The sequence below is a fragment of the Yersinia sp. Marseille-Q3913 genome (assembly GCF_963892745.1).
Lineage (GTDB): Bacteria > Pseudomonadota > Gammaproteobacteria > Enterobacterales > Enterobacteriaceae > Yersinia > Yersinia bercovieri.
This window is the reverse complement of the sequence record NZ_CAWQAF010000022.1, coordinates 113,972-171,642: the sequence shown is the minus strand read 5'-3', so window position 1 is coordinate 171,642 and position 57,671 is coordinate 113,972. Positions and strand designations below refer to the sequence as shown.

Genomic DNA, 57,671 nt, shown 5'->3' with positions numbered 1-57,671 from the left:
CAGTGATTTTTTCGTTAGTCGCAGTAAATGCGCCCTGAACGTTGTAACTGGCACGGTAGTTTTTAACCTGCTTATTGCCATTTTTTGCGGTAGCAGTAATAGAAATATCCGCTTTGGTGGTGATGTTATAGCGCAGATTACCCTCCTGCACATCAGCAAATAGCTGGTTTACAACGATTTGCAAGTCTACCGGTGCACCAGTGCCAATCATATAACCGCGAGCTGTCATCTGTTTTTCCAGCACTTCTTGTAACAAGAAACGCAGGTCACGGGATGGGGTCAACACGACCAATTGGCCATCGCGATTGACTTTAGCCAGTGCTGCATCTTGGCGCTGATCAGCACCATTAATGCTGATAGTAATCCCCATCAGGGTAGGATCTTGTGGTGGCAATACCACTTTTGGCGTGACATTCAAGGTGTTGTTGCTGGCAGCACAACCTGCCAGGATAAAAACAGCCAACAGCGGGAAAAGAATTTTCTTTAGCATGTTCACTTTATCTCAATAGTTATGGAATTCTTTAATAATCAGAGCGGATAACAGCCATGTTATTTTGCGAGTTTGCAGTCGCGACATCATAGCACCGGGATTGGCGGGTGGAAGAACCCGATGTAGAGAATTTCACCAAAAAAGACGATTTTTCCCCAAGAGAGCCGCCAATTTACATAAAGACCTTACAAGTCACCTTTTACCTGACTATCAGATTAGCCCCATACCTTGAGCCAATTGCAGGGAGATCTTCGGGCTATTTTGTATCTGAAATGTTATAAAACAGCGAAAATCAACTAATATTGCATAAGAGAGTCGGCAGTTTTCTGCCTTTGCAGTAAGGAGAATATGATGATTTTGATTCGAGAACAAATTGAAGAAAAACTAAAAATGGCATTCGAACCGGATCATCTGGAGGTAATAAATGAAAGTTACCGCCACAATGTTCCAGCCGGTTCTGAAAGTCATTTTAAAATTGTGATCGTCAGCAATAAATTTCAAGATCAGCGCTTTCTGAGTCGCCATAGGGCGATTTATAGTGCGTTGGCTGATGAGCTGGCTGGCAGCGTTCATGCGCTGGCTTTGCACACTTATACCTTAAAAGAGTGGGCTGGATTGCAAGACACAGTACCGGATTCACCGTCTTGTCGCGGAGCTGGGACATTAGCGTAAACTGCGGCTCTAATCAAAAACAAGCTGGATAACAGTAGTAATTCTGGCCTGATTTAGGGTATTAGTAGATGAGAATTTCGCAAGCGGCCTCCGGGCCGCTTGTTTTTCTGTATAGGCGACACCATCGTTTTACTAGTGCGCCGCAGGAGTTTTAGCCGAGGGAACGATTCACGCGTGAATTTTACCGCGACAACATTCGCTTGCTTTCCTCGACTCATACCCTGTGCGCCGCTATAATGTCGCGTCTTATTTTTCCGGAATGGTTTCGGGACGCTTCTGACATCTGGGATACTCGGTTCTGTTTAATGCGGCCGTCCCGGTTCTTAGAGGGTGTTTTCAGAGTTCGCATCATTCCTGAAAGGGTAAATGGTGCTGCTTCGTTTGCAGCTTCTGGAGTTGACCGAGCACTGTGATTTTTTTGAGGTAACAAGATGCAAGTTTCTGTTGAAACCACTCAAGGCCTTGGCCGCCGTGTAACAATTACTGTTGCTGCTGACAGCATTGAGAAAGCAGTAAAAAGTGAATTATTGAAAGCCGCTAAAAGTGTTCGTATCGACGGTTTCCGTAAAGGCCATGTGCCGATGAACATCGTTGAACAGCGCTACGGCGCATCTGTTCGCCAGGATGTTCTGGGCGACCTGATGCAACGCAATTTCGTTGATGCGATCATTAAAGAAAAAATCAACCCAGCTGGTGCACCAAACTATGTGCCGGGTGAATACAAGCAGGGTGAAGATTTTACTTATTCTGTTGAGTTTGAAGTGTACCCAGAAGTTGAGCTGAAAGATCTGGAAAGCATTGAAGTAGAAAAGCCAGTTGTTGAAGTCAACGACGCTGACGTTGATACCATGCTGGAAACTCTGCGTAAGCAACAAGCAACCTGGAAAGAAACTGACGCTGCAGCAACTGCTGAAGATCGCGCAACTCTGGATTTCACCGGTTCTATCGACGGTGAAGAGTTTGAAGGTGGCAAAGCGTCTGATTTCGTACTGGCAATGGGGCAGGGTCGTATGATCCCAGGCTTCGAAGAGGGTGTTATCGGCCATAAAGCCGGTGAAGAGTTCACCATCGACGTAAACTTCCCAGAAGATTACCACGCAGAAAACCTGAAAGGTAAATCAGCTAAATTTGACATCGTGTTGAAGAAAGTTGAAGTGCGTGAGCTGCCAGAATTGACTGAAGAGTTCATCAAACGTTTCGGCGTTGCTGATGGTTCAGTTGCCGGTCTGCGTGCTGAAGTGCGTAAAAACATGGAACGTGAGCTGAAAGGCGCAGTACGTAACCGTGTTAAAACTCAGGCCATCGACGGTCTGGTTAGCGCTAACGAAATCGACGTTCCTGCTGCACTGGTTGAAGGCGAAATTGATGTTCTGCGCCGTCAGGCTGCACAGCGTTTCGGTGGCAACGAGAAGCAAGCTGCTGAACTGCCACGTGAACTGTTCGAAGAACAAGCTAAGCGTCGCGTCGTTGTTGGCTTGCTGCTGGGCGAAGTTATCAGCCAGCACGAGCTGAAAGCTGATGAAGATCGCGTTAAAGAATTGATCGAAGAGATGGCTTCTGCGTACGAAGATCCACAAGAAGTTATTGAGTTCTACAGCAAAAACAAAGAGCTGATGAACAATATGCGTAGCGTTGCTCTGGAAGAACAAGCGGTAGAAACTCTGCTGGCTAAAGCCAAAGTAACTGAAAAACCAACTACCTTTAGTGAACTGATGAATCAGACCACAACGGCGTAATGTTTTTTAGCGCATTAAACTGGATATAACCCATTTTCCAAGAGATTGGAAAGGGCATATCCAGTATTTTGATTGATTAAGCCCGTAGCCCATGGCTGCGGGCTTTTTCTTTTGGTAACAACAATCACTCAATAGTATGATTAATCTGGCATCTTTCTCTGTAATCTGCGCTATATTTGAAAAGTGAAATATGGATTTAAAATCAATTGGGCGTCGGGATTTTGGTAGGGATAGCGAGCGGTTGTTAGGCTAAAAAAATCTGAGGGGGGGCTTGAAAAAGAAGATTAATCCCCCAACTTACTTAGCAAACGTTCATAAGATGTTGATGAAACACTGGCTGATTACCGCTGTCGAATGTGTTTGGATAACCAGACTGCTTGCACGCACCTTGATGCATGAACATAGTCATCATTACTTATCTCAAGTAGAATCGGTTATGAATGGCGCCAAAGTAAATTCTATTAGGAGACGGTAATGTCATACAGTGGCGAACGAGATCAATTTGCACCTAACATGGCTCTGGTGCCAATGGTGGTTGAGCAGACTTCACGTGGGGAGCGTTCTTACGATATCTTCTCCCGTCTGCTGAAAGAGCGCATTATTTTCCTGACCGGCCAGGTTGAAGACCATATGGCCAACCTGATTACGGCACAGATGCTGTTTCTGGAAGCAGAGAATCCAGAAAAAGACATCTTCCTGTACATCAACTCACCTGGTGGGGTCATTACGGCCGGGATGTCAATTTATGACACCATGCAATTCATTAAGCCTGATGTCAGCACTATCTGTATGGGCCAGGCGTGTTCAATGGGTGCATTCCTGTTGACGGCGGGCGCTAAGGGTAAACGTTTCTGCTTGCCGAATTCACGGGTAATGATTCACCAACCGTTGGGCGGCTTCCAGGGCCAGGCGACAGATATTGAAATTCATGCAAGAGAGATTTTAAAAGTGAAATCACGCATGAATGAACTGATGGCGCTTCACACGGGAAAATCTCTTGAAGAAATAGAGAGAGACACTGAGCGCGACCGTTTCTTGTCAGCTGAAGAGGCTGTAGGATATGGATTAGTTGATTCCGTGTTCACCCGTCGTGACTAACGACTTATTTCTGTGAGCCGATATACTATAATTGTATGCAAATAGAACAAGTGGTGTATGTAAATAGAAGCAATTGAGGCGTCGAACCCGCTTAATTGCGTATTGTTCGTACACTACCCATTATATCGGCTGCCCGTTGCAGGCTAACGTGGTGTCCAGAAATAGCGAGAATAGTCTCCCTGCCACCGTGATTTTAGGGCGGCAGATACTGAAAAAGAGGTTTACTGATGACAGATAAGCGCAAAGACGGTTCTGGAAAGTTGCTGTATTGCTCTTTCTGCGGCAAAAGCCAGCATGAAGTGCGTAAGCTAATAGCCGGGCCGTCAGTGTATATCTGCGATGAATGTGTCGATTTGTGTAACGACATTATTCGCGAAGAGATCAAAGAAGTTGCCCCGCACCGGGAGCGTAGTTCGCTGCCAACTCCGCACGAAATTCGTCGTCACCTTGATGATTATGTCATCGGGCAGGAACCGGCGAAAAAAGTGCTGGCTGTTGCGGTGTATAACCATTACAAGCGTTTACGCAACGGCGATACCAGCAATGGCATCGAGCTGGGTAAAAGTAATATTCTGCTGATCGGCCCGACGGGTAGCGGTAAGACGCTGCTGGCGGAGACATTGGCTCGCTTCCTGGATGTGCCATTTACTATGGCAGATGCGACCACGCTGACTGAAGCGGGTTATGTGGGCGAGGATGTAGAAAACATCATTCAGAAGCTATTGCAGAAATGTGATTACGATGTTCAAAAAGCGCAACGTGGGATCGTCTATATCGATGAAATTGATAAGATTTCACGTAAGTCTGATAACCCGTCGATCACCCGTGATGTTTCGGGTGAAGGTGTGCAGCAGGCCCTGTTGAAATTGATTGAAGGGACAATTGCAGCTGTGCCACCACAAGGTGGTCGCAAGCATCCACAACAGGAGTTTTTACAGGTTGATACCTCTAAAATTCTGTTTATCTGTGGTGGTGCTTTTGCTGGTTTGGACAAAGTGATTGGGCAGCGCATTAACACTGGGACTGGCATTGGTTTCGGCGCGATGGTCAAAGGCAAGTCAGAGAAAGCAACAGAAGGCGAGTTATTAAGCCAGGCTGAGCCAGAAGACTTGATTAAATTTGGTTTAATCCCTGAATTTATCGGCCGTCTGCCCGTGGTTGCTACCCTGAGCGAATTGAGCGAAGACGCACTGATTCAAATCTTGAAAGAACCTAAAAACGCGCTGACTAAACAGTATCAGGCGTTGTTCAATCTGGAAGGTGTGGAGCTTGAGTTCCGTGATGAGGCGTTAACTGCGATTGCCAAGAAAGCGATGGCACGTAAAACAGGTGCTCGTGGCCTGCGTTCTATCGTAGAAGGCGCTTTGCTGGATACAATGTACGATTTACCGTCAATGGACAGTGTGGAGAAAGTGGTAGTAGATGAGTCAGTTATCGCTGGCCAATCTGCTCCAATGCTGATTTACGGTCAACCGGAAGCGCAAGCTTCTGGCGAATAATTAGCCAAATAATCCAGATGGTTAGTATGACAATGGGGGATTTTATCCCCCATTTCTTTTTCCTCGCATTGTTATCGTTGAATGTAAGACATTCGTCCCCATATACTCAATTACCTATTTAGTGAAACTCGTGATGGTTCGTGTTTCACGAGATTCCCAGTAATCTGGCGGAAGCTAAACTAAGAGAGAGCTCTATGAACCCTGAGCGTTCCGAACGCATAGAAATCCCCGTATTGCCTCTGCGCGATGTGGTGGTTTATCCGCATATGGTGATCCCACTGTTTGTTGGCCGGGAAAAGTCGATTCGGTGCCTGGAAGCTGCAATGGACCATGATAAAAAAATCATGCTGGTTGCGCAGAAAGAAGCCTCGACGGATGAGCCTGGTATCAATGATCTGTTTTCAGTCGGCACCGTAGCTTCGATTTTGCAAATGCTGAAATTGCCTGATGGCACGGTTAAAGTGCTGGTCGAAGGGTTACAGCGTGCGCGTATCACAACGCTTTCAGATAGCGGTGAGCATTTTGCCGCCCAGGCGGAATACCTTGAATCACCGGTGATGGATGATCGTGAACAAGAAGTATTAGTTCGCACAGCCATTAATCAGTTTGAAGGCTATATCAAACTGAACAAAAAAATCCCACCGGAAGTACTGGCTTCGTTGCACAGTATTGATGATGCGGCACGTCTTGCTGATACTATCGCGGCACATATGCCGTTGAAATTAAATGATAAGCAAGCGGTTCTGGAAATGTTCGATGTGACCGAACGTCTGGAATATCTAATGGCGATGATGGAATCAGAAATCGATCTGTTACAGGTCGAAAAACGGATCCGTAACCGCGTCAAACGGCAGATGGAAAAGAGCCAGCGCGAGTACTATCTGAACGAGCAAATGAAAGCCATTCAGAAAGAGCTGGGCGAGATGGACGATACGCCTGACGAGCACGAAGCGCTAAAGCGTAAAATCGAAGCGGCCAAAATGCCGAAAGATGCGCGCGAAAAAACCGAAGCCGAACTGCAAAAACTGAAAATGATGTCGCCGATGTCGGCGGAAGCCACCGTGGTTCGTGGTTACATCGATTGGATGTTGCAGGTTCCGTGGAACAGCCGCAGCAAAGTTAAAAAAGATTTGGTCAAAGCGCAGGAAGTTCTGGATACCGACCACTACGGCTTGGAACGAGTTAAAGATCGTATTTTGGAATACCTCGCAGTACAGAGCCGAGTCAGCAAAATTAAGGGGCCAATCCTCTGTCTGGTAGGGCCTCCTGGGGTGGGTAAAACCTCTCTGGGGCAATCTATTGCCCGTGCAACAGGTCGTCAGTATGTCCGTATGGCACTGGGTGGGGTACGTGATGAAGCTGAAATCCGTGGTCACCGCCGCACCTATATCGGTTCTATGCCGGGTAAATTGATCCAGAAGATGGCAAAAGTTGGGGTGAAAAACCCACTCTTCCTGTTGGATGAGATCGATAAAATGGCCTCCGATATGCGCGGCGATCCGGCCTCCGCACTGCTGGAAGTGTTAGATCCAGAACAGAACGTGGCATTTAACGATCACTATCTGGAAGTGGATTACGATCTATCAGATGTCATGTTTGTTGCGACCTCTAACTCCATGAATATCCCGGCACCTTTGCTGGATCGTATGGAAGTGATTCGCCTATCCGGTTATACCGAAGATGAGAAACTCAATATTGCCAAGCAGCATCTGTTGCCGAAACAATTTGAGCGCAACGCCATTAAGAAGGGCGAGTTGACCATCGATGATAGTGCCATCATGAGCATTATCCGTTATTACACCCGCGAAGCTGGGGTACGTAGTCTGGAGCGTGAAATCTCCAAACTGTGCCGTAAAGCAGTAAAAAATCTGCTTATGGATAAAACGGTTAAACATATTGAGATCACTGGCGACAATCTGAAAGATTTCCTTGGTGTGCAGAAAGTTGATTATGGTCGTGCTGACACTGAAAACCGTGTTGGTCAAGTGACTGGCCTGGCGTGGACTGAAGTTGGCGGCGATTTGCTAACCATTGAAACCGCATGTGTTCCGGGTAAAGGTAAGCTGACTTACACCGGTTCACTGGGTGAAGTGATGCAAGAGTCGATTCAGGCGGCATTGACTGTGGTGCGCGCACGTGCGGATAAATTAGGTATCAACCCTGATTTCTACGAAAAGCGTGATATCCACGTACATGTGCCTGAAGGTGCGACGCCGAAAGATGGTCCGAGCGCAGGTATTGCAATGTGTACCGCACTGGTCTCTTGCCTGACCGGCAATCCGGTACGTGCCGATGTGGCAATGACCGGCGAAATCACTTTACGTGGCTTAGTCTTGCCAATCGGTGGTTTGAAAGAGAAATTACTGGCCGCTCACCGTGGTGGGATCAAAGTGGTGCTAATTCCAGAAGAGAACAAACGTGATTTGGAAGAGATTCCAGACAACGTAATTGCTGATCTGGAAATTCATCCGGTTAAACGAATTGATGATGTTTTAGCCATTGCTTTGCAAAATCCTGCCTTCGGGGCACAGCCGGTAGCGTCAAAATAGTGACGTATCGCAAGAAGTATTGATAAAACTGATGCTGGTAAGTGAAATGCTACTTGCCAGCTATTTTTTGTGCCGCTAAGTTAGTTCGGCTGTCCGGTAAAAGTTTGAGCCTTTGGGCTGCTTGCTAAGGTCGGGCAGGATTGATATAACAGCTGCGCTGTCGTGTTGTCCGTAGGGATTTTCGGCGCGACGATAGAATTCTAAAGGGGATGAAAGAGTGAATAAGTCACAACTGATCGACAAAATTGCCGCTGGTGCTGATATTTCTAAAGCGGCCGCTGGGCGCGCATTAGATGCAATTATTGCTTCTGTTACTGAATCTTTGAAAGAAGGTGATGACGTAGCTCTGGTTGGTTTTGGTACTTTTGCAGTCCGTGAGCGTTCTGCACGTACTGGCCGTAACCCTCAGACAGGCAAAGAAATCAGTATTCCAGCGGCTAAAGTACCAGGCTTCCGCGCCGGTAAAGGTCTGAAAGACGCTGTAAACTAATTGCCGCGTCAATTCTCACCTGTGTATTTACCCAAAGCACTTGGAGTGGCAGCTAGCATCTCTGCTACTTCAAATATGACGGGTGTATATTGTTTGTGTTAAACAATAACCTGACGCAGTTGAGCTGGTAAGGTAAGATACAAGGCGCATCGTTACTGATGCGCTTTTTTTCGTTTAGGTAGCAGTTTTAACGCGCAGCAGCACGAATGGCTGTCGCAAGGAATGCTGGGTTTATTTAGACCTGCGCAACAGTTTTAATCCATATTACAGCGGAGTATTGTCACATTATGATGGACAATTTACGCGCGGCCGCTAATAACGTCGTGCTCAAAATCCTTCTGGCCCTGATCATGTTGTCCTTTATCCTGACCGGGGTTGGCAGCTATCTGATTGGTGGTTCCAACGACTTTGCAGCTAAAGTTAATGGCCAAGAGATCAGTCGTGCTCAATTAGAACAGGCTGTACAGAGTGAGCGTGGCCGCTTGCAGCAGCAATTAGGTGAACAGTTCTCCGCGCTGGCCGCTAACGAAGGCTACATGCTGCAATTGCGTCAGCAGGTTCTCGGCCAGTTGGTCAACAACATGTTACTTGACCAATACGCCAAAAAACTGGGGCTGACTGCCAGCGATGAACAAGTTAAAGATGCCATTCGTCAGGCACCTTATTTCCAGACCGATAATAAGTTCGATAATAATAAGTATCTCGAGCTGGTTAACCGGATGGGCTACACCCCTGATCAATTCGCGCAATTACAGCGTCAGCAGCTCATTAACCAACAATTGCTACAAGCCTTTGGTGATACTGGCTTTGTTCTGCCTATCGAAGCACAGGCAATGTCAGAGCTGATTTTGCAGCAACGTGAAGTTCGTCTGGCAACGATTGATCTCAAAGCACTTCAGGCACAGCAGAAAGTCACTGATGAAGAGCTGAAAGCCTATTACGACCAGAACAAAAATAGCTTCATTGCACCGGAGCAGATGAAAATCAGTTTCATTGCGATGGATGCCGCAGCGATGCAGGACAAAATTACTGTCACTGAAGAAGATATCGCTGCGTATTACGATCAGCATAAAAGCAGCTATACCCAACCAGAACGCCGTAACTACAGTGTTATTCAGTTTAAGAATGAAGCTGATGCCAAAGCAGCACTGGAGGAGTTGAAAAAAGGGGCTGATTTTGCCGCGATGGCAAAAGAGAAATCTACCGATATCATCTCCCGCAAGAATGGGGGAGATCTGGGGTGGTTGGAGCCAGACACGACGGCTGATGAACTGAAACAAGCGAAGTTGAGCGAAAAAGGTCAGTTATCTGATGTAATTAAATCCTCTGTTGGTTATCTGATTGTGCGCTTAAACGACATTAAGCCAGAACAGGTTAAGCCGCTGTCAGAAGTGCACGACGCGCTGGCGAAACAGGTTAAGCAGGAAAAAGCAGTTGACGCCTATTACGCGTTGCAGCAAAAAGTGAGTGAAGCAGCCACTAGCGATAACGAATCTCTGGCTTCAGCTGAAGAGGCCGCAGGCACTAAAGCTAAGCAAACGGATTGGTTTACTCGTGACTCAATACCTGCCGACGTGAATTTCAAACCAGTAGCACAAGCTATCTTTGACGGTGGCTTGGTCGGTGAGAACGGCGCACCGGGTAGTAACTCAGATATCATCACTGTTGATGGCGATCGTGCTTTCGTTATCCGTATCGATGGTCACAAGCCTGAAGGTATTGAGCCATTCGATCAAGTTCGTGATCAGGTCGCTGAACTGGTGAAACGTCAGAAAGCAGAACAACTGGCACGTGTTGATGGTGAGAAGATCCTCACTGCGCTGAAACAAGGCAAAGGCGAAGAGGCTATGAAAGCCGCTGGTATCAGCTTTGGCGAGAAGAAAACCTTGTCACGAGCGCCAGATGATGACCAATTAGTGCAGACGATCTTTACATTGCCTCATCCGCAAAAAGATCAATCAGTCTATGGTTTGTCTCAGGATCGTCAGGACAATATCGTACTGATTGAACTGTTGTCAGTGACTCCGGGTAAATTACCGGAAGGCGAAATGAAGACCTTCATTGCTAAAATGCAGGAAGGGTCTAGCGGTGTGACCTTTGATGCCTTGATGGCGAACCTGCACAAACAGGCCACCATCAAGATGGGTCCTGCGGAGCAACAGCAGCCGCAGTAATAACCGCAATAGCTCTCGCATTCATTTGCAACTCGATGTAACAACGAAAGGTCGCTTTGGCGGCCTTTCGCATATCTGAAATCTGCCCTTTGCGATTAACAAGCGGTTGCGTCAAGGTAGCCATGCTGTCAAACACAAGGAGGATACAGCATGAAATTTATAGGAAAATTGTTCGTTATAACGGCATTGTTGGTCGGTATTAATATCCCACAGATAGCTTACGCAGCGCCGGCTGGCTCCACCAATTCCCCTCAGGATAAAGCGCTCAATCAGTCTGGTGAGGCTGCGAAGCATAGTCAGCTAAGAGCGAGCAATGTGCAGATAAAAGCGGCTGAGAAGAAGAGCGGGCAGGCTAGTGCCATTGTATCTGCTGGCAATCCATCGGATAACCTACCAGGCCAGGTCAATATTAACAGTGCTAATGCGGAGCAACTGGCACAGCAGCTAAGCGGGATTGGTAAGAAGAAGGCGGAAGCTATTATTACTTACCGTGAGCAGTTTGGTCCTTTCACTGATGCGGAGCAGCTGCTTGAAGTTCCCGGTATTGGCCCCTCGTTCTTGGAGCGCAACAGCACCAAACTAAAAATATAGCCTTGGCTTGTCGAGTAAACGAAGTTGTAGCGAATAACTGAGTTTGTAGCGAGTAGATTCAGGGGGCGGGTAAGTGCTGGTGAGTATTTGCCTGACCCTTTTGTCGCACAAATAACTACCAACTTCTCATAATGTAAGCCGTAGCTGTCAGGGAAAACTGTGATGTTGATCCAGATTATATAGTAAGCACGCTATAAGATTTTTTCCCTCTGCTAATCTTGCATTGAGGTCATACCAGTTGTGCTGGTTACCCTATAACTATTGCCACTGTTTGGAGAAGCTCGCCGTCATGCATACACATATTAAAGTCAGGGGTTTCCATATTGATGTCTTTCAACACGTTAATAATGCCCGCTATTTAGAGTTTCTCGAAGAAGCGCGCTGGGAATGGCTAGATGGAGAGCCCGCAGCACAATGGATGGCAGAGAACCAAATTGCTTTTATCGTGGTTAATATCAATATCAGTTACCGTCGACCAGCAGTATTGGGTGATCTGTTGCGGATTGACAGCCAACTGTTAAGACTAAACGGTAAAAGCGGCGTGATGAAACAGATTGTCTCGCTGGAGCCAGAGTCTATTCCCGTCGCGGATGCTGAATTGACCTTTGTTTGTATTGACCTGAATAGCCAGAAAGCGTTGCCGATTGAAGGTGAATTGCGTGAAAAGTTGCAAGAATTTGTCAACCGAGGTCTATGAGTGGGAGATTGAACCACTGCTGATAGAGATAGACTCCTCGCTCCCATAGAGCGAGGCTATAACTTAGAGTACGGTAATGATCAGCGTAGGGCAGGGGCAGGGCGATGAAATAGTCAAACCAGCCCAATTTTTTGTTTCAGGCTCAATAAAACATGGGGCTTATTGGCTAGATAGAACTCCAGCCCTTTGGCGCGCAAGTGGCAGGCGGCACATTCACCGCAGCCATCACCCTGAATTCCGTTATAACAGGTGAGGGTATCATTACGGACACGATCGAGTTGCTGATAATAATCCGCCAATGCCCATGTTTCGGCTTTATCCAGCCACATCAGCGGGGTGATGAAAGCGATATCTCGGCCAATACCTAAATCGATAGCGTGATTGAGTGCTTTAACGAACTCATCGCGGCAATCAGGGTAGCCGGAGAAGTCGGTCTCGCAGACACCAGTGATTACTGCCTGTGCTTGCACTTGATAAGCATAGATAGCGGCCAATGTTAGGAAGAGAATATTACGACCAGGGACAAAGGTGCTGGGAACCGCATCAGCAACTTCTTCGTGATAAGTCGGCACAGGAATGCTGTCTCGGGTAAGACTGCTGACGGCTAATTCGTTGAGCATACCGACATCCAATACTTTGTGTGCCTTAGCACCAAGTTGCGTGGCAAGCTCGCGAGCAACGTCTATCTCTGCGCGGTGACGTTGCCCATAATCGAACGTAATACAGTGGACTTCGTCATATTGCTGTAATGCTTGAATTAAGCAGGTTGTGGAGTCTTGTCCACCACTAAAAACAACTACGGCACGTTTCATACTGTGACCTCGTACGGCTGTGGTTTTGAAAGAGCAAACCCGCAGCAAGAATTAAGAACTGGCCGTATGGTACTCAGTTCGCGCACTAAAAGGTAGCAACCCGTGTTTGGTGGCCAGGCTATAGTTGGCGCTACAGATTGTAGTTGGTGATCAGATGGTAGCTAGTGATCAAATTGTAGTTAGTGATCAATTTATAGTTGATGATCAATTTGTCGTAGGGGGCAACCATGCCTGGCTGAAGTCGAACCAGCCATAAGCGGTCAGTGTCACACCGTTAATTCGTGGTGGGGCATTAACCTGATATTGGTAGTTGAATAGCGGCAGAATTAAGCCGGACAGCATCAGATCATTGTAATATACCTGTAATTGGCGAAAACGTTCTGGTGCTAGTTCAATTTGCTGAATATCTGTCAGTGTTTCTTGCTGCTGAATTAATTGCTCAGGAGAGAGAATACCGCGCCACAGTGGATCAAGTCTGAGCCAGCTCTCCATTGTGGCTTCCGGAGATTCGCCGACCAGATGGTCAGCTAATAATAAGTCCGCGCTTTCAATTTGGTGCGTGCCTTTCCACCGCTTATCGTGGCTGGCCCGGATCTCTAATGTGCAACCCTGTGCCGCCAATACTGTTTTTAACTGTTCGGCGACACTCTTAAGTTCCATCGGCGGTTGATAAGTCAGTATCAGATGTGCGGGTAGTGGTGGATTATCATCAGACGTAAACTGCGGGATCGGCCAACCTGGCAGCATTTCATGGCTGGGGGTTATCACTCCGCGACGTACCGACAGCTCTTCTAAGATACCGGAAGTTTGCACGAGCATTAGTAATTTAGCTGTTTGCTGCGGTGTAATGTTACTGAGATGTCGGTTAATCGCCAGATAACAAAAACCGAGACTCATGCTGCGCTGGACAGGGCGGGCTAGCGGAAAATCCTCTTCCTGGCCAATGGTGATACGTACGGGATGCTGGCAACCACCTTTAGTCGATTGCCCCATAAGACTTGGTGTTATCCAGTATTCGATGATCTCCAGATAAGGGTGCTGCAAATGATAAAACTCATGTTGCTCCAGCCGCACCAGATGCTGGTCGAAAGTCGCCAACTTAAATGGGCCTGCCCCCAGCAATGGATCGTCTGGATGAAACAGTCGGCAGGGTAAGTCTGCTAACCGATGTGCCAGCCAGTAGTCAGGTTTGGAAAGGGTAAATTTTAAGCATAAAGCATGGGGGAGGGTGAACGCTGAAATATTGGCAAAACTGGGTTGGCTGCGTGGATTTTCCCGCAACAGCGCCAGTGTTTGCAATAATTGTTCTCCGCGAATGTGCTCGCCATTATGCCAACGCAATTGGCTGCGTAAGAAGAATTGCCAGGTTAAGCCATCATCACTGACTTGCCAGTGATGGGCCAGATCCGGCTTTGGCTGCGGGTCACCAGTGTTAAAGCGGGTGAGTCCCGCGTGCAAAGTATAAATCAAATGTTGCTCTGCCCGACCCGTGACGAACATCGGGTTTAGGGGTTCAAGCTCACGGTAATAAGGAATACGCAGGATTGGGCTGTCTGCTTGCCATTGTCCCCCCATATGAGGGTTTAGCAAAGTTTGTAGACGTTCCGGTTCAAGCTGGGTCAAGGCAAGTGCGGCCTGATGATCACCTTGCTCAAGGAACATTTTCAGGTAGGTTGCCCGCAGTGCATCAGGGCTTTTCAGACATTGCAGCTGCGCACGTTTTCCTCGGCCAACCTGTGAATACCAGCTGAGCCATTCACTCGACTGTAGCTGCTGGATCAGGGTGCGGGCATGTCGTTCGCTGCAAAATAGCAAACCTGCCAGTTCACCGACTGTAGTGGCAACGGGTTGATCGCCAAACTTTTGATACAATCGTTGATATTGGGTGAGCCGGTGAATTATGCGCATAATTAAATCCGGAATAGTTTAAATTATTTGTTCACTATTAGTTCCGTAAATAGTACGCCATAATTCTATCTATACCATCAGTTTTCCACTCAGTGAGGTTTTTAATGTACCGTTTAGCCGCTTTTGATATGGATGGAACCTTACTGATGCGCGACCATAATATTGGCGGTGCGACATTGAATGCCTTGCATCAGTTAGTCGAGAGTGGGGTGATTCTGACGTTCGCAACTGGGCGTCACTATATTGATATGAAAGGGATCCTTTCTCATTCAGGAATTAACGGCTACTTGATTACTGGCAATGGTACGCGGGTAGCGGATCTGGATGGGGCTCCCTTATATGGCATGGATTTACCTGCTGAGCTGGTGGAGTTTGTGCTGCGAACTCCCTGGCAGACAAATGCCAGTATCCACTTATTCCGCGATGATGGCTGGTTTACCGATTGCAATGATGCCGCTCTGTTAACCGCCCATAAAACCAGCGGGTTCCAGTTCCAACTCACGGCGTTGGATGCATTGCCGCTGACCGGTAATCACAAAATCTGCTTTATTGCCCCACACCAAGAGCTAACTGAGCTTAAAACGCAGCTAGAACAACAGATGGGTGGCAAAGCTGACTTCTGTTTTTCCGCCGCCGAATGTCTTGAAGTGCTCCCCCAAGGCTGTAACAAAGGGGCGGCGTTGGAACGATTAAGCCATCGCCTTGATTTGACACTGGCAGATTGCATGGCCTTTGGTGATGCAATGAATGATAAAGAGATGCTGTCACGGGTGGGGCGCGGATTGGTGATGGGAAATGCACTACCGCAATTGAAACAAGAATTACCCCATTTACAGGTTATTGGTCGCTGCGAGCAGCAAGGCGTCGCGCACTATTTGCAACATTGGCTAAGTTCACCACACCTCACCTATTCCCCCGAATTCTGAGGTTTATACCCTGAGTTCTGATGCTACAACATCAATGACTTTGGGTATAGCTATTAGCCAGCCGGATAATCATCCGGTTTTTTTCTTCTCAAAGGGGGCTGTTTCAAGCCCCCTTGATCGGCAAACTACAGGTTATTTAGCTCATTGCGAAAGGGGGTTAAATCGCCAATATTAGTGCTAACCCACTGTGCGTTGTAGTAGGTATCAAGATAGCGCTCACCGCTGTCACAGAGTAATGTCACAATCGCGCCCGTTTTTCCCTGCTCGCGCATCTGTTTGGCTAATTGTAATGCTCCCCAGACGTTAGTTCCCGTCGATGCCCCCACTTTGCGCCCCAGAATGCCCTCCAGCCAATGGATGGTTGCCACACTGGCGGCATCCGGTACGCGCAACATGCTGTCGATTACCTCTGGAATAAATGAAGGTTCAGCTCGTGGGCGACCTATCCCTTCAATGCGGCTACCACAGTTGCCGGTAACCGTGCGATCACGGTTGCAGAAGCAGTCATAAAATACCGAATTTTCCGGATCGACAACCACCAGTTGGGTATCATGTCCTTGATAGCGGATATAGCGGCCTAACGTGGCGGAAGTGCCGCCGGTGCCGGCGCTCATCACAATGTAGCCCGGGACAGGGAAGGGTTCGCGGGCCATCTGGCGGAAGATACTGTCGGCAATGTTATTATTGCCGCGCCAGTCGGTTGCTCGTTCCGCAAAAGTGAACTGATCCATATAGTGGTCATTCAACTCACGGGCCAATTGCTCCGATGCAGCATAGATTTGCCCCGCGTGGTCGACAAAATGGCAGCGACCGCCGTAGAAAGCGATTTGCTCAACTTTTCGTCGAGCGGTGCAACTTGGCATGACGGCAATAAATGGCAAGCCAATCAGGCGAGCAAAATAGGCTTCAGATACCGCTGTGCTGCCGGAAGAGGCCTCAATTATCGTGGTGCCTTCGGTGATCCAGCCATAACATAAGCCATAGAGGAACAATGAGCGGGCCAGGCGGTGCTTTAAGCTACCGGTAGGATGGGGGCTCTCATCTTTCAAATAGAGATAAATGCCGGGAAAAGCAGGCAGATTTAGGCGGATCAGGTGGTATCAGCGGAGCGTTGAAAATCAGCTTCTATTTCACTGATAGAATTTTTTACCCAAGTATTGGTCATTTGGCGGCCTACGATATAAATAGTAATATAATGATTGTTATGTTATCGGTTATCAAAGAAAAAAACGTTGCCATTTTTCCTTCTTTATCGCCAAATGATAGAAAATTATTCCATGGATAACGGCTATGCTAGATAAAACAGACCGCAAGCTGCTCTGTATGTTGCAAAAAGACTGCACTCAATCATTGCAAGTTTTGGCTGAGGCGGTCAATTTGACCTCCACTCCATGTTGGAAACGCCTAAAGCGCCTTGAGGATGAGGGTTTTATCCGTGGGCGAGTGGCGCTACTGGACAGTGAAAAGTTGGGTTTAGGACTGACGGCATTTGTGCTGATTAAGACGCAGCAGCATAATAGCGATTGGTATCAGGCCTTCGTCGAGTTCATCCAGAAAATGCCTGAGGTGCTGGCGTTCTATCGGATGGCGGGTGAATATGACTATCTGATGCAGGTAGAGGTCGCCGATATGAAAAGTTACGACAATTTTTACAAACGCATGGTGAATGGCGTGCCGGGACTGATTGATGTGACATCGAGCTTTGCGATGGAAAAAATCAAATATACAACTATGTTACCGGTTCCCGAGTGAAAATTTTTTGAATAAAAAGTCATTTTAACGATGGTATCCTACTCCCTCATTGATTGCGTATAGCAAGAAGAATACCGATGCTATTCGGTGTCAGACCATGGAATAAGACTGAGTGAGATTGTTTGCACAATTAGGCTGGTATTTCCGCCGAGAGTGGCGTCGCTATGTAGGCGCGGTGTTGCTGCTGATCATTATTGCTATCTTGCAATTATTGCCACCAAAACTGGTCGGGGTAATTGTGGACGGCATCAGTACAAAACAGATGTCGACCGACAGGCTATTGGTGTGGATCGGGGTGATGCTGGTGACGGCAATCGTGGTCTATCTACTGCGCTATGTCTGGCGTGTGCTACTCTTCGGCGCATCCTACCAATTGGCGGTGGAGTTACGATCGAACTTCTATCGCCAACTCAGCTGCCAGGCCCCCAGCTTCTATTTACGTCACCGTACCGGCGATTTAATGGCGCGCGCCACAAATGATGTCGATCGGGTGGTTTTTGCCGCAGGTGAGGGCGTGTTGACTCTGGTGGATTCGCTGGTGATGGGCTGTGCAGTACTGATTGTGATGAGCACTCAAATCAGTTGGCAATTGACATTGTTGTCGCTGTTACCCATGCCGGTGATGGCGATAGTGATCAAATATTATGGCGACCAACTGCACCAGCGCTTTAAATCGGCGCAGGGCGCATTTTCTAGCCTCAATAATCAGGCGCAAGAGAGTCTGACCAGCATCCGCATGATTAAAGCTTTTGGTCTGGAAGATAATCAATCACAGCAATTTGCACAGGTTGCCACCGAAGCGGGCGCGAAGAACATGTACGTTGCGCGCATTGACGCCCGTTTTGATCCGACCATTTATATTGCTATCGGCATCGCTAATTTATTAGCCATCGGCGGCGGTAGCTGGATGGTGGTGAACCACAGCATTACCTTAGGGCAGTTGACCAGTTTTGTGATGTATCTGGGGTTAATGATCTGGCCGATGTTGGCGTTGGCGTGGATGTTCAATATTGTCGAACGCGGTAGTGCGGCCTATAGCCGTATCCGTAGTTTGTTGGAAGAGGCGCCAGTGGTAAAAGATGGTGAGATCGAATTATCTAACGGGCGTGGCACATTAGCGGTAAACATTCGGCATTTCTATTATCCGGGGGCTGAACAGCCCGCATTACATGATGTCGCGCTGAAGTTGGCTCCGGGGCAGATGTTGGGGCTATGTGGGCCGACGGGGTCCGGTAAAAGCACCTTGCTGGCATTAATTCAGCGGCAATTTGATATTGATGATGGCGCTATCAGTTATCAGGGACATGCGCTGTCGGATATTCGTTTGCATGACTGGCGCGGGCGCTTATCCGTCGTCAGTCAGACGCCATTCCTTTTCTCTGACACAGTGGCGGGCAATATCGCGTTAGGTAAACCTGATGCCACTCAGGAACAAATTGAGCGGGCCGCGCGTTTAGCCAGTGTCCATGAGGATATTTTGCGCCTTCCTCAAGGGTATGACACTGAAGTGGGCGAGCGCGGCGTGATGCTGTCCGGCGGGCAGAAACAGCGCATTTCCATTGCCCGAGCGCTGTTGCTGGAGACTGAAATTCTAATTCTTGATGATGCACTCTCTGCGGTTGATGGTCAGACCGAGCATGAGATCTTAAAAAATCTGCGCCTTTGGGGCGAACATCGCACCGTGATTATTAGCGCCCATCGGCTCTCCGCTTTGACGGAAGCCAGCGAAATTCTGGTGATGCAACACGGCGGTGTGATGCAGCGCGGCACACATAATTTATTGGTCAATCAATCGGGTTGGTATCGCGAGATGTACCGCTATCAACAACTGGAAGCGGCATTAGATGATGGTGAACCGGAGGCCAAAACCGATGAGTAAACCGCAGCAACTTTGGCCAACACTCAAACGCCTGCTCTCCTATGGTTCTCCCTATCGAAAACCATTAGGGCTGGCGGTCTTGATGCTCTGGGTTGCCGCTGCCGCTGAAGTCAGTGGCCCACTGTTGATCAGCTATTTTATTGACCACGTGGTGGCGAAAGGCACCTTGCCGCTCGGTTTGGTGAGTGGGCTGGCATTGGCATATCTGCTGCTGCAACTGCTGGCTGCGACGTTGCACTATTTTCAGGCGCTGCTGTTTAATCGTACTGCGGTCGGCGTGGTTCAGCGGTTGCGCATTGAAGTGATGGATGCGGCTTTGCGCCAGCCGCTCAGTGCTTTTGATACCCAGCCGGTAGGGCAATTGATTTCCCGCGTAACTAATGACACTGAAGTCATCAAAGATTTATATGTGATGGTGGTCTCCACGGTGCTAAAAAGTGCCGCGTTAATCGGCGCCATGCTGGTGGCGATGTTCAGTCTGGATTGGCGCATGGCGCTGATTTCAATCTGTATCTTCCCTGCGGTATTGGTGGTGATGGCGATTTATCAGCGCTATAGCACACCTGTGGTGCGGCGGGTTCGGGCCTATCTGGCCGACATCAACGACGGCTTTAATGAAGTGATTAATGGCATGGGTGTTATTCAGCAGTTTCGCCAGCAAGCGCGCTTCGGAGAGCGGATGGAGTCAGCCAGTCGCGCACATTATATGGCGCGGATGCAAACTTTACGCCTGGAGGGTTTTCTTTTACGCCCGCTGCTGAGTCTGTTCTCTGCCATGGTGTTATGCGGTCTGTTGCTGCTGTTCGGTTTCAGCCCAGAAGGTTCCGTCGGGGTGGGGGTGCTGTATGCATTTATTAACTATCTGGGGCGCTTAAATGAGCCGTTGATTGAGCTGACATCTCAGCAATCTATCCTGCAACAAGCAGTGGTGGCTGGGGAGCGTATTTTCGATCTGATGGATCGCGCTCAGCAGGGTTATGGCACCGATGACCGCCCGCTGACCAGTGGCCGTATTCAGGTGAAGAGTGTCAGCTTTGCTTATCGTCACGATAAAATGGTACTGCAAAATATCTCTCTTGATGTGCCGTCACGTGGATTTATTGCCCTGGTCGGGCATACCGGCAGCGGCAAGAGCACGCTGGCTAATCTGTTGATGGGTTACTACCCGGTGCAGCAAGGGGAGATTCTGCTTGATGGCCGACCACTCTCTGAGTTATCTCACCAGACCTTGCGCCAGGGGGTTGCCATGGTGCAACAAGATCCGGTGGTGTTGGCAGACTCTTTCTTCGCCAATGTGGCCTTAGGCCGTGATATCAGTGAGCAGCAAGTTTGGCAAGCGCTGGAGACGGTGCAACTTGCGCCATTAGTTCATGCACTGCCTGATGGGCTGCACAGTATGCTCGGGGAGCAGGGCAATACCTTGTCAGTCGGGCAGAAACAGCTGTTGGCGATGGCGCGGGTATTGGTACAAGCGCCGCAAATTCTGATTTTGGATGAAGCGACCGCCAATATTGACTCTGGTACTGAACAGTCGATTCAGCGGGCATTGCAGCTGATCCGCAAAAATACCACTTTGGTGGTGATTGCTCACCGCCTCTCAACCATTGTCGATGCTGATACCATCTTGGTGTTGCACCGTGGTGTGGCAGTTGAACAAGGTAAGCATCAAGAACTGCTTGCGGCCCATGGGCGCTATTATCAAATGTACCAGTTGCAATTGGTCAGCGAAGATTTAGCGGCCATTGACCAGGTAGAAACTGCGGTGAATTAAGGGATAATCTGCGGGGCCAGGCGGCCTCGCATCACTCCCTGAGGCGCTTCCCAGTCCCATTCCCCACCGAATACCCCCTCCTGTACCGCGACAGTTTGCAAGGGAGCGGGCATACCGCACCATAATCTTGCACGTAATAGCCCATCAATGCGGTGGTGCACTTATGTGACGCGCATCGCACTAATTTGGTGCACAAAAAATACGCAATGCTATTGGTGTCGCCCTGTCAGCATGGGCCTGGTTCTCTCAACAGCCCTCTGTTCGCCATTTTTACACTAAATTTCCGCTATCTTTATTTATGGCATAGCCTTTGCTTTGTTTCTTTTGTGGCAGACAGGTGTCTCGTGGAGACTTAAATTCGACTTAGTTCGAGAAGGGGCAAATATGAAGCTGGTTACCGTGGTGATCAAACCATTTAAGCTGGAGGATGTGCGCGAAGCCTTGTCCTCTGTGGGTATTCAGGGGCTGACCGTAACCGAAGTAAAAGGATTTGGTCGCCAGAAAGGACACGCCGAACTCTATCGTGGAGCTGAATACAGCGTCAATTTCTTACCTAAAGTGAAAATTGATATCGCGATTGCCGATGATCAATTAGATGAAGTGATTGATGTGATCAGTAAGGCAGCCTATACCGGAAAAATTGGTGATGGCAAAATTTTCGTTGCTGAATTGCAACGTGTTATTCGCATCCGTACCGGCGAAACAGACGAAGCAGCACTGTAATTTGCAGGCTCAAATTTAGTGAATAGGGATGGGTTGATGATGAGAAAACTTTTATCCGTGTTGGGCCTGAGTTCGGTAGCGATGCTGCCCTCTTTGGCAATGGCTGCTGTACCGGCTGTAGCTGACAAAGCTGATAATGCTTTTATGATGATTTGCACCGCCTTGGTGTTGTTTATGACTGTGCCCGGTATTGCCCTGTTCTACGGCGGCCTGCTGCGTTCCAAAAACGTATTATCAATGATGACTCAGGTCACCGTGACCTTTGCACTGATCTGCGTACTGTGGATCCTCTACGGTTATAGTCTGGCTTTCAGTACCGGTAATGCCTTCTTCGGTAGCTTCGATATGGCGATGCTGAAAGGTATTGGCCTGACCAGTTTGAGCGGCACCTTCTACCAATACATCCATGTGGTGTTCCAGGCATCATTCGCCTGCATCACGGTCGCACTGGTGGTGGGTTCATTCGCCGAACGTATTCGTTTCTCTGCGGTATTAATCTTCGCGGTGCTGTGGTTCACCTTCTCCTACCTGCCAATGGCCCACATGGTATGGGGCGGCGGCTTCCTGGCAATGGACGGCGCGCTGGACTTTGCCGGTGGTACAGTGGTGCACATTAACGCCGCTATCGCAGGCTTAGTAGGTGCTTACTTACTGGGTAAACGTGCGGGCTTTGGCAAAGAAGCTTTCAAACCACACAACTTACCAATGGTGTTTACCGGTACTGCGATCCTCTATATCGGCTGGTTTGGCTTCAATGCGGGTTCAGCCAGTGCGGCTAACGAAATTGCCGCGCTTGCCTTCTTGAATACCGTGGTCGCAACAGCAGGTGCCATTCTCTCTTGGGTCTTTGCTGAGTGGATTTTACGCGGCAAACCCTCTTTACTGGGTGCGTGTTCCGGTTGTATCGCAGGTCTGGTTGCGATTACACCTGCGGCAGGTACTGTTGGGGTGGGGGGCGCATTGATTATCGGTCTGGTAGGTGGTGTTGCTGGCCTGTGGGGTGTGGTACTGCTGAAGAAATGGCTGCGAGTGGATGATACTTGTGACGTGTTCGGCGTCCACGGTGTGTGCGGGATTATCGGTTGTATCCTGACGGGGGTCTTCACCTCTGCTTCACTGGGCGGTACAGGTTACGCGGCTGGCGTCACCATGGGCCATCAGGTTGGCGTACAGTTGTTCAGTGTCGGTGTGTGTTTGGTCTGGTCTGGTGTTGTTGCCTTTGTTGCCTTCAAAATTGCCGACCTGGTTGTTGGTCTGCGAGTGCCAGAAGAGCAAGAACGCGAAGGTCTGGATGTTAACAGTCACGGCGAAAATGCTTACAACCAATAAGTTAGCTTAGCAAGAAGTTCAGTGGCTCAAAACAGACTAAGACGTTAGAAAACTAATAATAATGATGATAAGCAACAGGGGCGATTTCACTATCGCCCCTGTTTTATTTTGGGTATCGGAGTCGCTTTGCGGCGGTATCACCGATGCAAACGGATCACGCCCTCCTGCACTGTAGAGGCAACCAGCACGCCCTGTTGGTTGTAGATCTGCCCGCGAACAAAGCCCCGCGCTCCTGAAGCTGAGGTGCTTTCTACGGCATACAGCAACCAGTTATCCAGACGGAATGGTCGGTGGAACCACATCGAATGGTCTATCGTGGCAATCTGCACTCCAGGCTCAAGGAAGCCAATGCCGTGCGGCTGCAAGGCGGTTGGCAGGAAATTGAAGTCAGAAGCATAGCCCAGCAAATATTGGTGAACCCGCAAGTCATCAGGTATTTCGCCATTGGCGCGGAACCAGACATAGCGATTTGGCTCTTCGACCGAACCTTGCAGCGGGTTATGGAATTTCACCGGGCGCATTTCAATTGGCTGATTGCCAATAAATTTTTCCCGCACTTTTTCGGGGATCAAATGTGCAAACTGACGGGCAATGTCACTCTCTGACATCAATCCATCTGGCGAGGGCACGTCCGGCATGGTGTTTTGGTGCTCAAATCCCTCCTCCTGACTCTGAAACGACGCCGTCATGTAGAAGATAGGTTTACCATTTTGAATAGCACTGATCCGGCGGGCGCTGAAACTGGTGCCATCACGTAACGTTTCGACGTCATAGATAATTGGCTTACTGCTATCCCCTGGGCGCAAAAAATAGCTGTGGAATGAGTGGACAATCCGATCCATGGGGACGGTTTGTTTTGCAGCATAGATAGCCTGACCGACGACCTGCCCGCCAAATACCTGGCGCAAGCCCAGATCTTCACTTTGGCCACGAAAGATCCCTTCTTCAATTTTTTCCAGATGGAGTAGATCGAGCAGTTTTGCTAATGGCTGGCTCATGTTGTGGCCCTTGATGGTTGAGTTCACCTACAGTGTGCTGAATCTGTTGGGGGGGCGTCAATATATTGCTGTGATCCCTGTTGGGCTAATGATCATCTTTTAAGGAATAGTCTGATAAACGGCTGAATCTTAGGGCAAACGGAAAGTCTCAGCAGATTGTGCTATAATTAGCGTGCTAGGTGGTTGAAGCCACTGATTAAACGCGTGCCTATTCTGTGAATAGTCAGCATCTTAATAATAAGAAGGAGTGCGACCTATGAAACCTTGGCAATCAATGACATTTTGGCAGGTAGCGGGTGGGGCAGCATTAGTGGTCAGTCTGGCTGGGTGTGCTCACCAAGGCGCTGATGTGCCAGTTCCTGCCCCTGCGGGGGTGACAGCAGCAGCTCCTATTGCGCAGCCTGCGGTGCAAGGAACAGTAAACATCCGCGAGCGCATTGCATTACCACCCGATGCCGTGGTTACGGTGACGCTGTCGGATGCCTCACTGGCTGATGCACCATCACGAGTCATTGCTCAGAAAGCGGTTCGTACTGAGGGCAAACAGGCGCCATTTACCTTTACCCTGCCGTTTAACCCATCAGATATCCAGCCAAACGCGCGCATCATTGTGAGTGCGGCGATCACCCATAATGGTCAGTTAATGTTTATCACTGATACCATTCAGGAGGTGATAAACCGTGGAGCCGGGACTCAGGCTAATTTGCAGCTGGTCCCCGTGACCTCCGTTGCCATAGAAACTGCACCGGCGACAACCCCAGGCGCTGCGACGATATCAGGTGCTACGACCACACCGTAGCCATCGAAGCGCCGCAGTATAACCACTATGCTGTGGCGCTGAGATTAACGGTACTGCCAACGATATTGCTGTAAATCAATTCTGCCCATGATATCAATTTGAATGCCCTCGGCCAATAATGCTTTTTTCTGCCTCAGATAATCATCACCAATTAATGATATTTCACCGTGGCGATTAATCACCCGATGCCAAGGCAATGCAGACCCCTGCGGTAAACGCTTTAGAACACCACCGACTTGCCGTGCCGCTCGTGGGGAACCAATTAACCGCGCAATATCACCATAAGTGGTGACCTGTCCGTAGGGGATAGCGGCCACAACCTGGAATACCCGCTGACGAAAACTGTCCATTATCGGTGGGCTATCATGCTCATCCTGATATTCCGTCGTCGTAGATTCATCCTGATTTTTGGGGGAGGTTTCTGATGATGTCACTGCATCCTCTTGCGGCTCTATTATTTGCATAGAGGATAGCGTCGCACGATATAAATAACATCGTCGATTATTTTTTTGCTTGAAGAGAATAGATTAAGCACAAACCTGAGTATGAGTGCGCAATAAACCACCGGTTAGCTGGTGTTACCTTGCTATTTGGCTGGGCATGGTCGATAATACCCACCGCTCCAGAGTACAAGGAGCCGTTAACGTCAATGGAGGTCCTGTTGGTTCTCCCGCAACACTAACTTGTGAACTCGGTCAGATCCGGAAGGAAGCAGCCGTAGCAGGTGAGGTGTGTGCTGGGATGTAGCTGGCAGGGCCTCCACCATTTCTGCTGTATAGATGTTTTATCTTGTTGATCTTATCTGAAGTCTCTTCCCCCCTGATAGCGATCTACCTTAAATCTCCCTATCCTATTCGCCAGACATTGCAGAATAGGCTGAGTATTGAACAGAAGAATAAGATCCTTTTCATTCCCCACTGGTTTGAACTTTCTATTTATACATTCAATCTGACATATGATTAATAATGTCTTGAAACTATTAGCGGTCAGACAAAATGTTAATAAATAGAGCGCTGAATCATTTTTACTTAAATGCTTTTACAGCATCCTGATAAGTCACAGGATTTCACCTAAGCGCAGGAACGCAATAGCGCGGGATTAAAGTTAACCTTCAATACCGTCGTTTTATCTAAGAAATTTATCTTAAATTAACAAACGTAAAAATCGCCTAGCGCATTGAAGCCGATAGATTTATCGGCTCAACGTTGTTGTGTCTTAACCAGCGTTAAGCGGACTATTTCACATGCTGCCAAACTGTAGGTGGAATTTTATCATAAAGCTTATTCATTGTGAGCTCAGCCAGACGATGATCAGCCGCTGAGTAAAATAATTCCAGCTCATCGTCGGAAAGTTCGTACTTATTCTTTTCAATTACACGTTCTAGCGTATCAATAGTCGTACATTTTCTTAAACGCATCAGGTAGTCAGTTTTTGTCATGGTGATTTTTCTTCTCGATATACAAATTAATATAGGGAAACTATCCCTTAAGTTTTCATCAGGGTACAGATGTATTCTCCTGAGAAAAGTCTGAATAAACGCTCTTTGGTTTTTTGCCAGCGACGCAATTCAGGATCATTGATCCCGTAACTACTAAACAGAGTATATGTATCGTCTAAATATTCTTCCACTAACTCTGAAAGGTCGCCGTCATCCGGGTATTTTATTTTAAAACTCATCACAAATGAAGCTATATGCTCGATCAAATCATTAAGTTGTAGATTTACAGCTGCTGTGGGGTCATTGACCCACCCATGGTGGCTATCACCAAGTGTAGCAATGCCTTCATCATACAAACTCTCACAGAGAAACTTCAGTTGGGCAATATCATGCCGCTTAGGCGAGTACTCATCCATATCATCCCCTCCGTAAAGTCTTAATTCGGTGTTGATAACACAATGTGAGTAGATTGATAATCATATAAGCGCAGACGCTTATCGTTAACCTAAATAAGCTTGCCTTGCTATGAATATAAATCATTTCTTCGTTCACCGCGCAACTTTATTACTTAATCTTACAATTCGTCAGCGGTTGACGGTCGATCATTGTTAATGATATCAAAAATTATTTTTTCCGGATGTACAATAAATGTTACAGCACTTGTTAGGGACTCTTCAGTATGGATGTCCAAACAAGGGTTAAAGATATGCCACTGATAACAGTAACTCATTGAATAATGGTTATCTTGCAAATGAGAAATATCAAGAATTTCTAATGAACCTGCTGTGTATCTGGCATTTTCAGAATAATACATTAAGCCGGAAACTAAACTTCCTTCAATTTCACGAATATTATTGTTGATAACCCGCTTCAGTAATGAGACTGGGTAACCCCCAGCAGTGAAGTCGCCAGCTATTTCATTGTTCATTAATTGTTCGCTCATGGTGGTAACAATAATTTATTATTGCATCATCATTGTTGCAAAAAATGCGATGACACTGTATTTCTGCAACTATTCTCATGATTTGAATGAGAAAAATCAGGTTTAATGCGGTTTTCAAGCAACATAGTTAGTTAACACTTCGTGAGGCTATTTAGGCCGTAAAGTTTCAATAACGCAATTTTGCAATGAAATAACTACCCTTAACGAGGATTTCTCATATTTTGGGATATTAAGTACGATTAACTTAACAACACTCTATTAATTTAGAGTGCTCTACGGGTTTGATCAAGAGGAGGGCTGCTAGATTACTTTTGTTTTATTGTGTTATTTATCGTGTTTAGAGCGCTAACGAGTCATTCTGGCACTAGAGTACCAAATCCCAGCCCGCGATGTTTTCTTGAATTCATTGATGATATGTGATGTTATAATGTATCATAAATTCATGTGTCTTTCTCTGATATGAATAAGCACTCTTTCCTTGCCCGGCTGAATCCCTTTCTTGCCTGGACGTTGTTCTCACTCTCCTCATTACAGCGCATCGGCGCCGTCGCCTTACTTTGCCTATTGCTGTGGTGTGCGATTTATTGGGCGAATGTACTGCCATGATAAATTTGAGAAAAATTGAAATCGGATATGATCGAAATCCACTGACACCCCCCATTGACGGCTGTTTTTCCGCCGGTTCCCTGACTGCAATTATTGGCGCAAATGGGGCAGGAAAATCCACGTTGCTTAAAACATTGGCGGGTTTGCAGCCGGTAGTTACTGGGCAATTAACCTTCGTTGGTGGGCGAGCACCGCAAATGGCCTATCTTCCCCAACAAGCCGAGTTAGATAAACAGTTCCCGATTGCGGTTCAGGATGTGGTCGCGATGGGATGCTGGCCGCAAAGTGGGTTACTTGGTGGGATAAATAATCAATCACGCCAACGAATAAAACAGGCACTCAATATGGTCGGTATGCAGGATATGGCGCGCCAGCCCGTGGGGGAGCTTTCCGGTGGTCAGTTGCAAAGAGTGTTGTTTGCTCGCCTTTGGGTACAGCAAGCGCAGCTGATTTTGCTCGATGAGCCTTTTACCGGCATCGACAGCCAAACGGTGCAGTTGCTCCTCGAAGTTATCCATCAATTACACCATGAGGGCCGGACCATTATTGCGGTTTTGCACGATATGTCGATGGTGGCTGAGCACTTCCCCGATGCATTGTGGCTAACCCCCAAAAGCTATTGTTGGCAGCAATCGGTGCTGGTTTTAGCCGAATTGCATCGCTCACACAGCGCTTCTTGCGCACTCTCCTCTGCGCCGCAACAGCCCGAACTGCTGAGGATGATCAGCGCATGACATTGATCCATTTACTGATTGATCCTTTTATGGATTTTGGTTTTATGCGCCGTGCACTGGTGGCTTGTTTGGCGCTCTCACTCAGTTCGGCCCCTTTAGGTGTTTTCTTATTGTTACGGCGAATGAGTTTAGTGGGTGATGCTCTGTCTCACGCGGTATTACCGGGGGCGGCGATAGGTTATTTGATTTCGGGGATGTCACTGGTTGCAATGGGGGTGGGTGGCTTTATTGCCGGATTGGCAGTTGCTGTGATGTCGGGGTGGGTCAGCCGTCGAACACTGTTAAAAGAGGATGCCAGTTTTGCCGGTTTCTATCTGGGGTCGCTGGCGTTAGGGGTGACGTTGGTCTCACTGCGTGGTTCCAGTATGGACCTGCTCCATGTGTTATTCGGTTCTATTTTGGCAGTTGATACCAACGCCATGACTATGGTGGGCGTAATCACCACATGCTCAATGCTGGCGCTAGCGGCTATTTACCGCGCGCTAGTGGTTGAATCTTTCGACCCTCTCTTTCTACGGGTCAGCATGGGCCGCTGGTTGATGGTGGTTCACGCGCTGTTTTTGTCGTTAGTGGTTCTCAATCTGGTGGCGGGCTTTCAGATCCTCGGCACTCTTATGTCGGTCGGACTGATGATGTTACCTGCCGCCAGTGCCCGTTTTTGGGCTAAAAATTTACCCCATACACTGGCTATCGCCATGGTGATCGGCATGGTTGCCAGTCTCGTTGGCTTGCTGTGGTCCTATTACGCCTCGCTACCTGCTGGTCCGGCGATTGTACTCAGTGCCAGCCTAATTTTCTTTTTGTCTATCTTATTTGGAACGCGCGGTGGGGTTTTGGTTACCGCGCGCCGTTAAGCAGTGCCTGTTAATAAAGGAGAGTTAAATGAAGCGTTTATCGATTAGTTTGGCGGTGGCTGCCCTGCTGTCAAGCCCATTGGCGATGGCAAAAACTATTGAAGCTGTTGCCAGTTTTTCTATTTTAGGTGACATCGTTCAGCAGGTGGGCGGCGAGCATGTCAATGTGATCACCTTAGTTGGGCCGAATGGTGATCCCCATGGTTTCGAACCCACGCCGAAAAATAGCAAACAGTTGTCCAAAGCGGATGTGGTGTTTGTCAGTGGATTAGGGTTGGAAGGGGGGTTAGAGCGGCTAATCAGCGCCTCGGGTTATAAAGGGCAGGTGGTCATTGCCTCTACCGGAGTTGATAGCCGTAAAATGGATGAGGAGGGTAAGAGGGTGACCGATCCTCATGCATGGAACAGCATGGCGAATGGCATTAAGTATGCTAACAACGTCATGAATGCATTGATTGTCGCAGACCCGGAAGATGCGGATTATTTCCGCAAGCGGGGTGGGGAATATATCCAGCAATTGGAAAAACTGGATGCTTATGCAAAAGCGCAGTTTGCCGCGATCCCCGCAGGGCAGCGAAAAGTCCTGACCAGCCATGATGCTTTTGGCTATTTTAGCCAGGAATATGGGGTTAACTTCTTGTCGCCAGTGGGTTTTTCAACTGAGTCTGAAGCCAGTGCCAGCGGTGTGGCGGCGTTGATTAACCAAATCAAGCAAGAGAAGATAAAAACCTATTTTATTGAGAATCAGACGGACCCACGTTTGGTCAAACAGATTGCCGCCGCCAGTGGTGCTAAAGCAGGGGGAGAGCTCTATCCTGAAGCATTGTCTCCCGCTGGTGGCCCGGCCGCGACCTACGCTGAAGCTTTCAAACACAATGTTGATACCCTTGTGGGCAGTATGAAATAGTTGCCGTAAATAGAGCTCAACCTCCGATTGTTAGCGGGGGTTGAGTGCGCTATCCCTTTATGACAGGTTGATCGTCAGCAAAAAAAAAAGCCCCGCAGAGCAGCAACGGGGCTTTTCACTACAGGTGACACCGAACTCATCCTTAACGCTTCTTATGGGTTCCGCCTTGAACCGCTTTAAAACGCGGATTACTTTTACAAATCACATACACCCGACCACGGCGACGGACGATTTTGCAATCTGGATGACGATTTTTTGCTGAACGTAATGAACTCAATACTTGCATGTTTAACTCTCAGAATTAGCTGGCTTTTTTGGTCAAGAAACTGCCAAAACGTTGTTGGAAACGGGCGGTGCTACCCTCTTTGGAAAACTCTTTCTGTTTACCGGTGTAATACGGATGTGAAGCCGAAGAGATATCCAACGTGACATAAGGGTAGGTCTGACCATCACGTTCAATCGTGCGTGCGGTGGCAATGGTTGAACCTACAGTGAAATAGGTATCTGCACTGGTATCGTGAAAAACCACGGTCCGATAGTTGGGATGAATGCCAGGTTTCATAGAAACTCCAATTGTTATGTTATATTATAACAATAATTATGCGCTTTTCATTTTCCTGTTTCAAGATCCGAATGAAAAAAACCCGCAAACCTGAAGTTCGCGGGTCTTTCTTTATTATTGCTAGCGGGCGATCAGAGGTTAGGCGACGACATGCAATCCAAGAACCGCAAAGACATTCGCTAAGATCCCGACAATAATCGCCGCAATAGGGCCTGCGGCTAGCTTCATTACCGGACGCCCACAAATTTCATTGAGGATATACAAGCTGACAACCAGGAAAATACCGGTGCCTGGCCAGATCTGGTTTGCCGCATTTACTCCGCCGACCAGCAGTGCAATCTCAAGAATTTGTGTCATGGCGGTGCGGATATTGTCACCGGACATTTTCAATGATGGGAAGCGGTTCATCACTTTGCCGATTCGGCTCAGACTGGTTATCTCTACCCCCATGGCACTGGCACCGAGGATACCAGCAACGACCGGGTTAGGTGCCAGATAGCCTAAACCGAGGAACCAGTCACACCAGCCGTTTGTACCATAAACGCCACTTATCATCGCAGTAGTAATAATCAGCGGCATAAAGGCGAGGGCTTGCACGATCGCCACGATCGCCGCAGAGGTAATTTGCCCTTTGCCGAGCAGTGCTGCCGCGATGGGTTCACCTGCGATCCAATGATAGTGGGCGGTAATGGCTATCAACGCCGCCATCGGCAGCAGGTAAATAGCATTTTTCCGAATCCGCTTAATATTGTCATCAAACAGGCTGTGCTCTATCTCCTCGCCGTGGCGTTTATCGCGGGATGCGAAAAACAGCAGGCAAATCATGCCAAACAGCATTGCAATGCCTTCTGGGCTAAGTGCAACTTCATTGCCGGCGATGGTCACTGGGTTAATACGTTCAACCACCACCCTGGCCAGAAAGGCGATAATGATGGTGATTAAGCCCGCTTTTTTGCCGAACTGATAACCGACAGCAATGGCGGGGAAAGCCACAAAAGCATAGATTATCGGATCACCCACGGATGCCAGCGCATCAAGGAAATTAACCGGCAGATAGGTGAAGCCTTTAATTAGCCCATCCAGTGCAATGGTGACGAGTGCACCATAAACAGCACCAATTGATACTGCCAGCTTAGTATTATTCAGTGATACCCCAATAATATCAGCGGTCAATAATACGATATGAATGACAATAACCCCGGTAGCCAAAGTGATAGGCATGGCAAAACCGGTAATAAAACCAATACTGATAGCAAAAGAGATCCCTGCCAGCTCTTTTCGGCTCATATTGCCGTTCATAAACTCCGGCATAATCGGCCGTAATCCATCGTGGTAAACCGCGATAGACTTATTGGCAAGAAAAGTGGCATAACCGCCCATTAGCGAAAAAAGAATAATCTTGATGAAATTAAATGATTCCATATCACTACCCCATCGGGGCCAGCAGACCCCAAGCTAATTGTTTATTATTTATGGATTATTTGTCGGCCAATAAAACGGCGCACAACACTTTTACTGAGTTTTCAACGCGATCATTGGTAAACCCGAAGGCTTTTTTGCCTTGATCTATCAATTGGCTGACATTAGCCTCTGAGGGTTGAGTTAGGGCATTGGCGATAGTGGCACATTTGTCGCGGCCAATCAGGGCATAGGCCATTGCCAGCGCGCCTCCTGCGCCGCTTTGGCAGGCCCCCACGTAATAGTCGAAGCTGCCATTTTTGACTTTCATGGCGGCATCCATGTCAGTGAATATTTCAGAAGAGACTTTCCCTGCACCATATTTGACTAAACATTCTTGTATTTCATTTTTATTAAGCTGCCCGCCAATCGCTATTTTAAGCATTTCTGTTTTTCCCATTTTTAATATTTTTGAATGGCCTGAATATATTCCATTATTGACTGGCATTGATAAGTGGTTGCCAGAAGGAGTGGCCGTTTTGTGGTGCGGGCGCAGCAAAGAATTCGCAAACAGTCGCGCCGACATCAGACATCGTTTCGCGGATACCAAGATGGATGGCTTGCGGCTGCGTATTCGTCATCCCTGCGTGGTAAACCAGCAGAGGCACCTGTTCCCGCGTGTGTTTACTGTGGCCGATCGTCGGATCATTACCGTGGTCAGCCATGATGACAAGACAATCACCTGTTGCCATGGCCGCCATAATTTTACCTAACATGTTATCGACCAATTCCAGGCGTTCAGCATAGCGTTCTACATCTTGCCCGTGGCCAGCGAGGTCAGTTTCCTGAATATTGGTGCAGATAAAAGCACTGCCTGCGCGTTGTATTTCTGCCAATGTGATATCCAAAATAGTTTGGGAATCAACTAATTGCTGATAGTTTCGCCCTGTGGGATTAGCCACGATATCGGCGACTTTGCCGACTAATACTGTTGGGACATTAACTTTCTCGAGCTGATGAGGAACCTGCACTGCTGCATCGACACCATAGCCCAGATGAATAACCTGAAAACCACTGTCGTAAACGCCTGATTTTGGGCTATTAATGCCAATGTATTGCTGCTGTTTGACTTCAGCCGCGCTGATGATTTTATGGCTATCCACTAATTGCCCGCCATAAGCGATAACGCGATTCACGGCGACACAACTGCGAACTATCCGGCCAATCCTCTCAACCAACTCAAAATCGACGGCACTTAAATTAGCACAAATATTAAAGACTTGACCTAAATCTGCTTCAAGATTATCACCAATTGCCACCGCATTATTGACCCAGAGGAGTTGCAGATCACTGCTATCCTCAGGCGCACTGCGCTGTTCAACCTGATAGCCCTGTTGGTGCAATGCATCAGCCACGCGCGATTTTACGGTAGAGAAAGGCATGGATAATGGCGAGCGGGGCAGGGTGCCCATGATCTCCTGATGGCCCATAAATGTGTCGCCGCCTTCATGCTGTAACAGGGCGACGCCAAAACTGGCCTGTGCACTCTCTTGCATTATGCTCTTGTTGAAATCCGGCGAGCCGATATGCAGCGCATTAAGTAATCCCAGTTTTTCCAAATGTGGCAAGCGCATCTCTGGATAGGTTTGCAAAATGTGGGCGCAGGTATTAGCCTCGATATCCTGTGGGCGAACCTCAGCGACATCAGGCATGGCACCTACGCCAAAGCTATCGATGACCAGTACGATAAACTTACTCATAACCCCTCCTGTCCAGTGGACCTTGGAATGGTATTACCCTGACTATCATAAATTCCGAGCAATCTTGGTTGGCCTGAATGAATCCCCGCGACCAGCGCCACATCACTGCGGGTGACGAAAATTTGAGTACGAAAACACATCACCACCGGAGAGCCGACGGCGAAGGGTTCAGTGAGACTGAGGGTGTAGTCGATGCTGTCAACTGTTGGGTTCAGAACTTTGCTCGAATGCCACTGTTGATCATGGACTAACGCGTGACTCAAATGGCCGCGCCGATAGTATCCGCCACCGTAGCAATAGCTTCTGCCTTGATGGTTATGGGAAATCTCCGTCAGATAGAGCATGGCGACATGCTCAGGTTGCTCACCCTGTTGATTGGATGGCATGGTGCCGGTCAATGAGTGCCCCGGTTCTGCATGGGTCACGCCATAGCGCGCCAGTAACGGGATGCTTTCAACGCAGGTTGCGGAAGGGCCATTGATCTGCTCCACGCGAATGCCTTCTCGTTCAAGGATGCCCTTTGCTTCAATCAACGTTTTGAGGTTCGGGCTAGGGAGCGTCTTCCCTTTCTCACTATCAAAAAGCATGCAGGGGAAGTGTGTCACGCCCACCAAACGGACTCCGCCCAAGGTTTTTATTTCATTGATAGCTGCGGGCAGTTCATCCAGTGCGAATCCGGCTTCTTGGCCTGGATAGATAAGATCATTGGGGTGCCAAACCTTCAACAGTAATGCCTGCTCTATGCCTTGGCGCAGGGCGGCTTTGGCAATTTCGCGGGCCTTGGCGATGCTGTAAACCGTGATGACTTCTGGCTGGTGGGAGACCACTTCTTCCACCATTCCACTGGGGATTTGCACCAGATGACCCACGTGGGCGACAGGTAGATTATGCTGATAGAGCTGACGCGCTTCTTTGAAATCCACGGCTACGATGCCTTGATAGCCGCACTCCAGCAGCAGCTTGCAAAGCAGCGGGTTTCGACCAAACTGTTTGCTCATGAGATAAAGTGTAATGCCATGGCGAGCGGCAGTTTCCAGTAATAAGTCTGCATTTTTTCTGACCTGATCAACATCAATAACGTAGCTGTCAGGTTTTATCGCCCCTTGCTGCCACAGTAAAAGAGCGGCTTCCATCAGTGCTGGATTCTGTTTTTGTAACGCTTTTAGTAGCATTTTAGATCCTTAAATTACTACATAATTTTCATTTTTTTGAATATTTAGTTTATACAGATGCGATCAATATTCCGTTTGCTGAGCAAGATACAGGCCATATAGGTTCGCTAATAAATAGCCTATTTCGTGGTCAGGAACCTCGAAGGCAAACAGAGAAAGTAAATCGTTGTTAATTATCCTAATATCGGCAAAAACAGCTGTTGCTTCAATTTCTTTTAATATTTCATCGTCGATAGCCGGGATCACCTCTCCCTGATTCGCCCGCATCAAGGCATTTGCCATATGAGTGATCAGCATCTCTCCCTGAGGGTGGCGTAGAGATAATTTCCAATGTTGCTCCAGACGTTCGAGAACCCTGATCATCCCAAGATAGACTGATGAATCAATAACCTGTGCGTCATAAAGGATTTTTAATCTCGTTTCCATTTAGTATTATCCGGTTTTTTATTTATCTTCATTTTTATGAATATTTACATAATAATAATTTATTGTTGCTCTGCAAATGCTCTGTGGGCTATTTGGTATATTGATCACAATATAATCATATTGACCGAATCGACAGCTTTATCTTGGTGATAATGCCCTGTTTTCTGCTGGATAACTGAGGGAAGGGGGCTAACGGGAGACAAAGAAAAAGGCCGCTGAACGCGGCCTTCAAATATCACATCATCTGCTGCGAATAAGGTTTACTTCGGCTTATGCTCAACGGCATGTGCGTGCTCTACATCTTCATTTTTCCGGCTAAAGCGGCGGCGCACCACCACGAAGAATACTGGAACGAAGAAGATAGCCAGTACGGTGGCGGTGATCATCCCGCCCATAACACCCGTACCTACCGCATTCTGTGCACCAGAACCGGCACCACTACTGATAACCAGTGGCAGAACCCCAAGGATAAAGGCCAGCGAGGTCATCAAAATTGGGCGCAGACGCATACGCACGGCTTCCAACGTTGACTCCACCAAGCCTTTGCCCTCTTTGTCCATCAAGTCTTTGGCGAACTCAACAATCAAGATGGCGTTCTTGGCCGATAGCCCAATGGTGGTCAACAAGCCTACCTGGAAGTAAACGTCATTATTCAGGCCGCGCAGTGAGGCTGCCAGTAATGCACCGACTACACCCAGTGGTACCACCAACATCACTGAGAATGGAATCGACCAGCTTTCATACAACGCCGCCAGACATAAGAAGACCACAATCAGTGAGATGGCGTACAGTGCTGGAGCCTGGTTACCCGACAAACGTTCCTGATAGGACATACCCGTCCAGTCATATCCGATGCCGCTTGGTAATTTACCCGCCAGTTCCTGCATCAGGTCCATTGCTTCACCAGTACTTTTACCCGGTGCAGCCTGACCCAAAATTTCCATGGAAGGTAAACCGTTGTAACGTTCAAGCCGTGGTGAGCCATATTCCCATTTCGCGCTAGAGAAGGTGGCAAATGAGACCATTTGTCCAGAGCTGTTACGGACATACCACTTATCAATATCACCCGGTAACATACGGAATGGTGCGTCAGCCTGTACGTAAACTTTCTTCACGCGACCACGGTCGATAAAGTCGTTTACATAGCTGCCGCCCATGGCAGAGCCGAGGGTGGTATTGATATCAGAAATAGATACGCCAAGGGCCTGTGCTTTTTCCTGATCAACTTCCACTTTGAACTGAGGTGTATCTTCCAGTCCGTTAGGGCGCATACCGACCAGCATATCCGGATGTTGCGCCGCCATGCCGAGCAGTTCGTTACGGGCTTCAGTCAATTTCTGATGCCCCACGTTACCTTGGTCAATCAACTGGAAGTCGAAGCCGGTTGCCGTACCCAATTCTACAATCGCTGGCAAGTTAAAGGCGAATACCAAACCATCTTTAATTTGCGAGAAGGCCGCAGATGCACGGGCCACAATCGCTGGAACTTTGTTTTGCTCGCCCGGACGCTCATCCCAGTTTTTCAGACTGACGAATGCCAAACCGGTGTTCTGACCTTGACCACTGAAACCGAAGCCGTTAACGGTAAATACCGAGTTAACTACGTCTTTTTCTTTGTCGAGGTAATAGTCAGTCACCTGATTTAACACTTTCTGAGTACGTTCTTGCGTCGCACCAGCAGGCATTTGCACCATGGTCAGGAATACGCCCTGATCCTCTTCTGGCAAGAATGATGTGGGTAAACGCAGGAACAGCACGCCCATCCCAATTACGATGGCCAGATAGATCACCAAATAGCGGCCAGTGCTGCGCAAGATATTGGCAACGCTGTCGGTATAGTGGTGGGTGCTTTTTTCGAACATGCGGTTAAACCAACCGAAGAAGCCGGTTTTTGGCCCATGCTCGCCTTTGGCGATAGGTTTCAGCATCGTTGCGCACAATGCTGGTGTCAGAATCAATGCCACCAACACCGAAAGCACCATTGCCGAAACGATAGTAATGGAGAACTGACGATAGATTGCGCCCGTTGCACCGCCGAAGAAGGCCATCGGGATAAATACCGCAGACAGAACCATCGCGATCCCCACCAATGCGCCCTGGATTTGCTCCATGGATTTTTTGGTGGCTTCTTTTGGCGGTAGCCCCTCCTCTTGCATCACTCGTTCGACGTTCTCGACGACCACGATGGCGTCATCCACCAATAGCCCTATCGCCAACACCATCCCGAACATCGTTAGGGTGTTTATCGAATAGCCAAAGGCGGAGAGAATGGCAAATGTACCCAGCAATACCACCGGTACTGCAATCGTTGGGATCAACGTTGCACGGAAGTTTTGCAGGAACAGATACATCACCAGGAACACCAGAATAATGGCTTCTACCAGTGTCTTAACCACTTCGTTAATAGAGATCTTAACGAACGGTGTGGTGTCATACGGATAAACGACTTTCAACCCTGCCGGGAAGAACGGCTGCAATTTTGCCAGCTCAGCTTTTACCGCAGCAGAAGTATCCAGGGCGTTAGCCCCTGTCGCCAGCTTGATACCGATACCAGCAGCTGGTTTGCCGTTATAACGGGCGATGATGTTATAGCTTTCAGCGCCGAGCTGGACGATAGCCACATCTTTTAAGCGAACCTGCGAACCATCGGTATTCACTTTCAGCAAGATCTGGCTGAACTCTTCAGCATTGGTCAAACGAGTCTGCGCAATGATTGATGAGTTCAGTTCCTGACCAGGTACGGGAGGAGTCCCGCCCAACTGACCGGCTGCAACCTGATTGTTTTGTACTTTAATCGCATTGATAACATCAACCGGCGTCAGGTTAAAGTTATTCAGTTTGTGCGGGTCCATCCAGATACGCATCGCGTATTGGGAACCAAATAGCTGAACATCACCCACACCGGCGGTACGGCTGATTGGATCTTTAACGTTAGAACCCACATAGTCAGCGATATCTTCTTGTTGCATGGTGCCGTCTTCAGAAATAAAGCCGGCAACCATCAGGAAGCTACTACTGGACTTTTCAACGCTCACACCCTGCTGCTGCACTTCTTGCGGCAGTAACGGCATGGCTAATTGCAGTTTGTTCTGGACCTGAACCTGAGCGATATCCGGGTCAGTGCCTGAGTTAAAGGTCAACGTCAACTGAACGTTACCGGAGGAGTCACTGCTGGAAGACATATACAACAGGTTGTCGATACCGTTCATGTTCTGTTCGATAACCTGCGTCACTGTATTCTGAACAGTAGTCGCATCGGCGCCAGGATAGTTGGCGGAGATTGTAATTGCCGGAGGCGCAATAGTCGGATATTGCGCAACAGGTAATTTCATTATCGCAAGTGCACCGGCCAACATCAAAATGATGGCGATAACCCAGGCGAAAATAGGGCGATCTATAAAGAACTTAGCCATGAATTACCGGCTCCTTTTAAGACTTCTTCGCTGTATCAGCTGGGGCTGCTTTTGGTGCTGGAGTCGTGACTTCCTGCACTTTTACCTGTACGCCCGGTCTGATTTTCTGCAAGCCGGAAACAATAAGACGATCACCTGCTTTCAACCCTTCTGTAACCAACCATTTATCACCAATGGCCTGGTTAGCAACCAGCGTACGCAATTCAACTTTGTCATCGGCACCGACGACCATCGCTGTTGCTTCGCCACGCGGGTTACGTGTCACACCTTGTTGAGGCACTAACAGCGCGTCAGGTCTAACACCTTCATCCAAACGGGCGCGGACAAACATCCCCGGCAGTAAGGCTTCATTCGGGTTAGGGAAGATTGCACGAATTGTAATCGAACCGGTGGTCTCATCCACTGTCACACCAGAGAACTCCAGCGTACCAGTTTCAGCGTACTCAGTACCGTTTTCCAGTAACAAGCGAACCTTGGCTTTACCGTCTTCCTGCTTGAGCGTGCCATCAGCCAGCTCTTTTTTCAGGCGCAAGAACTCATCGCTTGATTGCGTTACATCGACATACATCGGATCAAGCTGCTGAACCGTGGTCATCGCTGTTGCCTGACCACTGGTCACCAGCGCACCTTCAGTCACTGAAGATTTACCGGTACGGCCACTGATTGGCGAGGTCACTTGAGTATATGCCAGATTAATGCGCGCAGTTTCTACCGCAGCTTTTGCGGCAAGAACCGTCGCATTAGCTTGCATAGCGCTAGATACCGCCTGGTCATACTCTTGCTTACTGATGTAGTTTGTACCCAGTAATGGTTTGTAGCGATTTACCGTCAGACGTGCAATTTCAGCGGCAGCTTGTGCTTTGGCTAAATCACCTTTTGCGCTGTCATAAGCGGCCTGATAAGTGGCTGGATCAATTTGATAAAGTGATGTTCCTGCGGTGACATCACTGCCTTCAACATAGTTACGTTTTAGAATAATCCCGCTAACTTGCGGACGAACTTCTGCAACACGGAATGCGGACGTGCGGCCTGGTAGTTCGGTTGTGATATTCAGTGGTGCCGCTTTCAATGTCACAATGCCGACTTCAGGTGCCTGTTGAGCATGGGCTTGCGCCGCATCTTTGTCATTACATCCTATAAGTACTAAGCTGCCTGAAAGTACCAGAATTGCAGCCAGAGGCATTACCCCTCTGTTTTTGCTCATAGATAAACCTCAAGTGTCCGATTTTTAATTTAATTCAATGGATCACAAGCTTTAAAACCCATTGCTGCGTAAATTATATGTGCGTGCTATGGTACATACATTCGTGAATGTATGTAAATCGCACCCCCTCGAAAAAACAACGCTATGGCACGAAAAACCAAACAGCAAGCCGAAGAGACCCGGCAACAAATTCTGGATGCCGCAGTGCGGGAGTTTTCTGCGCATGGCGTTTCCGGCACCTCGCTTACAGATATTGCTGCTGCCGCAGGTGTCACCCGTGGCGCAATTTACTGGCACTTCAAGAATAAGGTAGACCTGTTTAACGAAATTTGGGAGTTATCAGAGTCTAAAATTGATCAGCTCGAATCAGAGTATCAGGTAAAATATCCTGATAATCCACTCCGAATCTTACGTGAAATACTTATCTATGTTCTTGTTTCCACGCGTGAGGATTGCCGACGCCGCGCATTGATGGAAATTGTCTTCCATAAATGTGAGTTTGTCGGTGAGATGTCCTCGGTCCATGATGCACGCAAAGTTCTTGATTTAGCTAGTTATGAGCGAATTGAGGCCGTTTTGCAAGGCTGTATTGATGCGAATCAATTGCCCGCTAATCTGGATACTTGTCGCGCTGCGATTATCATGAGAGCTTATATTACAGGTTTGATGGAAAACTGGCTCTTTATGCCAGAAAGTTTTGATATAAAACAAGAGGCGCCGATATTAATCGACGCCTATTTGGATATGCTAGCCCACAGCCTTTCATTGCGTAAAGAGACTAATAGCAAGGTATAGGATTATCTGGAGTGGCTTTTATGAGGAGTGCATTATGAGTTCACTGGTTGTGATTGCCAATGGTGCCGCTTATGGCCATGAATCACTATTTAATGCTCTGCGTTTATCCATCACATTGAAAGAGCAACAAACCGATCTCGATTTACGCCTATTTTTGATGTCGGATGCAGTTATCGCCGGTATTCACGGGCAACAACCTCGGGAAGGTTATAATTTGCAGCAGATGCTGGAAATTCTCACGGCACAAAATGTCCCCGTTAAATTATGTAAAACCTGCGCAGATGCCCGTGGCATGAGTGGGTTAACACTGGTCGATGGTGTGGAAGTTGGTACTTTGATAGAGCTGGCGCAGTGGACGTTGGCTGCTGAGAAAGTGCTGACATTCTAAATGACGAGAGGATTACCGCTAATCGTCTTTCTAACCAATGTGTATTACTGGCGGTTACATCCTAATCAATAACAAATGCGTAACTGCCCGCATAATTGCAGCTATTCACGCGCTGAAAGACTTTTCTTATTATTACCCGAGACTGAACGTGATAGGATTTCAGCCTCTCTGTTGAATGAAGTTCAAATATGAACAGCAGATTTCGCAATCAATATTCCATACTACTCTCGTTACCCATGATGGCATCAGCAGCTGTACTTCTCTCGCGCCTCCAGATGGTGCTTATTCTGCTTATAATTTCATTGCTACTGTCACCACTCACTCTTGCATCAAGTATCAATGTTGATGTACCGACTCGCAGTGAAGTGCTCAGCCAACTGGATGCATTATCAAAACAAAAAATATTGTCACCTGCGGAAAAACTCGCACAGCAAGACCTGACCAAAACGTTGGAATACCTTGATACGATTGAGCGTACCAAGCAGGAAGCTAATCAGCTTAAGCAACAATTGGCGCAGGCGCCGACGAAGCTACGCCAGGCAACTGAAGCACTGGATTCGCTGAAAGACAGCTCAGCAGATACCTTGACCCGTGAGTCACTGGCTAACTACTCATTGCGCCAGTTAGAGTCGCGCCTGAATGAAACCTTGGATGATCTGCAAACCGCGCAGGAAGACCTCTCGGCCTATAACAGCCAACTTATCTCTTTGCAAACACAGCCGGAACGGGTGCAGAGTGCGATGTATAACGCGTCGATGCGTTTAATGCAAATTCGCAATCAACTCAATGGATTATCGCCAAATCAAGACATTCTGCGCCCAAGCCAACAGCAAGAGTTATTGACCGAGCAGGTGATGCTAAATGCACAACTGGATTTGCAGCGTAAAAGTCTGGAAGCCAATACCACTTTGCAAGATTTGCTGCAAAAACAGCGGGATTATACCACTGCGCACATTAACCAACTGGAGCGTTATGTCCAGATATTGCAAGAGGTGGTCAGCGGTAAGCGGTTAATTCTCTCAGAGAAAACAGCCAAAGAAGCACAAGCACCCAATGATGCAACGGACATCCAAAATGACCCGTTAGTCAGCCGTGAACTGGCAATTAACAAAGAGCTGAGTCAGCGGCTGATTAATGCCACGAAAGAGGGCAACACGCTGGTACAACAGAATATCAGGGTTAAAAACTGGCTGGACCGCGCCCTGCAATCTGAGCGTAATTTAAAAGAGCAAATCACAGTATTACGCGGCAGTCTGCTGCTTTCGCGTATTCTCTACCAGCAACAACTCAATTTACCGGCGTCCGGTTTAATGACCAATATGACGTCACGTATTGCTGACTTGCGGCTCGAACAATTTGAAATAAATCAGCAGCGTGACCAGCTATTCCAGGGGGATGACTATATCCAAACCCTGATGAGCGACAGTAAAGAGAAGATCAGCCCTGATGTAGAAGACGCACTCGGGCAAATTGTTGATATTCGACGTGAACTGCTAGACCAATTGAATAAGCAGCTGGGTAACCAACTGACACTGGCCATTAATCTGCAAATTAACCAACAGCAGCTACTTAGCGTCAATGAGTCATTGCAACACACCCTGACGCAGCAGATTTTTTGGGTTAGCAGCAACAAGCCGATGGATTGGTCATGGCTGAAAGCCTTACCGGGGGCGCTTAAAACTGAACTGAGCAATTTCCACTTTACCCTGTCGCTGGATGATGTGGTAGCTGGCCTGATCAAATCATTGGTATTTCTGATACCTATACTGATTGTGGCGGGGGTGATCCGATCACGCTATAAAATCATTAATAAACATCTAGATAGACTCGCCGCTGATGTCGGGCAATTAAAGCACGATAGCCAAATGCACACACCCAATGCCATCATGCTGACCTTGCTGAAAGTGTTACCAGGTAGCTTAATTATCTTAGGTATCGGCTACTGGTGCCTGCGTTCAGAGTTTAATCTCAGTGAGTTATTTTGGAGCTTCTTCCAACATCTGGCACTGTTCTGGCTGATATTTGACCTGACTTACCGCATGTTATCTCCAGGAGGCATCACTGAGCGGCACTTTATGATCTCAGCCGACAGATGTGCGCATTACCGCCGGCAAATGGTGCGTTTGGGGGCGGCATTATTGCCGGTGATCTTCTGGTCTGCATTGGGGCAAAAAAGCCCACTCCGGCTGGTAGATGATGTCATTGGACAGATTGTCATAGTGATAGCGCTGGCGCTGTTGGCGCTATTTGTCTTTCCATTCTGCCGTGATAGCTGGCGTGAGAAAGACTCCCATGCGGTACGATTAGTGATTGTTACCGCAGTGGCTGTAACCCCTATCATATTGATTGGATTAATGGTTGCTGGCTATTTCTATACGACGCTACAACTGGCGGGGCGCTGGATTGACAGCCTGTACTTACTATTCCTGTGGAACATTGTTTATCTGACGGCGATTCGTGGCTTAGGGGTCGCGGCGCGGCGTCTGGCTTATCGTCGGGCAATTGCACGGCGGCAAAGTTTGGTGAAAGAGGGGGCTGAAGGCGGGGAGCCAGTCGAAGAGCCACCGCTGGCACTGGATCAAATTAACCAACAGTCATTGCGTTTGACCACCATGGCGCTGTTCCTGATTTTCGCCACCTGCTTCTACTGGATCTGGGCTGACCTGATCACCGTTATCTCCTATCTGGACAGTATCTCTTTGTGGCATTACAGCACAACAGTCGCGGGTGCGAGCGTAACGCAGGCGGTGACATTGGGGAATATGCTGGTGGCCTTAATGGCACTGGTCGTCTCCTATATTCTGACGCGCAACCTCCCCGGTTTGCTTGAAGTGGTGGTGCTGTCGCGACTACAACTACGCCAAGGCACCTCTTACGCCATCACCACCATCCTGACCTACCTGATTACCGCCATTGGTGGGATAACCGCCCTAAGTTCACTTGGGGTTTCGTGGGATAAATTGCAATGGCTGGTGGCGGCGCTCTCGGTTGGTCTGGGGTTTGGTTTGCAGGAGATCTTTGCCAACTTCGTCTCCGGCTTGATTATTCTGTTCGAACGCCCTGTACGTATCGGCGATACCATCACTATTGGCACCTTCTCGGGTAATGTCAGCAAAATACGGATTCGTGCAACAACAATTACCGATTTTGACCGCAAGGAAGTGATTATTCCGAACAAGGCGTTCGTCACTGAGCGGCTGATCAACTGGTCACTGTCAGATACGATCACCCGCATTATTATTAAAGTTGGCGTCGCGTACGGCTCTGATTTAGCAAAAGTGAAAGAGGTGCTGTTACAAGCTGCTCATGAGAATCCACGGGTAATGAGTGATCCTGAACCACAGGTATTCTTCCTGGATTTTGGTGCCAGTACCCTTGATCACGAGTTGCGTTTGTATGTACGTGAACTGCGGGACCGCAGCTATACAGTAGATGAATTGAATAGGGCGATTGATAAATTATGTCGCGAGAATGACATTAATATCGCCTTTAACCAGTTGGAAGTGTACTTGCATAAACCGGATGGTACTCAACTTCAGGAGGTGAACCGCCCGCTTGAAACCAAAGGCTTACCTGCTGCGCAATCTGATCTGGGGGATACGAAGCCTGACTTACCCGATATCAATAAGCCGCTCGCTTGAGGTTATCTGGCAGGTGAGGGAGAGGCAATAACTCACTATTATCTATAGGGTAAATTATTTATACCCTATAGATTTCAATCTGAAGTTTGGCGGCGGAGCTTACGCTGGTAATCCAGTTGCACTATCTCTAACGCCTTCAGTGCTGTTTCTGGCGCGATCTCATTGCATTCCAGCAGATAGATAAGATCTACTGCCAGTTGCAGTTCTGGTGAAGCTTTTTCAACTGACATAATGTGACCAACATTTGGTTTTCAGTTAATGAGGAAAGCCGGGGGATAGGTTGCTTAACTGCAAACTTCCACCTGACTTGATTCAATCCATCCCCCAAAAGATACCAAGATGCAGAAAGGTGGCAAGTGGGGAACCCCGATAAGCTTATATCAGTAAGTCGTTCGGGTGATTGAGCACAACCAACACACCTGCGACTGGAGCCGCGATGGTATAAAAACATTATAGAAAACTATTCGCTGTCGGAACCCTGACGATTCAAAAAATGTGACAAATATTCAAAAACCGTTCTCTTTTTTCTCAATATTGCGCTCTATTTTGATCAGCGCTTGTCGGCAACGCATTAAACGGCCTTCCAGTGCTGCCAGTTCTTTTTGTATCTTTTGCTGCTCAGAGAGCAGACTTTGTCGACCTAGCTGACTCTCTCTATCCTGGATCATGGCCAGTATACGCCGCTCATAATCTTGATGCTCAGCCAACTTATGATAAGGGTCCAATTTACTATCCCGCGGTTCAGGATTAGATCTCCTCAACTTTTGAGTTGCCAACTCTCTTTGCAGCGCTGAGATCTGTGCGACTAATTTCTCAGCCAGAAAGGCGACCTGCTGAGGGCGATTCTCGGCAACCACTTGTTTCAACTGCGCCATGTTTTTGCGCACTTCCTGTAGATAGTCGCGAAAACGATTACCATGATTAGCAAATAGATTCAGATCAAAACGGGCCTGTTGCGAGGGGGTGTTAGCTTGAGGACCAATCTGAGTCGACAACGCTTCAATTTGGCTTTCAAGCACCTGCAATAGTTTTTCTGTACTCATGGCGCTGCTCCTGGACGTTTTCCCGCCAGCTTGCCTTCGAATGGTTGTAGTTACAAGCAAGAGGGCGGCTAAAAAGTAGGGTATACAGATATTGTACTAATAATGGCAAGAATATCTGTTGATGATAGCCAGTGCATGGGTTAATGATAAGCAATTTGATGAGCGCTATAGTGTACATAAAGGGAGTGTATGTCTCGTTGGTTATTAATAATTTTAGGGTGGCTGGCGGTGGTATTGGCAACCTTGGGGGTTGTGCTTCCTCTTTTACCCACTACGCCATTTCTACTACTAGCTGCGTGGTGCTTTGCGCGATCCTCCCCCCGTTTTCATCATTGGTTGCTCTATCGCTCATGGTTTGGTAGTTACATCCGTACCTGGCAGCAACATGGTGCTCTGCCGCGAGGTGTTAAGTGGAAAGCCATTTTGGTCACCGTGCTCACTTTTGCCCTCTCACTTTGGTGGGTGAAAATTTGGTGGGTTAGGGGCTTATTGCTTATCATATTAACGGTATTGTTGACCTTTATGTTACGAATGCCAGTTATTGACCTATCGCAACAAAATAAGCGCTGAGTAGTTCACACTAGTTGCAATTTAGTATCAGTTTGCATAGATTTGAGCGTTTTCGTGCGCGGGGTGAGCCCTCGTTGCGTCCTTAGGGTTAAGGATGCGGTAACTTGCGCTATCGGGGCATCATCGGTAGATAGAATAAGTTACTCAGCTGATGTGACACTCGCATTGGTTGGCCGCGCTTTAGTATGTACAGCAGTTTTATCAGGCACAAATTATGACCGCTACTGCACCTAATACAGCACAACAGCTTAAATATATTAAAGACAGTATTAAAACCATCCCCGATTATCCAAAAGCGGGAATACTGTTTCGTGATGTGACCAGCTTGCTGGAAGATCCATTAGCCTATGCCTCTAGCATCGAAATGCTGGTTGAGCGCTATCTGGATAAAGGCGTGACCAAAGTCGTGGGTACTGAGGCCCGCGGCTTTTTGTTTGGTGCGCCAGTAGCTTTGGCTCTGGGTGTTGGCTTCGTTCCTGTGCGCAAGCCGGGCAAGTTACCACGTGAAACCATCAGCGAAAGTTATGAGTTGGAATACGGCATCGACAAACTCGAGATCCACACCGACAGTATTCAGCCAGACGATAAGGTCTTGGTTATTGATGATTTGCTGGCTACCGGCGGGACGATTGAAGCGACGGTTAAATTGATTCGTCGTCTGGGTGGTGAAGTGACTGACGCGGCGTTTGTCATTGATTTACCTGAGCTGGGCGGCGAAGCTCGCCTAACTCAGCAAGGGATTACTTGCTACAGTCTGGTCTCCTTCAGCGGCCATTGATTGTATTGAAAATATCAGCCTCGCCGTGAGTGGCGAGGCTGTGTTAGCATGGCCCTCTAGATTATCTAACTTCTCCGGTATTAATGAGCTATCAGGCCCTTGCCCGTAAGTGGCGCCCCCAAACCTTTGCCGACGTCGTTGGTCAGCAGCATGTTCTGACGGCGCTAGCCAATAGCCTTTCGTTAGGGCGAATTCATCACGCCTATCTGTTCTCCGGCACCCGTGGTGTTGGCAAAACCTCTATTGCCCGACTATTAGCCAAGGGCCTTAATTGCGAAACGGGCATTACCGCCACGCCGTGCGGCACTTGCGCTAACTGCCTTGAGATTGAACAAGGCCGTTTTGTTGATCTGATTGAGATAGATGCCGCCTCACGGACGAAAGTAGAAGATACCCGAGAGCTGCTGGATAATGTGCAATATGCCCCAGCCCGTGGTCGCTTCAAGGTCTATTTGATCGATGAAGTACACATGTTGTCGCGCCACAGTTTTAATGCGCTGCTAAAAACCCTTGAAGAGCCACCAGCACATGTGAAATTCCTGCTGGCGACCACAGATCCGCAGAAGTTGCCGGTGACTATCCTCTCCCGCTGCCTGCAATTCCACCTCAAAGTGATCGATGTTGAAGTAATCCGTACACTGCTCGAAAAGATATTGCAGGTAGAGCAAATCAGCAGTGATGCACGGGCACTGCAATTACTGGCGCGGGCTGCCGATGGCAGTATGCGTGATGCTCTTAGCCTGACGGATCAAGCCATTGCAATGGGTGACGGGAGCATTACGACGGCCACTGTCAGTCAAATGCTTGGCACGCTGGATGATGAACAACCACTGGCGATAATCGAAGCTTTGGTCAGTGCCGATGGTGCGCGGGTGATGGCGCAGGTTGAACAAGCGGCATCACGTGGTGTCGATTGGGAAAACTTACTGGTTGAAACCTTAAGTTTACTGCACCGCATTGCGATGGTGCAGTTGCTGCCCTCTATGCTGGATAACCATTACGCGACGATCGAACCACGTTTACGCGAACTGGCCCGTACATTACCGCCTGCGGATATACAGCTCTATTATCAAACCTTGCTGGTGGGCCGCAAAGAGCTGGCCTACGCCCCGGATCGCCGCATGGGGGTTGAAATGACCTTATTGCGGGCGCTGGCTTTTCACCCTAAAGCAGTAATTGCTGAACCTCAGATGATGCCCGCCACGACGTCGATGGTCGCCATGGATAACAGTGCGCCAACTGTTCAGCACGATCAAAATAGGCAAACTGTTCAAGCTGAACCGCAGCAAGATGCCCCGCCACTCGGGGTTGCCGTGCCAGTGAGCACTCAGTTACCCGACTCTACCGCGCAACTTCTTCAAGCGCGAACACAGTTACTGCGACAGTCGGGGACGACCAACGCAAAAAAGGGTGAACCGGCGGCGCCAGGAAAAGCGCGGCCGGCAAACTCAGCACTTGAGCGCTTAGCTTCGGTGACTGAGCGCAGCCAGCAGCGCCTGGCCGCCAAATCAACGGAAGAGAAGAGACCGGCGAAGAAAGAAGCTTACCGCTGGACTGCACAGAATCAGCCTGAAGTCTCAGTTGAGCCGATAGCCACACCGAAAGCGATGCGTTCGGCGCTGGAACATGAAAAAACGCCAGAGCTTTCGGCGAAATTAGCCGAAGAGGCGATGGCGCGCGACCCTTGGGCGGCTGAGATAGATAAGCTACAAATTCCTAAATTGGTGCAGCAGCTTGCGCTGAATGCATTTAAAGAAGAAATAGAACCGGGTAATATTTGCCTTCACCTGCGTTCTGCTCAGCGCCACTTAAATTCGCCATCGGCGCAAAAGGCGTTAGCGGAAGCACTGAGTGAATTACAAGGTAACACTGTTACACTTAGCGTTGTCGAAGATGATAATCCAGCGGAGCGTACCCCGTTGGAGTGGCGGCAGGCCATCTATGAAGAGAAACTGGCGCAAGCGCGTCAGTCAATTATTGCGGATAATAATATTCAGACACTGCGTCGTTTCTTCGACGCCGAACTGGATGAAGAGAGTATCCGACCGGTTTAACCGCTGCGATAAGTGCATGGTGCACTGACGCGGCCCCTTGCGATGAGAGATGACTATGTTTGGTAAAGGCGGTATTGGCAATTTAATGAAACAAGCCCAGCAGATGCAGGAAAAAATGCAGCAGATGCAGGAAGAAGTCGCCAAATTAGAAGTTACCGGTGAATCTGGCGCGGGCTTGGTAAAAGTGACAATTAATGGGGCGCATAACTGCCGCCGGGTTGAAATCGACCCAAGCCTGTTGGTTGAAGACGATAAAGAGATGCTGGAAGATTTGATTGCTGCCGCATTGAACGATGCTGCTCGCCGTATCGATGAAACGCAAAAAGAGAAAATGGCCTCTGTATCCAGTGGCATGCAACTGCCACCAGGCTTTAAGATGCCGTTCTGATGCAAACCAGCCCACTCCTTGAATCATTAATGGAGGCGTTGCGCTGCTTGCCGGGTGTTGGCCCGAAATCAGCGCAACGTATGGCCTTCCAACTGCTACAGCGTGATCGTAGCGGTGGAATGCGCCTGGCACAGTCTTTGACCCGTGCGATGTCCGAAATCGGCCACTGTGCTGACTGTCGTACATTTACCGAGCAAGAGCGTTGCACCATTTGCGCCAATCCACGCCGTCAGCAAAATGGTCAAATCTGTGTGGTCGAAAGCCCAGCGGATATCCATGCAATTGAACAAACCGGCCAGTTTGGCGGGCGCTATTTTGTACTGATGGGGCATCTATCCCCGATGGATGGTATTGGCCCTGGTGATATTGGTTTAGATTTGCTCGAAAAACGGCTTGAATCTGAAACCATTACTGAAGTTATTCTGGCAACCAACCCGACCGTTGAGGGAGATGCCACTGCTAACTATATTGGTCAGATGTGTGGTCAATATGGGGTATTAGCCAGCCGTATTGCACATGGTGTACCTGTGGGCGGTGAGCTGGAAATGGTTGATGGTACGACCCTATCTCATTCGTTAGCCGGGCGTCATCCCATTAAGTATTAGCTCCATATCATCATGCGGGCGATGGGTTTGTAATTGATTAACATCCGAATAATTTTATTCGTGATCATTAACTTATCGCCCCATATCCTCTGTTTTTTCTGCGTTGAGACTTGAATCCTTCTCCTGTTGGCCCCATCTAATCCTCATTGTTCAATTTTGTACCTATCGGTAATTTGGATTGAGGTAATTAATGAGTATGAAAGGTCAAGAAACCCGTGGATTCCAGTCTGAAGTAAAACAACTTCTTCATTTGATGATTCACTCGCTTTATTCCAATAAAGAAATTTTCTTGCGCGAGCTGATCTCCAATGCCTCTGATGCGGCAGATAAACTGCGTTTTCGCGCGCTGTCTAATCCTGAGTTGTTCGAAGGTGACGGCGAGCTGCGTGTACGTCTATCTTTTGATAAAGAAAAACGTACTTTGACCCTAAGCGATAACGGCATTGGTATGAGCCGTGAAGAAGTCATTGATAATCTCGGTACTATCGCGAAGTCAGGGACCAAAGCATTTCTTGAATCTATTGGTTCAGATCAAGCCAAAGATAGCCAACTCATTGGCCAGTTTGGTGTCGGCTTCTATTCCGCCTTCATCGTGGCCGATAAAGTCACGGTACGCACCCGTGCTGCCGGTGCCCCAGCGGATGCTGGTGTGTTCTGGGAATCAGCAGGCGAGGGTGATTACACCATTGCAGATATCACCAAAGAAGAGCGCGGTACTGAAATTACCCTGCATCTGCGCGAAAGTGAAGACGAATATCTTGATGATTGGCGTCTGCGCTCGGTTATCAGTAAATACTCAGATCACATTGCGTTGCCGGTTGAAGTTCAAAGTAAAAATGAAGAAGACGGCACCATTACCTGGGAGAAAATCAATAAAGCTCAGGCATTGTGGACCTGTAATAAAGCCGATATCACCGACGACGAATACAAAGCATTTTACAAACATATCGCCCATGATTTTACCGATCCATTGATCTGGAGCCACAACCGCGTTGAAGGTAAGCAGGAGTACACCAGCCTGCTGTATATCCCGGCGCAGGCACCTTGGGATATGTGGAATCGTGACCATAAGCATGGCTTGAAACTTTACGTTCAGCGCGTATTTATCATGGATGACGCAGAACAGTTCATGCCGAACTACCTGCGTTTTGTTCGCGGCTTAATAGACTCTAATGATCTGCCGCTCAACGTATCCCGCGAGATCCTGCAAGACAGCCGTGTCACTCAGAATCTGCGCAGTGCGTTGACCAAACGTGTGCTGCAAATGCTGGAAAAACTGGCCAAAGACGACGCTGAGAAATATCAGCAGTTCTGGCAACAGTTTGGCATGGCACTGAAAGAGGGGCCGGCTGAAGACGGCAGCAATAAAGAGACCATCGCCAAATTACTGCGCTTTGCTTCAACACACAGTGACAGCTCAGCACAGACCGTGTCATTGGAAGAGTATGTCAGCCGTATGACCGAAGGGCAGGAGAAGATCTATTACATCACCGCTGACAGCTACGCGGCGGCGAAGAATAGTCCTCATTTGGAACTGTTCCGCAAAAAAGGCATTGAAGTTTTACTGTTATCTGATCGTATCGATGAGTGGATGATGAGCTACCTGACTGAGTTTGACGGTAAAGTCTTCCAGTCGGTCAGTAAAGCCGATGATTCACTGGATAAACTGGCAGATGAAGAGCGCCCAGAGCAGCAAGAGGCTGACAAAGCGCTAGCGCCATTTGTCGAACGCGTTAAAACCCTGCTAGGTGAGCGAGTGAAAGATGTCCGTCTGACACATCGTCTGACTGATACACCGGCGATTGTCACGACAGATGCCGATGAGATGAGCACGCAGATGGCGAAATTATTTGCAGCGGCGGGCCAGCAGGCACCTGAAGTGAAGTACATCTTCGAACTGAACCCAGAGCATGGTTTGGTAAAACGAGCTGCTGATGTGACGGACGACGCCCAGTTTGCTGAATGGGTAGAGTTATTACTGGATCAAGCGCTGTTAGCTGAGCGGGGAACACTAGATGACCCTAACCAGTTTATTCGCAGAATGAATCAGCTATTAACGGCTTAATTGAGTAATGGAATGCCTCTGGTACATAATGTATCAGAGGCGTTTTTTTATTTAATTTCAGCATGTTAAACTTAATTTTTGCCGTAGTCCCGCTAATCCAGTCTCGCCAACCAACCTCGCACGCCTTGAGCCAACCCCCCTGAAAATGGTATGGTTGTTCGTTTTCCGCATTTTCGCTTTATTTAAGTAAAAACACATAGAAAAACTACATAGCAAGGGGATTTACGCAATGCGTATCATTCTGCTGGGCGCTCCGGGCGCTGGTAAGGGTACTCAGGCTCAATTCATCATGGAGAAATACGGTATTCCGCAAATCTCTACGGGTGACATGTTGCGCGCCGCTGTAAAAGCAGGTTCTGAGTTAGGTCTGAAAGCGAAAGAAATTATGGATGCCGGCAAGTTGGTCACTGATGAGCTGGTTATCGCATTGGTAAAAGAGCGCATCACACAGGACGATTGTCGTGACGGTTTCCTGTTAGACGGGTTCCCGCGTACCATTCCTCAAGCTGATGCCATGAAAGAAGCTGGCATCAAGGTTGATTATGTACTGGAATTTGATGTTCCGGATGAGCTGATTGTCGAACGTATCGTTGGCCGTCGGGTGCATGCTGCTTCAGGTCGTGTTTACCACGTTAAATTCAACCCACCAAAAGTTGAAGACAAAGATGATGTGACCGGTGATGAGCTGACTATTCGTAAAGATGATCAGGAAGCCACTGTGCGTAAACGCTTGATTGAGTATCATCAACAAACTGCACCATTGGTCTCTTACTACCGCAAAGAGGCCGATGCGGGTAATACGCAATACTTTAAACTGGACGGAACCCGTAAAGTAGCAGAAGTCAGTGCTGAACTGGCGACTATTCTCGGTTAGTTCTGAATGGTAAGATAGCGAAGGCGGTCTGAGGTCGCCTTTCGTATTTTACGGATTTCGTTGGAAGTTTAATAATTAGCTCGAATAATACGTGTAAAAGCCAAACAAGGACTTGCGGATGATGCAAAGTAAGCTCGGTGTACTGATGGTTAATCTGGGGACTCCAGATGCGCCTACGTCGCAAGCGGTCAAACGCTATCTGGCTGAGTTCCTGAGTGACCGCAGGGTTGTTGACACATCCCCACTGCTTTGGTGGCCTTTATTACGCGGTGTTATTTTGCCGATTCGATCGCCTCGTGTGGCTAAACTCTATCAATCTGTGTGGATGGAAGAGGGCTCGCCTTTATTGGTCTACAGTCGGCGGCAACAGCAAGCGCTGGCGGCGCGTATGCCAGATATTCCCGTCGAGTTAGGGATGAGCTACGGCTCACCAAATCTGCCAGATGCCATTGATAAACTATTAGCACAAGGGGTAACAAAGTTGGTGGTATTGCCGCTTTATCCGCAATACTCCTGTTCAACCAGTGCTGCGGTTTGGGATGCTGTTGCCCGGATTTTAAAAGGTTATCGCCGCTTGCCGTCAGTTTCTTTTATCCGTGATTATGCCGAGCATCCAACCTATATTTCAGCATTAAAACAAAGTGTTGAACGCGCTTTTGAACAACATGGTAAACCCGATAGATTAGTACTTTCTTTTCACGGGATTCCTAAGCGCTATAGCCAATTAGGTGATGATTATCCGATCCGTTGTGAAGATGCCAGCCGCGCGTTACGGGCAGAACTAACACTGCCGCCAGAACAGGTCATGATGACATATCAATCCCGATTTGGCCGCGAACCTTGGCTCACTCCTTATACTGACGAGACATTAAAAAGCCTGCCTGCTCAGGGGGTTGAACATATTCAGGTGATTTGCCCTGGCTTCTCTGCCGATTGTCTGGAAACCTTAGAGGAGATTAAAGAACAAAACCGAGAAATTTTCTTGCATGCGGGTGGTAAGAAGTTCGAATATATCCCAGCGCTAAATGACGATGTAGGGCATATAGACCTGTTAGAACAGTTAGTTAGAGAGTGTTTGTAGTGTCATTGGGCAATAGCCACAGAATGGCTCTATTCATATTAAATAAAATAATTATGGCTGAATCAGCATTGTTCTTATTGAATAATATGAGGTGAATGCTTTTTTATTTTTTCAATCAGATAATACTGAAAAGACATTTCTATTTTTTATAATGATAATTGTCTGCGCGTTGTGAAACATCTAAAAATGATATGCTTAACGTTTCTCTTGTAATGATGAGTTATATGTAAGAAAATTAGCCAAAATATTAGTCATGGGTGTTTTTTTTTGCTTAGCTGAAAGTGCGGTAGTACATTTAGCCCTTTCGGTCAAGCCAGCAGGTCACATCAATGCAAGTTATGTGCAGTATTACAAGTTTGTGCTATGTATCAGTGCATTGGTTACTGTAAGCCAAGGGCGGTAGCATGGTTTTTAGTGTGAAAAACCATCGTAACCTATTGATCTATAAAGTTACTAGTTTGCAATCCCTTTAGTTCGAATTGATTTCTTTATAAACATGTTAATACTTTCCCATGAAATTTAATTTAGCCAGGTTTAAAATATGTCTTTCAATATAAAACTACAGCCATCTGGGATCATTTTTGATGCTGACGAATCTACAACTATTTTAGATTCAGCTTTAGGGAATAATGTTAATATTGAATATAGCTGTAAAGATGGCAGCTGTGGCTCTTGTAAAGCAACATTAATTTTAGGTGAAATAGAACAGGGTAAAAATACTTCACTAACAAATGAAGATATAACTAATGGAATAATTTTGACGTGCTGCTCAAAGCCTAAAAGCGATATAGAAATTAATGTAAAATATTATCCCGAGTTAAGTCATATAATGAAAAAAACTTATCCATGCAAACTCGATAATATTGAATTTATTGGCAGTGATATTGCTATTTTAACTCTGCGTTTACCACCAACATCTAAGATTGAATATTTGGCAGGGCAATTTGTTGATTTAATCATGAATGGGCAACGGCGCAGCTACTCCATTGCTAATGCTCCCGATAAAAAAATAGAGTTACATATTAGAAAAGTTCCGAATGGTTTGTTCAGTGGGATTATTTTTAACGAACTTAAATTACAACAACTTCTCCGTATAGAAGGTCCACAAGGTACCTTTTTTGTTCGCGATAATAGCCGTCCGCTTATATTTTTAGCGGGAGGAACAGGTTTTGCACCGGTTAAGGCAATGGTTGAAGATCTTATAAATAAGAGTGACCAGCGGCCAATTCATATTTATTGGGGAATGCCTGAAAGCAAACTTTTCTATTCGGATATAGCCAATAAATGGGCAGCAGAGTACCCGAGTATCCGATATATCCCGGTAGTTTCTGGTGAAGATAGCTCTTGGGATGGTCAAACAGGATTGGTTCATAAGACGGTGATTAACGATTTTCCTGAGCTAACTCACCACAGTGTATATGCTTGCGGTTCGCTCGCCATGATTTCAGCCGCACAACAGGAATTTGTTAAACATGGACTGGCTGCAGAGCAATTCTTCTCTGACGCCTTTGTACCATCAAAATAATTATTAATGGAGAGTAAAGTGAAAGCAGTTATTCTGGCCGGTGGTTTGGGGACTCGTCTTAGTGAAGAAACAGTAGTCAAGCCAAAGCCGATGGTAGAGATCGGCGGGATGCCTATTTTATGGCATATTATGAAACTCTACTCTGCTTATGGGATTAATGACTTCATTATCTGCTGTGGTTACAAGGGATATGTAATAAAAGAATACTTTGCGAATTACTTTATGCACATGTCTGATATTACCTTCTCCATGCGTGATAATGAAATGAAAGTACATCAAAAACGGGTAGAGCCGTGGAATGTGACGTTAGTTGATACCGGTGAAAACTCAATGACTGGTGGTCGTTTGAAACGAGTCAAAGACTATGTCAAAGATGACGAGGCATTTTGTTTTACTTATGGTGATGGTGTCAGTGACGTTAACATTGCTGAGTTAATTAATTTTCATAAGAGCCATGGCAAGCAAGCAACATTAACGGCCACCTATCCTCCGGGTCGCTTTGGTGCCCTGGATATTAAAGATAAACAAGTCCGCAGCTTTAAAGAGAAACCCAAAGGTGATGGGGCATTAATTAACGGCGGCTATTTTGTTCTGTCTCCTAAAGTTATCGATCTTATTGATGGCGATAAATCAACTTGGGAACAAGAACCATTAATGACGTTGGCTGAAAACGGTGAATTAATGGCCTACGAGCACGCTGGCTTTTGGCAGCCAATGGATACCTTGCGTGACAAAGTTTACCTGCATGAGTTATGGGAAGCTGGCCGTGCTCCCTGGAAAGTTTGGGAATAAATATCATGATCGATAAAAACTTTTGGCAAGGTAAGCGCGTTTTTATTACTGGGCACACCGGTTTTAAAGGTGGTTGGTTAAGTTTGTGGCTACAAAGCATGGGAGCAACGGTAAAAGGTTATGCTCTCGCAGCACCAACAGAACCAAGCCTGTTTGACGCTGCTCGTATTGCAGATGAGATGATTTCGGAAGTCGGTGATATTCGTCATTATGACCAACTGCTTAAATCAATCAGCGATTTCAGACCCGAAATTGTTTTCCATATGGCAGCACAACCTTTAGTTCGCCTATCTTATTCAGAACCGGTTGAGACATATTCGACTAATGTGATGGGTACGGTTTATCTGCTAGAAGCTATTCGTCATGTTGGCGGCGTTAAAGTCATTGTTAATATTACTAGTGATAAGTGCTACGACAATAAAGAGTGGGTTTGGGGATATCGCGAAAACGAAGCCATGGGCGGGTATGACCCTTATTCAAACAGTAAAGGTTGTGCAGAACTAGTTAGCTCCTCTTACCGAAACTCCTTTTTTAATCCATCAAAATACCAACAACACGGCACTGCATTAGCAACCGTGCGAGCTGGTAATGTTATTGGTGGTGGTGATTGGGCACTGGATAGAGTGGTCCCTGATATTCTACGTGCTTTCGAGAAATCAACTCCTGTTATTATTCGCAACCCACATGCTATTCGCCCATGGCAACATGTATTAGAGCCGCTGTCTGGCTATTTATTACTGGCACAACGAATGTATTACGATG

At 47.8% G+C, this 57,671-nt stretch carries 53 protein-coding genes, 1 other RNA gene, 1 pseudogene and 1 other annotated feature (2 of these 56 running past the window's edge); of the genes and pseudogenes, 35 read left to right on the top strand and 20 right to left on the bottom strand.

The genetic code is table 11. The features are described 5' to 3' along the window. Window positions 1–490, bottom strand: the 5' portion of a protein-coding gene (locus AACW11_RS11120; protein WP_048619467.1) for a lipoprotein. The gene continues 89 nt to the left of window position 1, outside the view; 490 of the gene's 579 nt are visible here — the first part of the coding sequence; the start codon lies at window positions 488–490; its stop codon lies beyond the left edge, outside the window. Between the two features lie 351 nt (window positions 491–841). Between AACW11_RS11120 and bolA the strand changes: the two genes are divergently transcribed. The 9 genes from bolA (at window position 842) to AACW11_RS11075 (ending at window position 11,996) form a co-directional block, all read left to right on the top strand. After that, entirely contained in the window at window positions 842–1,162 is a 321-nt protein-coding gene (gene bolA, locus AACW11_RS11115) for a transcriptional regulator BolA (RefSeq protein WP_212584406.1), read from the top strand. A 431-nt stretch (window positions 1,163–1,593) separates the two neighbouring features. Beyond that, entirely contained in the window at window positions 1,594–2,898 is a 1,305-nt protein-coding gene (gene tig / locus AACW11_RS11110) for a trigger factor (protein ID WP_212584327.1), read from the top strand. Between the two features lie 474 nt (window positions 2,899–3,372). Next, window positions 3,373–3,996, top strand: a complete 624-nt coding sequence (clpP, locus tag AACW11_RS11105; RefSeq protein WP_005272733.1) for an ATP-dependent Clp endopeptidase proteolytic subunit ClpP — start codon at window positions 3,373–3,375, stop codon at window positions 3,994–3,996. Window positions 3,997–4,223: 227 nt separating this feature from the next. Further along, window positions 4,224–5,495 (top strand): ATP-dependent protease ATP-binding subunit ClpX, encoded by a 1,272-nt coding sequence (gene clpX, locus AACW11_RS11100; protein WP_212584326.1) that lies wholly within the window; start codon window positions 4,224–4,226, stop codon window positions 5,493–5,495. 194 nt (window positions 5,496–5,689) lie between these two features. Next, on the top strand, window positions 5,690–8,044 hold the full coding sequence (gene lon / locus AACW11_RS11095; RefSeq protein ID WP_005272730.1) for an endopeptidase La: 2,355 nt from the start codon (window positions 5,690–5,692) through the stop codon (window positions 8,042–8,044). A 217-nt stretch (window positions 8,045–8,261) separates the two neighbouring features. Continuing rightward, complete coding sequence (hupB, locus tag AACW11_RS11090) at window positions 8,262–8,534, top strand: nucleoid-associated protein HU-beta (RefSeq protein ID WP_004392663.1); 273 nt, start codon at window positions 8,262–8,264, stop codon at window positions 8,532–8,534. A gap of 287 nt (window positions 8,535–8,821) precedes the next feature. Beyond that, window positions 8,822–10,708, top strand: a complete 1,887-nt coding sequence (gene ppiD, locus AACW11_RS11085) for a peptidylprolyl isomerase (RefSeq protein ID WP_212584325.1) — start codon at window positions 8,822–8,824, stop codon at window positions 10,706–10,708. A gap of 150 nt (window positions 10,709–10,858) precedes the next feature. Then, window positions 10,859–11,299, top strand: coding sequence for a ComEA family DNA-binding protein (locus AACW11_RS11080; protein WP_212584324.1), 441 nt, complete (start codon window positions 10,859–10,861; stop codon window positions 11,297–11,299). Between the two features lie 289 nt (window positions 11,300–11,588). Continuing rightward, window positions 11,589–11,996: an acyl-CoA thioesterase gene (locus AACW11_RS11075; protein ID WP_212584323.1), complete on the top strand. Its 408-nt coding sequence runs from the start codon at window positions 11,589–11,591 to the stop codon at window positions 11,994–11,996. Window positions 11,997–12,109: 113 nt separating this feature from the next. Here AACW11_RS11075 and queC read toward each other — a convergent pair whose 3' ends face one another. Together queC and AACW11_RS11065 are read right to left on the bottom strand one after the other, a co-directional pair. After that, a complete protein-coding gene (queC, locus tag AACW11_RS11070; RefSeq protein ID WP_212584322.1) occupies window positions 12,110–12,808 on the bottom strand; it encodes a 7-cyano-7-deazaguanine synthase QueC in 699 nt (232 codons plus the stop codon). A gap of 204 nt (window positions 12,809–13,012) precedes the next feature. Continuing rightward, window positions 13,013–14,716, bottom strand: a complete 1,704-nt coding sequence (locus AACW11_RS11065; RefSeq protein WP_212584321.1) for an SgrR family transcriptional regulator — start codon at window positions 14,714–14,716, stop codon at window positions 13,013–13,015. Window positions 14,717–14,820: 104 nt separating this feature from the next. On the opposite strand from AACW11_RS11065, the gene cof reads away from it, so the two are divergent. Further along, entirely contained in the window at window positions 14,821–15,642 is an 822-nt protein-coding gene (gene cof, locus AACW11_RS11060; protein ID WP_212584320.1) for an HMP-PP phosphatase, read from the top strand. 125 nt (window positions 15,643–15,767) lie between these two features. On the opposite strand, the pseudogene AACW11_RS11055 reads toward cof, so the two are convergent. Continuing rightward, window positions 15,768–16,807: pseudogene (locus AACW11_RS11055) on the bottom strand (PLP-dependent cysteine synthase family protein). Between the two features lie 125 nt (window positions 16,808–16,932). Here AACW11_RS11055 and AACW11_RS11050 point away from each other — a divergent pair. The 5 genes from AACW11_RS11050 (at window position 16,933) to amtB (ending at window position 23,096) form a co-directional block, all read left to right on the top strand. Then, on the top strand, window positions 16,933–17,394 hold the full coding sequence (locus tag AACW11_RS11050; protein WP_145498374.1) for an Lrp/AsnC family transcriptional regulator: 462 nt from the start codon (window positions 16,933–16,935) through the stop codon (window positions 17,392–17,394). Window positions 17,395–17,506: 112 nt separating this feature from the next. Continuing rightward, window positions 17,507–19,273 (top strand): SmdA family multidrug ABC transporter permease/ATP-binding protein, encoded by a 1,767-nt coding sequence (locus AACW11_RS11045; RefSeq protein ID WP_212584319.1) that lies wholly within the window; start codon window positions 17,507–17,509, stop codon window positions 19,271–19,273. Beyond that, window positions 19,266–21,044, top strand: a complete 1,779-nt coding sequence (locus tag AACW11_RS11040) for a SmdB family multidrug efflux ABC transporter permease/ATP-binding protein (protein ID WP_212584318.1) — start codon at window positions 19,266–19,268, stop codon at window positions 21,042–21,044. The genes AACW11_RS11045 and AACW11_RS11040 overlap by 8 nt, the downstream gene beginning before the upstream one ends. Before the next feature lie 384 nt (window positions 21,045–21,428). Beyond that, window positions 21,429–21,767 carry a P-II family nitrogen regulator gene (glnK, locus tag AACW11_RS11035; protein ID WP_002208627.1) on the top strand — a complete coding sequence of 113 codons (339 nt, stop codon included), beginning with the start codon at window positions 21,429–21,431 and terminating at the stop codon, window positions 21,765–21,767. A 39-nt stretch (window positions 21,768–21,806) separates the two neighbouring features. Further along, window positions 21,807–23,096 carry an ammonium transporter AmtB gene (amtB, locus tag AACW11_RS11030; protein ID WP_212584405.1) on the top strand — a complete coding sequence of 430 codons (1,290 nt, stop codon included), beginning with the start codon at window positions 21,807–21,809 and terminating at the stop codon, window positions 23,094–23,096. Window positions 23,097–23,233: 137 nt separating this feature from the next. Here amtB and tesB read toward each other — a convergent pair whose 3' ends face one another. After that, a complete protein-coding gene (gene tesB / locus AACW11_RS11025; protein ID WP_212584317.1) occupies window positions 23,234–24,094 on the bottom strand; it encodes an acyl-CoA thioesterase II in 861 nt (286 codons plus the stop codon). Window positions 24,095–24,350: 256 nt separating this feature from the next. Between tesB and AACW11_RS11020 the strand changes: the two genes are divergently transcribed. Beyond that, window positions 24,351–24,893 carry a YbaY family lipoprotein gene (locus AACW11_RS11020; RefSeq protein ID WP_212584316.1) on the top strand — a complete coding sequence of 181 codons (543 nt, stop codon included), beginning with the start codon at window positions 24,351–24,353 and terminating at the stop codon, window positions 24,891–24,893. 44 nt (window positions 24,894–24,937) lie between these two features. Here AACW11_RS11020 and AACW11_RS11015 read toward each other — a convergent pair whose 3' ends face one another. Next, window positions 24,938–25,357, bottom strand: coding sequence for an MGMT family protein (locus AACW11_RS11015; protein WP_249192712.1), 420 nt, complete (start codon window positions 25,355–25,357; stop codon window positions 24,938–24,940). A gap of 195 nt (window positions 25,358–25,552) precedes the next feature. Here AACW11_RS11015 and ffs point away from each other — a divergent pair. Continuing rightward, window positions 25,553–25,649, top strand: an RNA gene (gene ffs / locus AACW11_RS11010) — signal recognition particle sRNA small type. Window positions 25,650–26,127: 478 nt separating this feature from the next. Here the strand turns inward: ffs and ymoA are convergent. From ymoA to AACW11_RS10995, 3 genes are all read right to left on the bottom strand, one after another. Beyond that, window positions 26,128–26,331: an expression modulating protein YmoA gene (gene ymoA / locus AACW11_RS11005; protein WP_002208622.1), complete on the bottom strand. Its 204-nt coding sequence runs from the start codon at window positions 26,329–26,331 to the stop codon at window positions 26,128–26,130. A 47-nt stretch (window positions 26,332–26,378) separates the two neighbouring features. Next, a complete protein-coding gene (gene tomB, locus AACW11_RS11000) occupies window positions 26,379–26,747 on the bottom strand; it encodes an Hha toxicity modulator TomB (protein WP_005272706.1) in 369 nt (122 codons plus the stop codon). 158 nt (window positions 26,748–26,905) lie between these two features. Continuing rightward, window positions 26,906–27,259: a hypothetical protein gene (locus AACW11_RS10995; RefSeq protein WP_212584403.1), complete on the bottom strand. Its 354-nt coding sequence runs from the start codon at window positions 27,257–27,259 to the stop codon at window positions 26,906–26,908. Window positions 27,260–27,733: 474 nt separating this feature from the next. On the opposite strand from AACW11_RS10995, the gene AACW11_RS10990 reads away from it, so the two are divergent. The 4 genes from AACW11_RS10990 to AACW11_RS10975 are packed head-to-tail and all read left to right on the top strand — an operon-like array spanning window position 27,734 to window position 30,375. Next, window positions 27,734–27,880, top strand: a complete 147-nt coding sequence (locus tag AACW11_RS10990; RefSeq protein ID WP_212584315.1) for a hypothetical protein — start codon at window positions 27,734–27,736, stop codon at window positions 27,878–27,880. Continuing rightward, on the top strand, window positions 27,877–28,614 hold the full coding sequence (locus tag AACW11_RS10985; protein WP_212584314.1) for a metal ABC transporter ATP-binding protein: 738 nt from the start codon (window positions 27,877–27,879) through the stop codon (window positions 28,612–28,614). Before AACW11_RS10990 ends, AACW11_RS10985 begins: the two co-directional genes overlap by 4 nt. Further along, on the top strand, window positions 28,611–29,468 hold the full coding sequence (locus AACW11_RS10980) for a metal ABC transporter permease (RefSeq protein ID WP_212584313.1): 858 nt from the start codon (window positions 28,611–28,613) through the stop codon (window positions 29,466–29,468). The genes AACW11_RS10985 and AACW11_RS10980 overlap by 4 nt, the downstream gene beginning before the upstream one ends. Before the next feature lie 28 nt (window positions 29,469–29,496). Further along, entirely contained in the window at window positions 29,497–30,375 is an 879-nt protein-coding gene (locus AACW11_RS10975) for a metal ABC transporter substrate-binding protein (protein ID WP_212584312.1), read from the top strand. A gap of 142 nt (window positions 30,376–30,517) precedes the next feature. On the opposite strand, the gene ykgO is transcribed toward AACW11_RS10975, so the two are convergent. The 9 genes from ykgO to acrA all read right to left on the bottom strand — a co-directional run bounded on the left by ykgO (window position 30,518) and on the right by acrA (window position 40,310). Further along, window positions 30,518–30,661, bottom strand: coding sequence for a type B 50S ribosomal protein L36 (ykgO, locus tag AACW11_RS10970; protein WP_002208618.1), 144 nt, complete (start codon window positions 30,659–30,661; stop codon window positions 30,518–30,520). Window positions 30,662–30,676: 15 nt separating this feature from the next. Further along, on the bottom strand, window positions 30,677–30,937 hold the full coding sequence (locus AACW11_RS10965; RefSeq protein WP_032812957.1) for a type B 50S ribosomal protein L31: 261 nt from the start codon (window positions 30,935–30,937) through the stop codon (window positions 30,677–30,679). 138 nt (window positions 30,938–31,075) lie between these two features. Continuing rightward, complete coding sequence (locus AACW11_RS10960) at window positions 31,076–32,359, bottom strand: YhfT family protein (RefSeq protein ID WP_212584311.1); 1,284 nt, start codon at window positions 32,357–32,359, stop codon at window positions 31,076–31,078. 55 nt (window positions 32,360–32,414) lie between these two features. Then, window positions 32,415–32,780 carry a DUF2620 domain-containing protein gene (locus AACW11_RS10955; protein WP_212584310.1) on the bottom strand — a complete coding sequence of 122 codons (366 nt, stop codon included), beginning with the start codon at window positions 32,778–32,780 and terminating at the stop codon, window positions 32,415–32,417. 49 nt (window positions 32,781–32,829) lie between these two features. Further along, window positions 32,830–34,095 carry a phosphopentomutase gene (locus AACW11_RS10950; protein WP_212584309.1) on the bottom strand — a complete coding sequence of 422 codons (1,266 nt, stop codon included), beginning with the start codon at window positions 34,093–34,095 and terminating at the stop codon, window positions 32,830–32,832. Beyond that, the gene (locus AACW11_RS10945) at window positions 34,092–35,267 is read right to left on the bottom strand and encodes a YhfX family PLP-dependent enzyme (RefSeq protein ID WP_212584308.1); all 1,176 of its coding nucleotides are present in this window, start codon (window positions 35,265–35,267) and stop codon (window positions 34,092–34,094) included. Before AACW11_RS10945 ends, AACW11_RS10950 begins: the two co-directional genes overlap by 4 nt. 63 nt (window positions 35,268–35,330) lie before the next feature. After that, complete coding sequence (locus tag AACW11_RS10940; RefSeq protein WP_212584307.1) at window positions 35,331–35,693, bottom strand: PRD domain-containing protein; 363 nt, start codon at window positions 35,691–35,693, stop codon at window positions 35,331–35,333. Window positions 35,694–35,953: 260 nt separating this feature from the next. After that, window positions 35,954–39,106, bottom strand: coding sequence for an efflux RND transporter permease AcrB (acrB, locus tag AACW11_RS10935; protein ID WP_212584306.1), 3,153 nt, complete (start codon window positions 39,104–39,106; stop codon window positions 35,954–35,956). A 16-nt stretch (window positions 39,107–39,122) separates the two neighbouring features. Beyond that, window positions 39,123–40,310: an efflux RND transporter adaptor subunit AcrA gene (gene acrA, locus AACW11_RS10930; RefSeq protein ID WP_212584305.1), complete on the bottom strand. Its 1,188-nt coding sequence runs from the start codon at window positions 40,308–40,310 to the stop codon at window positions 39,123–39,125. Window positions 40,311–40,454: 144 nt separating this feature from the next. On the opposite strand from acrA, the gene acrR reads away from it, so the two are divergent. From acrR to mscK, 3 genes are all read left to right on the top strand, one after another. Then, window positions 40,455–41,105 carry a multidrug efflux transporter transcriptional repressor AcrR gene (gene acrR, locus AACW11_RS10925; protein WP_212584304.1) on the top strand — a complete coding sequence of 217 codons (651 nt, stop codon included), beginning with the start codon at window positions 40,455–40,457 and terminating at the stop codon, window positions 41,103–41,105. Between the two features lie 34 nt (window positions 41,106–41,139). After that, window positions 41,140–41,493, top strand: a complete 354-nt coding sequence (locus AACW11_RS10920; RefSeq protein ID WP_212584303.1) for a DsrE/DsrF/TusD sulfur relay family protein — start codon at window positions 41,140–41,142, stop codon at window positions 41,491–41,493. A gap of 188 nt (window positions 41,494–41,681) precedes the next feature. Continuing rightward, window positions 41,682–45,134 carry a mechanosensitive channel MscK gene (mscK, locus tag AACW11_RS10915; protein WP_212584302.1) on the top strand — a complete coding sequence of 1,151 codons (3,453 nt, stop codon included), beginning with the start codon at window positions 41,682–41,684 and terminating at the stop codon, window positions 45,132–45,134. Between the two features lie 74 nt (window positions 45,135–45,208). Here the strand turns inward: mscK and rsmS are convergent, their stop codons facing one another. Then, entirely contained in the window at window positions 45,209–45,364 is a 156-nt protein-coding gene (gene rsmS, locus AACW11_RS10910; protein ID WP_005272684.1) for a pleiotropic regulatory protein RsmS, read from the bottom strand. A gap of 276 nt (window positions 45,365–45,640) precedes the next feature. Further along, a complete protein-coding gene (gene priC, locus AACW11_RS10905) occupies window positions 45,641–46,177 on the bottom strand; it encodes a primosomal replication protein PriC (RefSeq protein ID WP_212584301.1) in 537 nt (178 codons plus the stop codon). 189 nt (window positions 46,178–46,366) lie between these two features. Here priC and AACW11_RS10900 point away from each other — a divergent pair, with 189 nt between their 5' ends. The 11 genes from AACW11_RS10900 to rfbG form a co-directional block, all read left to right on the top strand. After that, window positions 46,367–46,747 (top strand): DUF454 family protein, encoded by a 381-nt coding sequence (locus tag AACW11_RS10900; RefSeq protein WP_212584300.1) that lies wholly within the window; start codon window positions 46,367–46,369, stop codon window positions 46,745–46,747. A 214-nt stretch (window positions 46,748–46,961) separates the two neighbouring features. After that, on the top strand, window positions 46,962–47,525 hold the full coding sequence (apt, locus tag AACW11_RS10895; RefSeq protein ID WP_212584299.1) for an adenine phosphoribosyltransferase: 564 nt from the start codon (window positions 46,962–46,964) through the stop codon (window positions 47,523–47,525). An 83-nt stretch (window positions 47,526–47,608) separates the two neighbouring features. Next, window positions 47,609–49,579 (top strand): DNA polymerase III subunit gamma/tau, encoded by a 1,971-nt coding sequence (gene dnaX / locus AACW11_RS10890; protein ID WP_212584298.1) that lies wholly within the window; start codon window positions 47,609–47,611, stop codon window positions 49,577–49,579. Beyond that, window positions 48,909–48,973, top strand: a sequence feature (DnaX frameshifting element). Its footprint overlaps the gene before it by 65 nt. A gap of 55 nt (window positions 49,580–49,634) precedes the next feature. After that, a complete protein-coding gene (locus tag AACW11_RS10885) occupies window positions 49,635–49,967 on the top strand; it encodes a YbaB/EbfC family nucleoid-associated protein (RefSeq protein ID WP_004718772.1) in 333 nt (110 codons plus the stop codon). Beyond that, window positions 49,967–50,572 carry a recombination mediator RecR gene (recR, locus tag AACW11_RS10880; RefSeq protein WP_005272675.1) on the top strand — a complete coding sequence of 202 codons (606 nt, stop codon included), beginning with the start codon at window positions 49,967–49,969 and terminating at the stop codon, window positions 50,570–50,572. Before AACW11_RS10885 ends, recR begins: the two co-directional genes overlap by 1 nt. Before the next feature lie 196 nt (window positions 50,573–50,768). Then, window positions 50,769–52,637, top strand: a complete 1,869-nt coding sequence (gene htpG, locus AACW11_RS10875) for a molecular chaperone HtpG (RefSeq protein WP_212584402.1) — start codon at window positions 50,769–50,771, stop codon at window positions 52,635–52,637. A 229-nt stretch (window positions 52,638–52,866) separates the two neighbouring features. Next, the gene (gene adk, locus AACW11_RS10870; protein ID WP_004873409.1) at window positions 52,867–53,511 is read left to right on the top strand and encodes an adenylate kinase; all 645 of its coding nucleotides are present in this window, start codon (window positions 52,867–52,869) and stop codon (window positions 53,509–53,511) included. A 118-nt stretch (window positions 53,512–53,629) separates the two neighbouring features. Further along, on the top strand, window positions 53,630–54,592 hold the full coding sequence (gene hemH, locus AACW11_RS10865) for a ferrochelatase (RefSeq protein WP_212584297.1): 963 nt from the start codon (window positions 53,630–53,632) through the stop codon (window positions 54,590–54,592). Window positions 54,593–55,133: 541 nt separating this feature from the next. Further along, window positions 55,134–56,117, top strand: a complete 984-nt coding sequence (locus tag AACW11_RS10860) for a CDP-6-deoxy-delta-3,4-glucoseen reductase (protein ID WP_212584296.1) — start codon at window positions 55,134–55,136, stop codon at window positions 56,115–56,117. 18 nt (window positions 56,118–56,135) lie between these two features. After that, window positions 56,136–56,909, top strand: a complete 774-nt coding sequence (rfbF, locus tag AACW11_RS10855) for a glucose-1-phosphate cytidylyltransferase (protein ID WP_212584295.1) — start codon at window positions 56,136–56,138, stop codon at window positions 56,907–56,909. 5 nt (window positions 56,910–56,914) lie between these two features. Then, window positions 56,915–57,671: the 5' portion of a CDP-glucose 4,6-dehydratase gene (gene rfbG, locus AACW11_RS10850; RefSeq protein WP_212584294.1), read on the top strand. The gene runs 317 nt beyond the window's last position; the window shows 757 of its 1,074 coding nt (coding positions 1–757); its start codon is at window positions 56,915–56,917; its stop codon lies beyond the right edge, outside the window.

Bases quoted from the DNA above. Each gene is read 5' to 3' on its own strand.
- bolA (WP_212584406.1), top strand. From the start codon at position 842: ATGATTTTGATTCGAGAACAAATTGAAGAAAAACTAAAAATGGCATTC.
- tig (WP_212584327.1), top strand. From the start codon at position 1,594: ATGCAAGTTTCTGTTGAAACCACTCAAGGCCTTGGCCGCCGTGTAACA.
- clpP (WP_005272733.1), top strand. From the start codon at position 3,373: ATGTCATACAGTGGCGAACGAGATCAATTTGCACCTAACATGGCTCTG.
- clpX (WP_212584326.1), top strand. From the start codon at position 4,224: ATGACAGATAAGCGCAAAGACGGTTCTGGAAAGTTGCTGTATTGCTCT.
- lon (WP_005272730.1), top strand. From the start codon at position 5,690: ATGAACCCTGAGCGTTCCGAACGCATAGAAATCCCCGTATTGCCTCTG.
- ppiD (WP_212584325.1), top strand. From the start codon at position 8,822: ATGATGGACAATTTACGCGCGGCCGCTAATAACGTCGTGCTCAAAATC.
- AACW11_RS11080 (WP_212584324.1), top strand. From the start codon at position 10,859: ATGAAATTTATAGGAAAATTGTTCGTTATAACGGCATTGTTGGTCGGT.
- AACW11_RS11075 (WP_212584323.1), top strand. From the start codon at position 11,589: ATGCATACACATATTAAAGTCAGGGGTTTCCATATTGATGTCTTTCAA.
- queC (WP_212584322.1), bottom strand. From the start codon at position 12,808: ATGAAACGTGCCGTAGTTGTTTTTAGTGGTGGACAAGACTCCACAACC.
- AACW11_RS11065 (WP_212584321.1), bottom strand. From the start codon at position 14,716: ATGCGCATAATTCACCGGCTCACCCAATATCAACGATTGTATCAAAAG.
- cof (WP_212584320.1), top strand. From the start codon at position 14,821: ATGTACCGTTTAGCCGCTTTTGATATGGATGGAACCTTACTGATGCGC.
- AACW11_RS11050 (WP_145498374.1), top strand. From the start codon at position 16,933: ATGCTAGATAAAACAGACCGCAAGCTGCTCTGTATGTTGCAAAAAGAC.
- AACW11_RS11040 (WP_212584318.1), top strand. From the start codon at position 19,266: ATGAGTAAACCGCAGCAACTTTGGCCAACACTCAAACGCCTGCTCTCC.
- glnK (WP_002208627.1), top strand. From the start codon at position 21,429: ATGAAGCTGGTTACCGTGGTGATCAAACCATTTAAGCTGGAGGATGTG.
- amtB (WP_212584405.1), top strand. From the start codon at position 21,807: ATGAGAAAACTTTTATCCGTGTTGGGCCTGAGTTCGGTAGCGATGCTG.
- tesB (WP_212584317.1), bottom strand. From the start codon at position 24,094: ATGAGCCAGCCATTAGCAAAACTGCTCGATCTACTCCATCTGGAAAAA.
- AACW11_RS11020 (WP_212584316.1), top strand. From the start codon at position 24,351: ATGAAACCTTGGCAATCAATGACATTTTGGCAGGTAGCGGGTGGGGCA.
- AACW11_RS11015 (WP_249192712.1), bottom strand. From the start codon at position 25,357: ATGCAAATAATAGAGCCGCAAGAGGATGCAGTGACATCATCAGAAACC.
- ymoA (WP_002208622.1), bottom strand. From the start codon at position 26,331: ATGACAAAAACTGACTACCTGATGCGTTTAAGAAAATGTACGACTATT.
- tomB (WP_005272706.1), bottom strand. From the start codon at position 26,747: ATGGATGAGTACTCGCCTAAGCGGCATGATATTGCCCAACTGAAGTTT.
- AACW11_RS10995 (WP_212584403.1), bottom strand. From the start codon at position 27,259: ATGAACAATGAAATAGCTGGCGACTTCACTGCTGGGGGTTACCCAGTC.
- AACW11_RS10990 (WP_212584315.1), top strand. From the start codon at position 27,734: ATGAATAAGCACTCTTTCCTTGCCCGGCTGAATCCCTTTCTTGCCTGG.
- AACW11_RS10985 (WP_212584314.1), top strand. From the start codon at position 27,877: ATGATAAATTTGAGAAAAATTGAAATCGGATATGATCGAAATCCACTG.
- AACW11_RS10980 (WP_212584313.1), top strand. From the start codon at position 28,611: ATGACATTGATCCATTTACTGATTGATCCTTTTATGGATTTTGGTTTT.
- AACW11_RS10975 (WP_212584312.1), top strand. From the start codon at position 29,497: ATGAAGCGTTTATCGATTAGTTTGGCGGTGGCTGCCCTGCTGTCAAGC.
- ykgO (WP_002208618.1), bottom strand. From the start codon at position 30,661: ATGCAAGTATTGAGTTCATTACGTTCAGCAAAAAATCGTCATCCAGAT.
- AACW11_RS10965 (WP_032812957.1), bottom strand. From the start codon at position 30,937: ATGAAACCTGGCATTCATCCCAACTATCGGACCGTGGTTTTTCACGAT.
- AACW11_RS10960 (WP_212584311.1), bottom strand. From the start codon at position 32,359: ATGGAATCATTTAATTTCATCAAGATTATTCTTTTTTCGCTAATGGGC.
- AACW11_RS10955 (WP_212584310.1), bottom strand. From the start codon at position 32,780: ATGCTTAAAATAGCGATTGGCGGGCAGCTTAATAAAAATGAAATACAA.
- AACW11_RS10950 (WP_212584309.1), bottom strand. From the start codon at position 34,095: ATGAGTAAGTTTATCGTACTGGTCATCGATAGCTTTGGCGTAGGTGCC.
- AACW11_RS10945 (WP_212584308.1), bottom strand. From the start codon at position 35,267: ATGCTACTAAAAGCGTTACAAAAACAGAATCCAGCACTGATGGAAGCC.
- AACW11_RS10940 (WP_212584307.1), bottom strand. From the start codon at position 35,693: ATGGAAACGAGATTAAAAATCCTTTATGACGCACAGGTTATTGATTCA.
- acrB (WP_212584306.1), bottom strand. From the start codon at position 39,106: ATGGCTAAGTTCTTTATAGATCGCCCTATTTTCGCCTGGGTTATCGCC.
- acrA (WP_212584305.1), bottom strand. From the start codon at position 40,310: ATGAGCAAAAACAGAGGGGTAATGCCTCTGGCTGCAATTCTGGTACTT.
- acrR (WP_212584304.1), top strand. From the start codon at position 40,455: ATGGCACGAAAAACCAAACAGCAAGCCGAAGAGACCCGGCAACAAATT.
- AACW11_RS10920 (WP_212584303.1), top strand. From the start codon at position 41,140: ATGAGTTCACTGGTTGTGATTGCCAATGGTGCCGCTTATGGCCATGAA.
- mscK (WP_212584302.1), top strand. From the start codon at position 41,682: ATGAACAGCAGATTTCGCAATCAATATTCCATACTACTCTCGTTACCC.
- rsmS (WP_005272684.1), bottom strand. From the start codon at position 45,364: ATGTCAGTTGAAAAAGCTTCACCAGAACTGCAACTGGCAGTAGATCTT.
- priC (WP_212584301.1), bottom strand. From the start codon at position 46,177: ATGAGTACAGAAAAACTATTGCAGGTGCTTGAAAGCCAAATTGAAGCG.
- AACW11_RS10900 (WP_212584300.1), top strand. From the start codon at position 46,367: ATGTCTCGTTGGTTATTAATAATTTTAGGGTGGCTGGCGGTGGTATTG.
- apt (WP_212584299.1), top strand. From the start codon at position 46,962: ATGACCGCTACTGCACCTAATACAGCACAACAGCTTAAATATATTAAA.
- dnaX (WP_212584298.1), top strand. From the start codon at position 47,609: ATGAGCTATCAGGCCCTTGCCCGTAAGTGGCGCCCCCAAACCTTTGCC.
- AACW11_RS10885 (WP_004718772.1), top strand. From the start codon at position 49,635: ATGTTTGGTAAAGGCGGTATTGGCAATTTAATGAAACAAGCCCAGCAG.
- recR (WP_005272675.1), top strand. From the start codon at position 49,967: ATGCAAACCAGCCCACTCCTTGAATCATTAATGGAGGCGTTGCGCTGC.
- htpG (WP_212584402.1), top strand. From the start codon at position 50,769: ATGAAAGGTCAAGAAACCCGTGGATTCCAGTCTGAAGTAAAACAACTT.
- adk (WP_004873409.1), top strand. From the start codon at position 52,867: ATGCGTATCATTCTGCTGGGCGCTCCGGGCGCTGGTAAGGGTACTCAG.
- hemH (WP_212584297.1), top strand. From the start codon at position 53,630: ATGATGCAAAGTAAGCTCGGTGTACTGATGGTTAATCTGGGGACTCCA.
- AACW11_RS10860 (WP_212584296.1), top strand. From the start codon at position 55,134: ATGTCTTTCAATATAAAACTACAGCCATCTGGGATCATTTTTGATGCT.